This window comes from Arthrobacter sp. 18067, from assembly GCF_902706295.1.
Lineage (GTDB): Bacteria > Actinomycetota > Actinomycetes > Actinomycetales > Micrococcaceae > Arthrobacter.
This window is the reverse complement of the sequence record NZ_CACSJJ010000024.1, coordinates 1-55,961: the sequence shown is the minus strand read 5'-3', so window position 1 is coordinate 55,961 and position 55,961 is coordinate 1. Positions and strand designations below refer to the sequence as shown.

General features: G+C 64.0%; 52 protein-coding genes (1 of these 52 running past the window's edge). 17 read left to right on the top strand and 35 right to left on the bottom strand.

Annotation, left to right across the window (positions count from 1 at the left end; all coding sequences use genetic code 11):
• The 5 genes in view from GVL04_RS20665 to GVL04_RS20645 are tightly spaced (at most 59 nt apart) and all read right to left on the bottom strand, a layout consistent with a single transcriptional unit that may run on beyond the window.
• Positions 1-579, bottom strand: partial view of a bifunctional salicylyl-CoA 5-hydroxylase/oxidoreductase gene (locus GVL04_RS20665; protein WP_159708021.1) — the start only. Its footprint begins 1,812 nt before the window's first position; the window shows 579 of its 2,391 coding nt (coding positions 1-579); it begins with the start codon at positions 577-579; the stop codon falls past the left edge of the window.
• Between the two features lie 14 nt (positions 580-593).
• Positions 594-2,288 carry an AMP-binding protein gene (locus GVL04_RS20660; protein WP_159708020.1) on the bottom strand — a complete coding sequence of 565 codons (1,695 nt, stop codon included), beginning with the start codon at positions 2,286-2,288 and terminating at the stop codon, positions 594-596.
• Positions 2,289-2,347: 59 nt separating this feature from the next.
• Positions 2,348-3,220, bottom strand: coding sequence for an acyl-CoA thioesterase II (locus GVL04_RS20655; RefSeq protein ID WP_159708019.1), 873 nt, complete (start codon positions 3,218-3,220; stop codon positions 2,348-2,350).
• Positions 3,221-3,222: 2 nt separating this feature from the next.
• On the bottom strand, positions 3,223-3,705 hold the full coding sequence (locus GVL04_RS20650; RefSeq protein WP_159708018.1) for a cupin domain-containing protein: 483 nt from the start codon (positions 3,703-3,705) through the stop codon (positions 3,223-3,225).
• Positions 3,706-3,735: 30 nt separating this feature from the next.
• Complete coding sequence (locus GVL04_RS20645) at positions 3,736-4,596, bottom strand: fumarylacetoacetate hydrolase family protein (protein WP_159708017.1); 861 nt, start codon at positions 4,594-4,596, stop codon at positions 3,736-3,738.
• A 136-nt stretch (positions 4,597-4,732) separates the two neighbouring features.
• Between GVL04_RS20645 and GVL04_RS20640 the strand changes: the two genes are divergently transcribed.
• The gene (locus tag GVL04_RS20640; protein ID WP_159708016.1) at positions 4,733-5,131 is read left to right on the top strand and encodes a RidA family protein; all 399 of its coding nucleotides are present in this window, start codon (positions 4,733-4,735) and stop codon (positions 5,129-5,131) included.
• Positions 5,132-5,154: 23 nt separating this feature from the next.
• On the opposite strand, the gene GVL04_RS20635 is transcribed toward GVL04_RS20640, so the two are convergent.
• Positions 5,155-6,546 carry a DUF2252 domain-containing protein gene (locus GVL04_RS20635; RefSeq protein ID WP_159708015.1) on the bottom strand — a complete coding sequence of 464 codons (1,392 nt, stop codon included), beginning with the start codon at positions 6,544-6,546 and terminating at the stop codon, positions 5,155-5,157.
• Between the two features lie 45 nt (positions 6,547-6,591).
• Here GVL04_RS20635 and GVL04_RS20630 point away from each other — a divergent pair, with 45 nt between their 5' ends.
• Entirely contained in the window at positions 6,592-6,936 is a 345-nt protein-coding gene (locus GVL04_RS20630) for an iron chaperone (RefSeq protein ID WP_159708014.1), read from the top strand.
• Here the strand turns inward: GVL04_RS20630 and GVL04_RS20625 are convergent, their stop codons facing one another.
• The 12 genes from GVL04_RS20625 to GVL04_RS20570 form a co-directional block, all read right to left on the bottom strand.
• A complete protein-coding gene (locus GVL04_RS20625; protein WP_159708013.1) occupies positions 6,937-7,740 on the bottom strand; it encodes an IclR family transcriptional regulator C-terminal domain-containing protein in 804 nt (267 codons plus the stop codon).
• Positions 7,741-7,766: 26 nt separating this feature from the next.
• Entirely contained in the window at positions 7,767-8,435 is a 669-nt protein-coding gene (locus GVL04_RS20620; RefSeq protein ID WP_159708012.1) for a 3-oxoacid CoA-transferase subunit B, read from the bottom strand.
• 2 nt (positions 8,436-8,437) lie between these two features.
• The gene (locus GVL04_RS20615) at positions 8,438-9,124 is read right to left on the bottom strand and encodes a 3-oxoacid CoA-transferase subunit A (RefSeq protein ID WP_159708011.1); all 687 of its coding nucleotides are present in this window, start codon (positions 9,122-9,124) and stop codon (positions 8,438-8,440) included.
• A gap of 5 nt (positions 9,125-9,129) precedes the next feature.
• Positions 9,130-10,359 (bottom strand): thiolase family protein, encoded by a 1,230-nt coding sequence (locus tag GVL04_RS20610; protein WP_159708010.1) that lies wholly within the window; start codon positions 10,357-10,359, stop codon positions 9,130-9,132.
• Between the two features lie 100 nt (positions 10,360-10,459).
• A complete protein-coding gene (gene pcaC / locus GVL04_RS20605) occupies positions 10,460-10,921 on the bottom strand; it encodes a 4-carboxymuconolactone decarboxylase (protein WP_159708009.1) in 462 nt (153 codons plus the stop codon).
• Positions 10,918-11,721, bottom strand: coding sequence for an alpha/beta fold hydrolase (locus GVL04_RS20600; protein WP_159708008.1), 804 nt, complete (start codon positions 11,719-11,721; stop codon positions 10,918-10,920). The genes pcaC and GVL04_RS20600 overlap by 4 nt, the downstream gene beginning before the upstream one ends.
• Positions 11,714-13,132: a lyase family protein gene (locus tag GVL04_RS20595; RefSeq protein ID WP_159708007.1), complete on the bottom strand. Its 1,419-nt coding sequence runs from the start codon at positions 13,130-13,132 to the stop codon at positions 11,714-11,716. Before GVL04_RS20595 ends, GVL04_RS20600 begins: the two co-directional genes overlap by 8 nt.
• Positions 13,129-13,749: a protocatechuate 3,4-dioxygenase subunit alpha gene (gene pcaG / locus GVL04_RS20590; protein WP_159708006.1), complete on the bottom strand. Its 621-nt coding sequence runs from the start codon at positions 13,747-13,749 to the stop codon at positions 13,129-13,131. The genes GVL04_RS20595 and pcaG overlap by 4 nt, the downstream gene beginning before the upstream one ends.
• Before the next feature lie 4 nt (positions 13,750-13,753).
• Positions 13,754-14,623: a protocatechuate 3,4-dioxygenase subunit beta gene (gene pcaH, locus GVL04_RS20585; RefSeq protein WP_159708004.1), complete on the bottom strand. Its 870-nt coding sequence runs from the start codon at positions 14,621-14,623 to the stop codon at positions 13,754-13,756.
• 55 nt (positions 14,624-14,678) lie between these two features.
• The gene (locus GVL04_RS20580; RefSeq protein WP_159708002.1) at positions 14,679-16,565 is read right to left on the bottom strand and encodes a bifunctional sugar phosphate isomerase/epimerase/4-hydroxyphenylpyruvate dioxygenase family protein; all 1,887 of its coding nucleotides are present in this window, start codon (positions 16,563-16,565) and stop codon (positions 14,679-14,681) included.
• The gene (locus GVL04_RS20575; RefSeq protein ID WP_159708000.1) at positions 16,565-17,479 is read right to left on the bottom strand and encodes a shikimate dehydrogenase; all 915 of its coding nucleotides are present in this window, start codon (positions 17,477-17,479) and stop codon (positions 16,565-16,567) included. Before GVL04_RS20575 ends, GVL04_RS20580 begins: the two co-directional genes overlap by 1 nt.
• A 204-nt stretch (positions 17,480-17,683) precedes the next feature.
• Positions 17,684-18,454 carry an IclR family transcriptional regulator gene (locus GVL04_RS20570; RefSeq protein ID WP_159707998.1) on the bottom strand — a complete coding sequence of 257 codons (771 nt, stop codon included), beginning with the start codon at positions 18,452-18,454 and terminating at the stop codon, positions 17,684-17,686.
• Between the two features lie 203 nt (positions 18,455-18,657).
• Between GVL04_RS20570 and GVL04_RS20565 the strand changes: the two genes are divergently transcribed.
• Positions 18,658-19,995, top strand: a complete 1,338-nt coding sequence (locus tag GVL04_RS20565) for an MFS transporter (protein ID WP_159707996.1) — start codon at positions 18,658-18,660, stop codon at positions 19,993-19,995.
• A gap of 142 nt (positions 19,996-20,137) precedes the next feature.
• Here the strand turns inward: GVL04_RS20565 and GVL04_RS20560 are convergent, their stop codons facing one another.
• Positions 20,138-22,861 (bottom strand): FG-GAP-like repeat-containing protein, encoded by a 2,724-nt coding sequence (locus tag GVL04_RS20560; RefSeq protein WP_159707994.1) that lies wholly within the window; start codon positions 22,859-22,861, stop codon positions 20,138-20,140.
• A 228-nt stretch (positions 22,862-23,089) separates the two neighbouring features.
• On the opposite strand from GVL04_RS20560, the gene GVL04_RS20555 reads away from it, so the two are divergent.
• On the top strand, positions 23,090-23,326 hold the full coding sequence (locus GVL04_RS20555; RefSeq protein WP_159707992.1) for a hypothetical protein: 237 nt from the start codon (positions 23,090-23,092) through the stop codon (positions 23,324-23,326).
• A 23-nt stretch (positions 23,327-23,349) separates the two neighbouring features.
• Here GVL04_RS20555 and GVL04_RS20550 read toward each other — a convergent pair whose 3' ends face one another.
• Together GVL04_RS20550 and GVL04_RS20545 are read right to left on the bottom strand one after the other, a co-directional pair.
• Positions 23,350-23,637: a MoaD/ThiS family protein gene (locus GVL04_RS20550; RefSeq protein ID WP_159707990.1), complete on the bottom strand. Its 288-nt coding sequence runs from the start codon at positions 23,635-23,637 to the stop codon at positions 23,350-23,352.
• A 7-nt stretch (positions 23,638-23,644) separates the two neighbouring features.
• Entirely contained in the window at positions 23,645-24,892 is a 1,248-nt protein-coding gene (locus GVL04_RS20545) for an exo-alpha-sialidase (protein ID WP_159707988.1), read from the bottom strand.
• Between the two features lie 375 nt (positions 24,893-25,267).
• Between GVL04_RS20545 and GVL04_RS20540 the strand changes: the two genes are divergently transcribed.
• Both GVL04_RS20540 and GVL04_RS20535 read left to right on the top strand, forming a co-directional pair.
• A complete protein-coding gene (locus tag GVL04_RS20540; RefSeq protein WP_159707986.1) occupies positions 25,268-26,479 on the top strand; it encodes a GGDEF domain-containing protein in 1,212 nt (403 codons plus the stop codon).
• Positions 26,480-26,635: 156 nt separating this feature from the next.
• Entirely contained in the window at positions 26,636-27,415 is a 780-nt protein-coding gene (locus GVL04_RS20535) for an isocitrate lyase/phosphoenolpyruvate mutase family protein (protein ID WP_159707984.1), read from the top strand.
• Between the two features lie 53 nt (positions 27,416-27,468).
• Here GVL04_RS20535 and GVL04_RS20530 read toward each other — a convergent pair whose 3' ends face one another.
• Positions 27,469-28,392 carry a LysR family transcriptional regulator gene (locus GVL04_RS20530; protein ID WP_159707982.1) on the bottom strand — a complete coding sequence of 308 codons (924 nt, stop codon included), beginning with the start codon at positions 28,390-28,392 and terminating at the stop codon, positions 27,469-27,471.
• 182 nt (positions 28,393-28,574) lie between these two features.
• Here GVL04_RS20530 and GVL04_RS20525 point away from each other — a divergent pair, with 182 nt between their 5' ends.
• Positions 28,575-28,919 carry a YgjV family protein gene (locus GVL04_RS20525; RefSeq protein WP_200846914.1) on the top strand — a complete coding sequence of 115 codons (345 nt, stop codon included), beginning with the start codon at positions 28,575-28,577 and terminating at the stop codon, positions 28,917-28,919.
• Positions 28,920-29,029: 110 nt separating this feature from the next.
• Positions 29,030-30,061, top strand: a complete 1,032-nt coding sequence (locus GVL04_RS20520; RefSeq protein WP_159707978.1) for an LLM class flavin-dependent oxidoreductase — start codon at positions 29,030-29,032, stop codon at positions 30,059-30,061.
• Between the two features lie 8 nt (positions 30,062-30,069).
• On the opposite strand, the gene GVL04_RS20515 is transcribed toward GVL04_RS20520, so the two are convergent.
• Positions 30,070-30,270, bottom strand: a complete 201-nt coding sequence (locus tag GVL04_RS20515) for a hypothetical protein (RefSeq protein WP_159707976.1) — start codon at positions 30,268-30,270, stop codon at positions 30,070-30,072.
• Between the two features lie 168 nt (positions 30,271-30,438).
• On the opposite strand from GVL04_RS20515, the gene GVL04_RS20510 reads away from it, so the two are divergent.
• The 3 genes from GVL04_RS20510 (at position 30,439) to GVL04_RS20500 (ending at position 34,048) form a co-directional block, all read left to right on the top strand.
• Positions 30,439-33,108: a CHAT domain-containing protein gene (locus tag GVL04_RS20510; protein ID WP_159707974.1), complete on the top strand. Its 2,670-nt coding sequence runs from the start codon at positions 30,439-30,441 to the stop codon at positions 33,106-33,108.
• Positions 33,092-33,436: a CU044_2847 family protein gene (locus GVL04_RS20505; RefSeq protein ID WP_159707972.1), complete on the top strand. Its 345-nt coding sequence runs from the start codon at positions 33,092-33,094 to the stop codon at positions 33,434-33,436. Before GVL04_RS20510 ends, GVL04_RS20505 begins: the two co-directional genes overlap by 17 nt.
• A 105-nt stretch (positions 33,437-33,541) precedes the next feature.
• A complete protein-coding gene (locus GVL04_RS20500; RefSeq protein WP_159707970.1) occupies positions 33,542-34,048 on the top strand; it encodes a universal stress protein in 507 nt (168 codons plus the stop codon).
• 306 nt (positions 34,049-34,354) lie between these two features.
• Here GVL04_RS20500 and GVL04_RS20495 read toward each other — a convergent pair whose 3' ends face one another.
• Genes GVL04_RS20495 through GVL04_RS20480 form a run of 4 tightly spaced genes read right to left on the bottom strand, consistent with a single transcriptional unit; the run spans position 34,355 to position 39,390 of the window.
• Complete coding sequence (locus GVL04_RS20495; RefSeq protein ID WP_159707968.1) at positions 34,355-35,746, bottom strand: GntP family permease; 1,392 nt, start codon at positions 35,744-35,746, stop codon at positions 34,355-34,357.
• A 23-nt stretch (positions 35,747-35,769) separates the two neighbouring features.
• A complete protein-coding gene (locus GVL04_RS20490; RefSeq protein ID WP_159707966.1) occupies positions 35,770-36,405 on the bottom strand; it encodes a bifunctional 4-hydroxy-2-oxoglutarate aldolase/2-dehydro-3-deoxy-phosphogluconate aldolase in 636 nt (211 codons plus the stop codon).
• A complete protein-coding gene (locus GVL04_RS20485) occupies positions 36,402-38,045 on the bottom strand; it encodes an amidohydrolase family protein (protein ID WP_159707964.1) in 1,644 nt (547 codons plus the stop codon). Before GVL04_RS20485 ends, GVL04_RS20490 begins: the two co-directional genes overlap by 4 nt.
• Positions 38,046-38,055: 10 nt before the next feature.
• Positions 38,056-39,390 carry an alanine racemase gene (locus GVL04_RS20480; protein WP_159707962.1) on the bottom strand — a complete coding sequence of 445 codons (1,335 nt, stop codon included), beginning with the start codon at positions 39,388-39,390 and terminating at the stop codon, positions 38,056-38,058.
• Positions 39,391-39,637: 247 nt separating this feature from the next.
• On the opposite strand from GVL04_RS20480, the gene GVL04_RS20475 reads away from it, so the two are divergent.
• The 3 genes from GVL04_RS20475 to GVL04_RS20465 are packed head-to-tail and all read left to right on the top strand — an operon-like array spanning position 39,638 to position 41,827.
• A complete protein-coding gene (locus GVL04_RS20475; protein ID WP_159707960.1) occupies positions 39,638-40,660 on the top strand; it encodes a sugar kinase in 1,023 nt (340 codons plus the stop codon).
• The gene (locus GVL04_RS20470; RefSeq protein ID WP_159707958.1) at positions 40,620-41,426 is read left to right on the top strand and encodes an IclR family transcriptional regulator; all 807 of its coding nucleotides are present in this window, start codon (positions 40,620-40,622) and stop codon (positions 41,424-41,426) included. The genes GVL04_RS20475 and GVL04_RS20470 overlap by 41 nt, the downstream gene beginning before the upstream one ends.
• Entirely contained in the window at positions 41,423-41,827 is a 405-nt protein-coding gene (locus tag GVL04_RS20465; RefSeq protein WP_159707956.1) for a RidA family protein, read from the top strand. Before GVL04_RS20470 ends, GVL04_RS20465 begins: the two co-directional genes overlap by 4 nt.
• A 307-nt stretch (positions 41,828-42,134) precedes the next feature.
• On the opposite strand, the gene GVL04_RS20460 is transcribed toward GVL04_RS20465, so the two are convergent.
• The 4 genes from GVL04_RS20460 to GVL04_RS20445 all read right to left on the bottom strand — a co-directional run bounded on the left by GVL04_RS20460 (position 42,135) and on the right by GVL04_RS20445 (position 46,645).
• Positions 42,135-43,058: an AEC family transporter gene (locus GVL04_RS20460; protein WP_159707954.1), complete on the bottom strand. Its 924-nt coding sequence runs from the start codon at positions 43,056-43,058 to the stop codon at positions 42,135-42,137.
• Between the two features lie 104 nt (positions 43,059-43,162).
• Complete coding sequence (locus tag GVL04_RS20455) at positions 43,163-44,533, bottom strand: L-serine ammonia-lyase (RefSeq protein WP_159707952.1); 1,371 nt, start codon at positions 44,531-44,533, stop codon at positions 43,163-43,165.
• A gap of 131 nt (positions 44,534-44,664) precedes the next feature.
• The gene (locus GVL04_RS20450) at positions 44,665-45,558 is read right to left on the bottom strand and encodes a LysR family transcriptional regulator (RefSeq protein ID WP_159707950.1); all 894 of its coding nucleotides are present in this window, start codon (positions 45,556-45,558) and stop codon (positions 44,665-44,667) included.
• Positions 45,559-45,580: 22 nt separating this feature from the next.
• The gene (locus tag GVL04_RS20445) at positions 45,581-46,645 is read right to left on the bottom strand and encodes an Lrp/AsnC family transcriptional regulator (protein ID WP_235036378.1); all 1,065 of its coding nucleotides are present in this window, start codon (positions 46,643-46,645) and stop codon (positions 45,581-45,583) included.
• A gap of 81 nt (positions 46,646-46,726) precedes the next feature.
• Here GVL04_RS20445 and GVL04_RS20440 point away from each other — a divergent pair, with 81 nt between their 5' ends.
• Positions 46,727-48,202 carry an MFS transporter gene (locus GVL04_RS20440; RefSeq protein WP_235036377.1) on the top strand — a complete coding sequence of 492 codons (1,476 nt, stop codon included), beginning with the start codon at positions 46,727-46,729 and terminating at the stop codon, positions 48,200-48,202.
• A 26-nt stretch (positions 48,203-48,228) separates the two neighbouring features.
• A complete protein-coding gene (locus tag GVL04_RS20435; RefSeq protein ID WP_159707946.1) occupies positions 48,229-49,458 on the top strand; it encodes an amidohydrolase in 1,230 nt (409 codons plus the stop codon).
• Between the two features lie 99 nt (positions 49,459-49,557).
• Here GVL04_RS20435 and GVL04_RS20430 read toward each other — a convergent pair whose 3' ends face one another.
• Both GVL04_RS20430 and GVL04_RS20425 read right to left on the bottom strand, forming a co-directional pair.
• Positions 49,558-50,871, bottom strand: coding sequence for an LssY C-terminal domain-containing protein (locus tag GVL04_RS20430; protein ID WP_159707944.1), 1,314 nt, complete (start codon positions 50,869-50,871; stop codon positions 49,558-49,560).
• Between the two features lie 66 nt (positions 50,872-50,937).
• Entirely contained in the window at positions 50,938-51,912 is a 975-nt protein-coding gene (locus GVL04_RS20425) for an NAD(P)-dependent oxidoreductase (RefSeq protein ID WP_159707942.1), read from the bottom strand.
• A gap of 258 nt (positions 51,913-52,170) precedes the next feature.
• On the opposite strand from GVL04_RS20425, the gene treS reads away from it, so the two are divergent.
• Complete coding sequence (gene treS / locus GVL04_RS20420) at positions 52,171-54,456, top strand: maltose alpha-D-glucosyltransferase (RefSeq protein WP_159707940.1); 2,286 nt, start codon at positions 52,171-52,173, stop codon at positions 54,454-54,456.
• A 68-nt stretch (positions 54,457-54,524) separates the two neighbouring features.
• On the opposite strand, the gene GVL04_RS20415 is transcribed toward treS, so the two are convergent.
• Positions 54,525-55,235, bottom strand: coding sequence for a hypothetical protein (locus GVL04_RS20415; protein ID WP_159707938.1), 711 nt, complete (start codon positions 55,233-55,235; stop codon positions 54,525-54,527).
• Positions 55,232-55,729 carry an RNA polymerase sigma factor gene (locus GVL04_RS20410; RefSeq protein ID WP_159707936.1) on the bottom strand — a complete coding sequence of 166 codons (498 nt, stop codon included), beginning with the start codon at positions 55,727-55,729 and terminating at the stop codon, positions 55,232-55,234. The genes GVL04_RS20415 and GVL04_RS20410 overlap by 4 nt, the downstream gene beginning before the upstream one ends.
• Positions 55,730-55,961 lie beyond the last annotated feature (232 nt).

Below are 55,961 nucleotides of genomic sequence, written 5' to 3'. Positions count from 1 at the left end.
GTAGGGGTAGCCGTGGATCTGCATGACGCCCCACTCGGTCTCCTTCACGAAGAATTTGAAGGCCTCAAATACCTGGTCCGTGCCGAGCCACATGAACTTATTGGTCCGCGGGTCCAGGTTCGGCCTGAAGGAGTCGGCGTACTTGGCACGGATCTGCGAGTTGATGCCATCGGCAGCGAGCACAAGATCGTAGTTGGCTTCCAGCTCTTCGATGGCCGGTGCCAGGGTGCTGAACCGCACGTCCACGTTCAGTTCGATGCAGCGGCGCTGGAGCAGTTCCAGGAGTTCCTTGCGGCTCATGGCAGCGAAGCCCTGGCCGCCCACCGTGATCATCTGGTCGCGGAAGTGGATGTCGATATCGGACCAGCGGGCAAAGCGGCGGCTCATGTATTCGGCCACCACGGGATCGGCGTTTCCGATGCCGCCCAGCGTCTCATCGGAGAAGACGACGCCGAAGCCAAAGGTGTCGCTGGCAGCGTTGCGTTCCCAGAGCGTGATGTCGTGCGACGGGTCCAGCTGCTTCATGAGTGCTGCGAAGTACAGGCCGCCGGGGCCGCCTCCAACGATTGCGATTTTCATGGTGTTGCTCCTTCTCAGGCCTGGCTCTGGCCGGCGGGGGTAAGTTGTTCGTTCTTGGCCGCGTTTTGGGGGGCGTCCTCTGCGAGGATGCCGTCGCGGAGCTTGAAGTGCTGGAGTTTGCCGCTGGGATTGCGCGGCAGTTCGGTGACGAAGCGGACGTCCCGGGGGTACTTGTACGGGGCGATGGTCTGCTTCACGAAGTCCTGGATTTCCTTGCGCTTGCCGGCATCGCCAGTGACGCCCTCACGCAGGACGACGAACGCACAGACGATGCTGCCGCGCTCCTCATCCGGGATTCCGATGACCGCGTTCTCCACCACGTCAGGGTGCTGGTCGATGGCCGTCTCAACCTCGGGCGCACCGATGTTGTAGCCGGAGGAGACGATCATGTTGTCCGAGCGGGCCTGGTACGTGAAGTACCCGTCCGCGTCCATGGAGAACGTGTCTCCCGTGACGTTCCAGCCACGGACCACGTAGTTCGCCTGCCGGGGATCGTCCAGGTAGCGGCACCCTGTTGGGCCAATGACGGCCAAACGGCCAATGTTGTCAGGGCCGAGTTCGTTGCCGTCGTCGTCCAGAATCGTGGCCCGGAATCCCGGCACAGCACGACCCGTGGTTCCGGGGCGGATGTCATCCCCAGCCGCGGAAATGAAGACATGCAGCATCTCCGTGGCGCCGATTCCGTTGACCAGCCGCAGCCCTGTGGCCTCGTGGACGGCTTCCCAGGTTTCCTTGGAGAGGTGCTCTCCTGCGGAAACTGCGATGCGCAGGCCGCGGAGGAGGTCGCCGCGCTTCTCCTTGAGGATGGCCCGGTAGGCCGTGGGTGCGGTGAAGAGGATGGTGGCTCCGGCCTTTGAGGCGTGCTCGGCCAATTCCACTGGGCCCGCCTTTTCGGTCAGCAGCGAGGACGCGCCAAAGCGGAGCGGGAAGACCACCAGTCCCCCCAGCCCAAACGTGAAGGCAAGCGGTGGCGATCCTGCGAAGACGTCATCCGCGGTGGGCTGCAGGATGTACCGGGCGAAGGTATCGGCGTTGGCCAGGATGTCGCGGTGGAAATGCATGGTCACCTTGGGCACACCGGTGGTGCCCGACGTCGGACCCAACAAGGCAACGTCGTCCGCGGCCGTGTCCACAGCCGTGAACTTCCCGCTCTTGTGCCCGCAGCGTGAGGCGAGGTCGCCGTCGTCGTCGAATCCGTTGCCGGCTCCGTACGTCAGGACGGTGACGTCATCACCGGCGGCCACCGCGAGTTCGTCCACGAAACGATGGTCCGAGATCGCCACGACGGGCTTGGTCAGCCCGATCAGCGTTGAGACCTCACTGGAGCGCAGCATGGGCATGGTGGTGACCACTACGGCGCCGGCTTTCAGGACTCCCAGCCAGGCGGCCACGATCCAGGGGTTGTTGGGGCCACGCAGCAGCACCCGGTTGCCCGGCAGGACACCGAGGTCTTCGGTGAGGACCTGGGCCACCTGGTTGGAGCGCGTCTGGAGCTGACCATAGGTCCAGACCGTGCCATCCGGGGTCCACAGGGCCGGGCGGTCCGCACCGTACTGTTCGACAGCGTCGTCGATCAGCACCGCGGCGGCGTTGAGCCGTTCCGGGTAATGGAGTTCGGGAAGGGTGAATTCAAGCGCAGGCCAGGTATCGGCGGGCGGCAGGTGGTCGCGGGTGAACGTGTCCACGTGGGCCGATGGCATCATGCTCATGGCCGTTCCTTTCAGTGGTGCGTCGTTGAAGCTGATGGTTGGTGGGGGTCTAAAGCTGTTTAGGCGCCGGCCCGGATCATGCCCTCTTGGGCCACCGTTGCGAGGAGCCTTCCTTGCTGGTCGAAGAAGCGGCCCATGGCCAAGCCCCTGTTGCTCTGCCCGGAGATGGCTTCCTGGGCATAGAGGATCCATTCGTCCGCTCGGCCGTCGCGGTGGAACCACATGGAATGGTCCAGGCTGGCGGTAGCGAGTCCCGGACTGGACCAGTTAAGTCCATTGACCCTGAGCAGGGGCTCCAGAATCGTGTAATCGCAGACGTAGGCCAGGGCTGTGCGGTGGAGGTCGGCGTCGTCAGGCAGGGCGTCAAAGGCTTTCACCCAAATCGCTTGCTGCGGTACCGAACCGCCTTCGAGTTCGATATATACCGGCCCAGGAATATGCCGCATGTCGAAGCTGCGACCCGTGGACCAGTACTCTGCGGCCGCTCCGTCAGTCCCGTCCAGCACTTCGGCTGCCGTCCGCAGCGATTCAGGCTCGACGGCGGCGGGGACTTTGGATTGGAAGTCCGGTCCGTCTTCGGGAACCTGGAAGGAACCCATCGCGGCATAGACGGGCTTGCCATTCTGGAAGCCGCGGACGGTACGGGTGGAGTACCCGCGACCGTCCCGCAGTCGCTCCACTTCATACCGGACACTGGAACCGATATCCACCGGACGCATGAAGTAGCTATGCATCGAGTGCAGAGTCCTGTCAGCATCAACGGACCGCATCATTGCGGCCGCAGCTTGTGCCACCATGTCTCCACCATAGGCTTTTGGCCACGGCACGTACTGGGTGGTTGCTTCGTAGGCTTCGTCGAAAACTTCGGCCGTTGCCGGCGTGAGCTCAACGGCCTTGAGGAAGGTCTCAGACGTCAGGGTTCCAGTGATCATGGCTAGGCCCGGCGGTAGTCGGCGAGGGTTTCGTCGGCGACGTCTTCGAGGTTGACCACCAGGTTTTCCGGCGTACGGGCAGTCAGCCAGACCAGTTCATCAGTGATGGACATGTTGGCTTCAACGTGGGGCATGAACGGCGGGACGAAAACCCAGTCGCCGGCCTTCATGTCGATGAACTCCGAGTAGTTCTCGCCGAAGTAGATGCGGCCGTGGCCCCGGAGCACGTAGCCGCCGGTTTCAGCCTCGCCGTGGTGGTGCGGGAGTGAGCGGTAGCCGGGGGTGTTGGAGACCTGGCCGAACCAGATCTTGGTTGCCGGGGTGTGCTGGATGCTCACGCCGGAGACGCGGATGCAGTCACCGGACTGGGCGGTGTTGGTGTCCTCCGCGCCGGCGCGGGTGACGACCGGAACAACCTTGCCATCTGCTTGGGCATAGATGGAGTTGTCGCCTTCGAGGCGGTATTCGGTGGTGGTCTGGCTCATGGGTCTCTCCTTTGATGTGGTGTGAGGATTTCAGACGTTTGCCGGGACTGGTACGTGGATCCGAAACTGGTTTTCCAGCCGGCCGATCCCGTCGATTTCGGTGGCGAGGACATCGCCGTCGTTGAGGTAGCGGGGCGGGGTCATCCCCATGCCCACGCCCCCGGGCGTTCCCGTCAGGACGAGGTCGCCCGGGCGCAGGACGGTGAACTGCGAGATATAGGACAGGAGCTGCGCGGGGCCGAACACCAAGGTGCTGGTGTTCCCCTGCTGCACCAGCTCGCCGTTGACGTAGCCGCGGACCTCGAAGCTTTGGCCTGCCTCGTCGGCCGTCAGCATGACCGGCCCCACGGGAGTGGTGCCATCCCAGGCCTTCCCCTGGAACCACTGAAGGGTCCGGCTCTGCCAGTCGCGCATGGAGACGTCATTGGCCACGGTATACCCGGCAATTGCCTCGCTCGCTTGGTCTTCGTCCGCACGGAACAGTTCAGAACCCACGACGACGGCGAGCTCGGCTTCCCAGTCGACGCGGGCGCTGCCGTGGACTTCTACAGCGTCGGCGGCTCCTACCAAGGTGTCCGCGTACTTGGCGAAGAGCGTGGGGTACTCGGGAAGTTCGCGGCCCATTTCCTGGATGTGGTCACCGTAGTTCAGGCCGCAGCAGATGACCTTGCCGGCGCGGGGCAACAGCGGTGCGAGGTCCGCGTCCGCTGCTGCAATGACCTGCTGGTCGCCTGCCGGGGCCACTGCGGCCTCTGCCACGACATTCCGCCACTCCGGCTGGGCCAGGAGCGCCCCGACGTCGGTGGCGGGCAGCGCGAGGTAGGAGTCGGCGCCTGTGGCGAGTGCCGCCGTCGTACCTCCGTTGGCCGTGCGCAAGGTGGCGAGTTTCATTGCGGGTTCCCTTCGAGTTTTTGTGATGTGTCGACTTTTTTACGATCGTCACATATGCTCAACGTAGCACGGCAGAAATGATCTGCACAGAGGCTTTCCAAAAGTTTTTGCAGTTGCCACAACGAGGAGGAACAGCATGAGCCACCAGACGATCAACCCGGAATCGCTGCCCAAGCCATCGGGTTTCGCGCACGGCATTCTTGCCGGAAACACTGTTTTCCTGGGCGGGCAGACGGCCTTGGACAAGAACATGAACATCGTTCCCGGCGGCATCGTGGAGCAGTTCACGCAGGCGTTTTCCAACGTCATCACCACCCTCCGCGAAGCCGGCGGACAGCCCGAAGACCTGGTGAACGTGACCATCTACCTCACGGACGTGGACGACTACATGGCCAATGGCCGCGAAATCGGACGCATCTGGCGTGACATGGCCGGCTCGCAGTATCCCGCGATGGCCGGCATCGGCGTCACACGGCTGTGGCAGAAGGAAGCCCTGATCGAAATCCAGGGCATCGCTGTGATCCCGGAGCGCTAAGCCTCCCGGAACGCGCAGTCGGGTCAGATGCCGCTCTCAGCGTCGAGGCGGCCTGTCCGGACTGCGCGTTCCAACTCCGCATGATCCTTCTCGGACTGGTCGGCGTAGTGCTTCGCCCACCCCGCCATGGCCTTGTCGAATACGTCCGAACGGCCCAGGTAGCCTGCGATAAACGCGCTGCCGGGGGTTTGGGAATGGGCGCGGGCGAGCACTCCCCCGCACAGGCGGGCGTAGTCGGCCAGTGGCCCGGGGCCGAGTTGATCCACGGCGAAGGAACCCTTCATGTCACGGAATTGGCGGACGAAGTAGTCACGCAGCTGGCCATCGGATTCCACCGTGTTGCCCACCCATCCCAGGAACGGATCGGACTGCGCCTGCATGATCCGTTGGCCGGCCACGGCACGGTATCCCTGGCCGAACTTGGTCAGCAATCGAATCACGTCGGAGGACGGCCGGGATCCGCCATGGCTCTCCAGTACTGAACGTTGGACTTCCTTGGCCTGCAGGAACAAAGGTTCCCCTGAGGGGCCCAGCATCAGCACCACCCAACACCGGGTGCCCACGCTTCCCACGCCGACCACCCGGATCGCTACGTCCACCAGGCGGTACTGGCTCACCAGCACGGCAGTGTCGGCCCGCAAGGAGCTTCGATACAGGTCAAAGAGTGCGCTCACGCGATCCAATGTCGCTGTTTCCGGGTGGTAGACCAGCGGCCACTGGTCCACGATCCTCGGCTCTCCGTGGACAGTTTCAGCCGTCATTTTCGCCAGGACCTGCTCCGAGGTGCGTCGCTTGGCTTTCTTCATGTCCTCGTCCAGGATGCCTGCCGACGCCATCGTCGCCGACAGGATGTCTGTATCGACTTGGAAGTAGTACCTTTCCGCGGCCGTTCCCTCGAACAACCTCCGCATGGCCAGCCGGTATGACCGGGCCGCAGCTTCTGCGGCGGTGCGGCACTGCTCCTCGGAGTGCCCGCTGTTGCGCCCGCTTAGCCAAATACTGGCCGTGAGCCTCTTGACGTCCCATTCCCACGGCGCCGGGAAGACCTCGTCAAAGTCGTTGAGGTCGAAGACCAAGCGCCGCTCCGGGGACGCATACAAGCCGAAGTTGGCCAGATGGGCATCGCCGCAAGCGACCACCTGATGCCCGGAGGTCTGCTCCCCGGACAGATCGCCGGCCATGACGGCCGCGGCTCCCCGGTAGAACGCGAAAGGTGTCTGCAGCATTCTCCCCACGCGTACGGGAACCAGATGAGCCAGCCGGGAAGCGTGTTGTTCCGCAAGAATGCCCACTACGTTCCGCGCCGGTGCCGCGAACCTCCCTTGGGCGCTCCGAGGCAGCGTTTCCCGCGCAGCTTTCCCTTTGGCGCGGTCTTGGTCCGCCGGGCTCCAGCGAGCACTGACGAGTGGGCTCATGCCCCAAGTGTGGCATTCGGCCCGTCTTGGGTGAACCATGTCCCTATGGGAACCGTCACCGAATATTTGGAGAACGTCAGCGAGGGCAACCGCGTCATTCTGGAACGGATTATTGGGATTGCACGCGAGTTGGCCCCCAATGCCGAAGAAGGCGTCAGCTACGGCATGCCCGCTCTGCTGGTGGATGGCAAGGGATTCCTGAGTGTGCTCGAAACCAAGAAACACCTGGCGCTGTATCCGTTCAGCGGGCAGATCCTGCCGGAAATGTCGGAGGAGCTGGGCGGCTATTCATGGTCACCGGGGACGTTGCGGTTTAGTGCGGACAATCCCGTGCCGGACTCCCTGGTGCGCCGGATCCTGGAGACGCGGTTAGCAGCGATCCGGAAGTAATTAGTGCTTCGCCGACACGTCCTGCGAGATCGCGTTGGCGGTGGCCACCACTTCCTGGCGCACGGACTCGAGGTACTTCTCCGCGTCCGGTTGCGCTGCGACGGCCTGGGCCTGCAAGGACACGTTGATGGCAGCGACGTTGTCGCCATTGTTCTGGTTCCACACCGGCGCCGCGATGGACATCAGCCCGATTTCGAGCTCCTGGTCCAGCAGGCACCAGCCCTGCTGACGGACACGTTCGACGGCGGCCCTCAAGTCGGGCACGCTGGCCACGGTTCGCGGCGTGAGCGTGGCGAGTTCCGCCGTCGTGAGGTAAGCCTCCAGCTTGGCCTGCGGCAATCCGGCCAGCAGCACTCGGCCCATGGAGGTGGCATACGCCGGGAAGCGGGTGCCGACCGTGATGCCCACGTTCATGATCCGGCGCGTGGCGACGCGGGCCACGTAGAAGATGTCCGGGCCGTCGAGGACCGCGGCCGACGTCGACTCCCCCAACTTCAAGCTGAGCTGCTCGAGATGCGGCTGGGCCAGCTGCGGCAACGACAACGCCGACAAGTACGAGTAGCCGAGCTGCAACACCTTGGCCGTGAGCGCGAAGGTCTTGCCGTCGGTACGGACATAGCCCAGCTCAACCAGGGTGTGCAGGAACCGACGGGCCGTGGCGCGCGTCAGGTCTGTGCGGGCAGCGACTTCGCTAAGTGTCATCACGGGGTTGTTCGCGTCGAACGCCCGGATGACGGCAAGCCCGCGGGCAAGCGACTGGACGTACTGGTCGCTGGCCTGCGGGGTAACTGCGGAGTCGGTCATGGTTACCAATCCTAGGGGTCGGTAACCTAGGCTCCGGCCTTGAGGGGCAGGGGCACGAGTTCCTGGATCTCGTCGAAGGTGCAGCCGAAGGTCTCGCGGACTGTGACGCCGTCGGGGCCGGTGAGGAACACGGCTTTATCCGTGTACACGCGGGTCACGCAGCCGACGCCGGTCAGCGGGTAGGTGCACTGCTCCACGAGCTTGGACACACCCTCGCGGGTCAGGAGCGTCATCATCACGAACACGTCCTTGGCGCCCGTTGCGAGGTCCATTGCACCGCCGACGGCCGGGATCGCGTCCGGGGCGCCGGTGTGCCAGTTGGCGAGATCGCCGGTGGCGGATACCTGGAACGCACCCAGCACGCAGATATCCAGGTGCCCGCCGCGCATGATCGCGAACGAGTCAGCGTGGTGGAAGTACGAGGCCCCGGGCAGCTCGGTGACGGGGATCTTGCCGGCGTTTATAAGGTCGCCGTCGATCTCGTCGCCCTCAGCGGCCGGGCCCATGCCGAGCATCCCGTTCTCCGTGTGGAGCGTGATGTTCTGTTCCTCGGTGAGATAGTTGGACACGAGCGTCGGCTGGCCGATGCCCAGGTTCACGAAGGAGCCGGGGACGATGTCGCGGGCCACCAATTGGGCGAGTTCGTCGCGGCCCAGCGGCTTTTCGGAGGTCTTGAGGCTGGTTTGGGTGCTCATGATCAGGCCACCTTCTCTTTTGTTCCGGCAGAATCGACGCGGACCACGCTGTTGACGTAAATTCCGGGGGTCACCACGTTCTCCGGATCCAAGGAACCGGTGGGCACGATCTCCGAGACCTGCACGATGGTGTGCTTGGCTGCGGCGGCCATGATGGGGCCGAAGTTCCGGGCGGTCTTGCGGTAGACAAGGTTGCCGTTGCCGTCAGCCTTGAGTGCCTTGATCAGGGCGACATCGGCGTGGATCGGGGTCTCGAACACCTGGCCCCGTCCATCGATAATGCGGGTTTCCTTGCCCTCGGCCAGGGTGGTGCCGTAGCCGGTCGGGGTGAAGAACCCACCAATACCCGCGCCCGCGGCCCTGATGCGTTCGGCAAGGTTGCCCTGCGGGACCAGTTCCAGCTCGATCTCGCCGGCGTGGAACTTGGCGTCAAAGTGCCAGGAATCGGACTGCCGCGGGAAGGAGCAGATCATCTTGCGGACGCGGCCTTCCTTGATCAGCAGCGCGAGGCCTTGGTCGCCCTGGCCGGCGTTGTTGTTGACCACGGTCAGGTCCTTCGCGCCGCAGTCCATGAGGGCGTCGATCAGTTCGAACGGCTGCCCGGCGTTGCCGAACCCGCCGATCATCACCGTGGAACCGTCCTTGATGCCGGCGACAGCCTCACCGACAGTGTCAATGAAATTCAACATGACCTTTAGCCCTTCACTGGTTGTGCCGACGGGGCGGCAGTAACGTTTTCGAGCACCACGGCCAGGCCTTGGCCCACGCCGATGCAGATCGCTGCTACGCCCCAGCGCTGGCCGGAGGCCTGCAGGGACCGGGCGAGCGTACCGAGGATGCGGGTACCGGAAGCGCCGAGCGGGTGGCCCATCGCGATCGCACCGCCGTGCTGGTTCACGATTCCGGGGTCAATCCCCCAGGCGTCAACGCACGCCAGCGATTGCGCGGCGAACGCTTCATTAAGTTCGACGGCGCCTACCTGGTCCCAGCCGATGCCCGCCTTCGCGAGGGCCTTGTTCGCGGCCTCCACCGGGGCGAACCCGAAGAACTGGGGATCGTTGCCGTGCGCGCCACGGCCGGCGATGCGGGCCAACGGCTCCAGGCCCAGCATCCCGGCAGCAGCCTCCGAACCGATCCACGCCGCTGAAGCACCATCAGACAATGGTGAGGCGTTCCCGGCGGTGACCGTACCGCCGTCGGGCCCGTCAGCCTCGGCCCGGAAAACGGTCTTGAGTCCGCCCAGCTTCTCCGCCGTAGAACCCGCCCGGATGCCCTCATCACGGACCAGGTCAGTACCCGGAACCGCCGTCACCAAAGAATCGTAGAAGCCTTCGTTCCACGCGGCATCGGCCAGGTTGTGCGAGTCCGCAGCGAACTGGTCCTGCCGTTCACGGGTGATCCCGTACTTTTCGCGCAGCCGTTCGGTGGCCTCGCCCAAGGAGATGGTCCAGTCCTTGTTCATGGCCGGGTTCACCAAACGCCAACCGAGCGTGGTGGACGCCAAGGTCATGTCACCGGCCGGGTATGGCTTGGACGTCTTCGGCAGCACCCACGGCGCACGGGACATGGACTCGGCGCCACCAACGAGCATGAGGTCGGCGTCGCCGGCGTTGATCTGGCGGGAGGCAATGATGGCAGCGTCCAGGGAGGAGCCGCACAGGCGGTTAACCGTCGTGCCCGGAAGGGACACGGGCAGGCCAGCCAGGAGGGTGGCCATGCGGGCCACGTTGCGGTTTTCCTCGCCGGCACCGTTGGCGTTGCCGAAGACCACCTCGTCGATCCGCTCAACATCCAAGCCCGGAGCGCGCTTGACGGACTCGCGGACCACGTGGGCGGCAAGGTCATCGGGACGGACGGCGGCAAGGCCGGAGCCGAATTTACCAAAGGGAGTGCGCACGGCGTCGTACACAAAAGCCTGGTTCATGGGTTTTCCTTCGTTCTCTTTACCCAACTGAGTAACAGCAAACGTCGCTATGGGCCCTCAGTGGGACGTTTGCTGTTACTCAGTTGGGTGGCGGTGGGGGCTAGTTGGGTTCGTTGGAGGGGGAAGCCGCGTCGATGTCGGCGAATACTTTTTGTGCCGTCTTGAAGGCCGAGTTGGCCGACGGAACACTGCAATAGATAGCGGTCTGCAGCAGGATTTCCTTGATTTCGTCCCTGCTCAAGCCGTTGTTGAGGGCGGCCCGGACGTGCATGGCGAGCTCCTCCCAGTGACCGTGCGCCACCAGTGCCGTGAGGGTGACGGCGGAGCGCATCTGCCGGCTCAGGCCGGGCCGCGTCCAGATGCCACCCCAGGCGATCCTGGTGATCATGTCCTGGTAGTCCTCGGTAAAGGAATCCTTGGCGGCGTTGGCCCGATCCACGTGCGCGTCGCCGAGCACTTCGCGGCGGACCACCATGCCGGCGTCGTAAATGTCCTGGGCGGTGGCACTCGCCTGCACGGCACCATTCCGTCCTGCGCCGTTGTCTTCGGAAGCAGTGCTCATCGTCCGTTCTCCTTCATGAAAGTGCGCATCAGCCCTGCCACAGCGGCCGGTGCCTCTGCGGGGGCGAGGTGACCTACGCCGTCGAGCGTTTCCACCGCGGCGAATCCACCGCCCGCCCGAATGCCTGCGGCCGTCTCTTCAGCGACCGACGGCGGCGCGACGGAATCCTCGACGCCGGCGATCACCTGCGTGGGGACGGTGATGCTGCCGAGCTGCTCGCGGACGTCGAAGGCGGCAAGGGCTTCGCAGCAGAATGAGTAACCAAAGCGGTCGGCATCGCGGAGGGCATGCAGGAGGCGGCTGCTGCTCTCAGGCTGGCGGTCCATGAACCCCGGGCCGAACCAACGCTCCGCGGAACCTTGAATCATCACGGGAGTTCCCAGTTTGCGGACGGTTTCCGCACGCTCCAACCAGCCTTCGGGGGTGCCGAGCTTGGCGCCGCTGCACTGGACGGACAAGCTGCGGAGGCGGTCGCCGTGCTTGATACCGAGCTGCAGGCCGGTGGCCCCGCCCAGCGAGACGCCCGCGTAGTGGAAGTTCGCGCCCGGGCTAACGGAGTCAACGAGGTCTACGACGGCGTCCGCCAGTTCCGCGACATCGAAGCCTTCGGTGGTGGTCGGCGAGATGCCGTGGCCGGGGAGGTCCCAGCCGATGACGTCGTAATCGTCACCCAGGAGGGCAGCGGTTTCGGTCCAGAGAATGGTGGAAGTGCCCAGGGACGGACCCACCACCAGAAGCGGTTTGGCTCCCAGTTCGCACTGCGGGGAGAGAAGCACGGCCTTGACAGTTGGCTTAGCCACGAGTGGCTCCCTTCGTTGAGGTTCCGGTGAATTGCGGGTACGCGACGAGGATGCGTCGGCTGATCTCCCGGGCTTCGCCAAGGTAGCTTGCCGGGTCCAGGAGTGCTTCGAGTTCGGCGTCCGGGAGCTTGTCCGCAGGGACGGTTTCGCGCAGCAGCTTGGTGTAGATGCGGGACTGTTCCGCAGCGGGCGCCTTCAGGGTTTCGTCGACGACGGCCTGCAACTTCTGCTTTCCGTCCTCGCCCAGGAGTGGAGCGACGGCGGCCGCCACACCTTCGCTGAGCAGCAGCGGTCCCGAAATCTCCAGGTTCCGTCGCATCGCATCGGGGAAGACACGGAGGCCCTCTGCGAGTTCGCGGAGGTGCCCGGCCGCGCCCAGGGCCAACGCGAGCAACTGCCGCAGGGCCGGCCATTCGCTGTGCCAGGCACCGTCGGGTCGCTCGTCGTTGAAGGTTGCCGCCGCGAGGTGCAGTTGCGATGCGAGTCCGGGCGCCTGCAATGCTGCGCTGCGGACCAGAACTGACAGCACGGGGTTCTGCTTCTGCGGCATGGCCGAGGAAACTCCGCGTCCGGCGGCCAGCGGTTCGCCGAGCTCGGCAACTTCCGGGCGGCTCAAGAACAGGAGGTCGGCGGCGATCTTGCCAAAGGAATCGATCAGGGCAGCGAGCCCATCGCCGAGGGCCGTGACCGCCAGGCGGTTGGTGTGCCAGGGAGCGGCAGCTGGGGCAAGGCCCAGTTGTGCAGCCAATGCATCAGCCAAGTCGAAGGGTGTGGAGGCAGAACCAGCGGTCAGCTTCGTTGCCGAAGCCAGCGTTCCGCCCGCTCCGCCAAACTGCACCGGCAACTCCAGGGACTCCAACCGGGCTGCCGCAGCGGCCACACCATGGAACCACTGCGCAGCCTTGAGTCCGAAGGTGTACGGAAGCGCATGCTGCGTCAGGCTCCTGCCCACGCACAGCGTGTCCGCTTGCTGTTCCGCCAAGGTAGCGAGCGCCGTCGTCGTGCCCTTAACGTCAACCAGCAGCGCAGCAATGGTGCGGCTGGCGAGCAGCATGAGGGCGGAGTCCAGGACGTCCTGGCTGGTCAGCGAGGTGTGGACTGCCTTGCCGGCGATTCCTGCAGAATCCAAGGACTGCACCCGGGCCCGGAGATCCCCGAGAAGGGGAATCACCGGGTTGGCGCCACCTTGGGCGCGTTCAGCAATGGCGGCTGCGTCATATGAGCCGGCATCTGCGGCTTCGGCCACCACGGCGGCGGATCCGGCGGGAACGAGCCCCACCTCCTCGAGGACGGCAGCCCAGGAGGCTTCGACGTCGAGAATTGCCGCGATCACGGCACGGTCGCCCGTCAGCGCCGCCACAGCGGGCGACGCCGAGACGGGGCTAAGGAGGCCGAAGTCGCCGTCGGTCATGCCTGGTTTTCCCTTACGGGGTTGCCTGCGTTGTTGCCGACGCTGTTGTCGAGCGAACCGTCTTGCTGGAAATCCAGGAACACAGTTTCGTCGCCGCCCTGCAAGCGGATGTCCCAGGTGAGGCCGCCATCGGCGTCGCGGCGTGCGATCAGCGTCTTGCGCCGCTCGGGATCCAAGGAGCTCAGCAGGGGATCGTTCGCCAGTGCTTCCTCATTTTCCGGCAGGTACACGCGGGTGAAGAGGCGGTTCATGAGGCCGCGGGCGAACACAGCCACGGAGATGAACGCCGCAGCTCCCGGCGCCGTGGGGCCCGGGTTGACCGTGGTGAAGGTGTACACGCCGGAGTTGCCAACGGAGCCGCGGCCCCAACCGGTGAACGTATAGCCGTCGCGGACCAGGGAGCCGGTGCGCTGGACGATGTTGCCCTCGGAGTCCGGCTGCCAGATCTCGAGGATGGCGTCCGGAATGGTGTTTCCGGCGCCGTCGTACACGGTGCCCTGGAGGCGGATGCTTCCGGGGCTGCCCGGTGCCAGGAGTTCGTTGTCCTTGTTAAAGGGAAGGGCGTAGCCGTAGAAGGGGCCTACGGTCTGGCCCGGTGTGGGTGCCAGCTTGCTCATGCGCTTACTCCTCGTCCCCGGCGTCGCCGTATGCTTCGTTTTCGGTCCAGGTCCGCTTGGAACCTGTCAGGATGATGTCCCACTTGTAGCCGAGGGCCCATTCGGGGCTGGTGAGCTCGTGGTCGTACTGCGCCACCAGGCGGTCACGGGCGTCCTGGTCCACGATGGACTGGTAGATGGGGTCCAGGGGGAAGAGCTGGTCGCCCGGGAAGTACATCTGGGTGACGATGCGCTGCGTGAACTCCGAACCGAACATGGAGAAGTGGATGTGCGCCGGGCGCCAGGCGTTCAGGTGGTTCTTCCACGGGTACGCGCCCGGTTTGATGGTGGTGAAGCTGTACGAGCCGTCATCGCCGGTGATGCAACGGCCGACGCCGGTGAAGTTCGGGTCCAGCGGCGCGGGGTGCTGGTCGCGTTTGTGGATGTAGCGGCCCGATGCGTTGGCCTGCCAGATCTCCACGAGCTGACCGGCCACCGGGCGGCCGTCGCCATCGAGGACACGGCCGGCGACGATGATGCGCTCACCCTGAGGTTCCCCGTTGTGCTGGATGGTCAGGTCGGATTCCAGCGCGTGCACGTCCTGGTGTCCGAATGCCGGCGAGTAGAGCTCGATGGTCTCCGGGTCCGCGTGGTGCAGGCTCTTGGTGGGGTGGCGCAGGATGCTGCTGCGGTACGGCGAGTAGTCCAGGCGCGGCATGGTCTCCGGACCCTTGCCGTTCTTCAGGGCCTCGGCGTAGCGGTCCCCGATGCCCTTGATCTCAGCGCTGAGATCCGCCTGGGTTTCCACTTTCTTGGAATCATGCGCGGCGTGAGGCTCAGCGGCTGGCACGAGTTCCTCGGATTCGAGCGCCTGTGCTGTCTGTTCTTGCGGCACGGCCGGCTCCTTTCGGTTGATGGATTCTCTGGTTCTGTTGCACGGGGCGGTGGATTTACACCCGATGGAGCGAGTCGTATTGGACGGCGTGGCGCACCGGGGCGTTGGGCGCCCCATAGCCGTCATAGCTGCCCCGACGTTCCACCATTTCGAAGAACACACTGCCCACGGTGGCGGTGTAGAAGTGGAGGAATTCGCCGTTGGCGTCCCGGTCATACAGGAGGTTGAGCTCCTTGAGGGTGCCCAGGAAGCCGGGTTCAAGATCGAACCGGGCGTCCAGGTCCTCGTAATAGTTGGCCGGAATCTGCAGGAACTCAAGGCCACGGTCGCGCGCGGCCCGGGCCGTAGCCACGAGGTCGTCCACGGCGAAGGCGATGTGTTCCTGGTACGTTTTGCGGGCTGTTTCCTGGGCTTGCTGGGCGGGCGCCAGGTTCAGGACCAGCCTGACCGCACCGTTGCTGGTCTCCATGACCTGCGAGCGGACCAGTCCGCTGGGGCTTGGAACCTCGGCGAACGGCTGCGGTTCCAAGGCCAAGGCGCTGGTGTAGAAGAGGACAGCTTCGTCGAAGTGCTGCCACGGCTGGGCAAGGTTGACGTGGTCGATGACGGCGTTCCGTTGTGCTGCGGAGTGTTCCAGGCCCTCGCCGAACTCATGCGTCCACGCGGCGGTGCCGTCCGGGCTGCCCTGGCAGAGGAAGATCTCGGTGGAGTCCGGGGCTGAGATGCCTTGGAAGACTTCCTCGTCGGCCTGGACTTTGCGGGCCACCACGGGCGCCTTGAGTTGCTGGGCGCGAGCGGAGGCAATTACGGGGGAATCGACGTCGAACCCCAAGGCGGCGATAGCCGGTTCCGCGTGCGATGCCGCTTGTTCGTTGATGATCACGCGGGCCTGGCCCATGGTCCACAGCTGGACGTCCTTGGTGCGGTGGCGGCCCTCGAACCCGAACCCGAGCTGGCCGAGCAATTTCTCAAGCTGCACGGTGTCGTCAGCCTTGACCTCGGCGAAGTTGAAGCCGGCGGGTTCGTTCACCTTGGGCAGCGTGGCCAGTTCCATGGGATAACGACGGCGGGACGCGCTTCCGTTGCCGGCTGCGGTTTCTGTTCCGGCTTCCACAGAGGTGCTGGCGAGCCATTTGGCGCTCTGCTCTTCAAGCCAGATCAGGGAACGCATGGCGTCGACGGCCGTGCGCTCGGTGTCCGACTGACGGAAGACATCGTTGAAAACTTCCAAGGAGACCGGGCCTGTGTAGCCCGCGCGGACCACGTGGCCCATGAACTTGGCGAGCTCGAACTGGCCTTCGCCCGGGAACACCCGGTAGTGGCGGCTCCAGGACAGCACGTCCATGGAGAGCTTGGGGGCGTCGGCGACCTGGACGAAGAAGATCTTCTCCGCGTTGATCTGCTCGATCGGCGCCGTGTCCCAGTCGCGGGAAAGGATGTGGAAGGAGTCCAGGCACGTGCCGAGGTTGGGGTGGTCCACCATCTCCACCAGGCGGTAGGCGTGCTCGTAGTCGTTGACGTACTTGCCCCAGGCCAAGGCTTCGTAGGCAACCTTGACGCCGTGGTCCCCCGCCAGTTCGGCGAGTTCAGCAAGCTGCGAGGCTCTGAGGTCATCGTCGTCGATCGTTGCCGTGGCAACGTTGGAACAGACCAGGATGGTGTCCATGCCCAGGCGTTCCATCAGGTTGAACTTGGCCTCGGCGCGCTTGAGGTTGGCCTTAAGCAGGTCCGGAGTGACGCCATCGAAATCGCGGAACGGCTGGTAAAGATCCAGGCCCAAGCCCAAATCCGCGGCCATTTTCCGGACTTCCTCCGGGCTGTGCGGCGACGTGACGAGGTCTTGCTCGAAGATCTCGATGCCGTCGAAACCCGCAATCGCGCAGGCCTGCATCTTCTCCTTCAGCGTGCCGGACAGGCAGACCGTGGCGATTCCGGTGCGCATCAGTGGGCCGCCTTCGTCAGCTCGGGGACCAATCCGGCAGCCGCATCTTCCACTGCGATCAACTCCAGGAAGTGTGCCCGCATCCGTTCGCGGTTGGCTTCGCGTCCGGTGATGAGCTGGAACGCGTCGGCCGCCTGGCCGACTGCCATGCGACCACCGTCGAGGACGTCGCAACCCTTGGCGCGTGCTTCGCGGACCAGCTGCGTTTCGATGGGGCGGTAGACGATGTCGGCCACCCAGTGGCGCGGTTCCAGCAGTTCGATGTCCAAGGGAAGGCCCGGGTGGGCCGCCATGCCTATGGGAGTGCAGTGCACCAGACCGTCGGCGAGGGGCATGATCTGGCTCAGCTCGTTGGTGCTCCGGGGCGTGACGGTGGCTTCCGGGAAGAGCTCAGCGAGTTCGGACGCACGTTCGGCGGCGCGGGCCGGGTCCATGTCCACGAGGTCCAGCGCGCTGACGCCGGCCTTGAGCAGCGCGTACGCAACGGCGGAGCCGGCACCGCCTGCACCGAGCTGGACCACGCGGTCCAGCTTCGCGTCCGGCAGTCCGGTGGCGAGCGCAGCGCCGAAGCCGGAGAAGTCTGTGTTGTGGCCGATGAACCGACCGTCCTGGATGAGGACTGTATTGACGGCACCCAGGCGACGGGCGTCGTCGGAAATTTCATCAAGGTGCTCAAGCACCAACTGCTTGCACGGGTGGGTGATGTTCAGTCCGTTGAATCCCATGCGCTGCGCTGCGGTCAGGAGATCCCCGACGGCGGTGGCCGGCAACGCGAGTTCCAGCAGGTCGATGGGGCGGTACAGCAAGCGAAGGCCCTGCACATCGGCTTCGCGTTCGTGCATGGGCGGCGTGAGCGAGGGCATGACGCCTTCGCCTATGAGGCCCACCAGAACGGACTCGGCTCGGTTGCTCATCCTAAAGCTCCTTTGACTTCAGCACCGCGGGCTTCTTGGCGCTTTCTGGGGCGCCGCCTGACCGGGTGTTATTTAGATTACTACAAGTGTTCATATTCCGCACGCATGTTCTTATCACGAACATTTGCTGAGAGCGCACCCAACTAAGTAGCAGTTAAAGCCGTTTAGAGGCCCCAAAACGGCTTTAACTGCGACTCAGTTGGGTCAACGCTGGGGCAGACGGGCCGCGAGTTCAGCCGCGGCCTCCTGCAGAGTGGGAACGTGGGCGATGAGCTCCTCCAGGGTCAGGCGGAAGACCGGCACCGCGACGGCCACGGAGGCGAAGGCATGACCCTGGGAGTTCAGAACCGGCACAGCAACAGCGCGCATGCCGATCTCGTTTTCCTCATCCATCACCGCGTAGCCTTGCCGGCGCACCTGCTCGATTTCCGCCCGGAACTTGTCGCGGTCAGTGATGGAATGCTCCGTGAGTGGATCCAGCGGCAGTTCCTCCAGGAGGCGCTTGCGCTCGATCTCTTCTTCGAAAGCCACAATGGCTTTGCCAACCGACGTCGTATGCAGTGCGCCCAGATGGCCGGGATCGCTCGTGACGCGGAAGGTCTTGGGGCCATCCACTTTGTTGACCGTCAGATGGTGGTTGCCGTCGCGGACGGACAGGATGGTGGCCTCATGTGTGCGCTCGGTAACGCGCTGCAAGACCGGCAATGCAGTGGCTGCGAAGCCGTGGTGATTGGATACGCGCTGGCCGAGTTGGAAGACCCGCAACCCCAGGTGGTATCGGCGCCCGTCGGGCTCGTAATCCACAAAGCCGTCGCGCGTCAGCGAGCCCAGCAGGCGGTACGTGGTGCTGAACGGCAGGCTGGCACTCCTCGCCAGATCGGCCGCGCTGGCGCCACGCGGTTCATTGCCCAGCAATACCAACAGGCTCAAGGCCTTGCCGACCATGTCGGTCTTTGTGTCCTCTTTCACACTCATAGCTCGATGCTCTCATATGGTGAGAGCTATTTCTAGATGGTGGCGACATCTCTTGACAAGTGACCCCACTCACAGCCAGTATTGCTGTATTGCACAAGTAGCTCTCACCATGTGGTTACTTTCGGGATGATCCGGCCGCACCTCGCTCTGGTCTTCCCTTAGAAGCTAGATCCGCGACATCGTCGTCACAGAAGGAACCCCCCATGAGCCAAACAATGCCGTCAGCGACGCCAGGCACTGAAACCACCACCGGAACACCCAAGAAGGCAGCACTTGCGAGCTTCCTGGGCAGCGCCGTCGAGTACTACGACTTCTTCATCTTCGGCTCGGCCGCAGCGCTGATCTTCCCGCACGTGTTCTTCCCGTCCGCAGATGCCAACGCAGCCATCATGTCCTTCGCGACGTTCGGCTTCGCCTACATCGCACGCCCCGTGGGCGCCGTGATCCTGGGCCACTTCGGCGACAGGATCGGCCGTCAAAAAGTCCTTATGTTCACCCTGGTCCTGATGGGCGCGGCCACCTTCGTCATCGGCTGTCTTCCCGACTTCAAGACCATCGGCTGGTGGGCTCCCGTACTGCTGGTTCTCGCCCGCCTTTGCCAGGGCCTCTCGGCCGCCGGCGAACAGGCAGGTGCCTCCTCCATGACGCTGGAGCACGCTCCGGACAACCGCCGCGCATTCTTCACTTCGTGGACCCTTACAGGTACCCAGGGTGGCCAAATCCTGGCAGCCCTCGTCTTCATTCCCGTGGTGGCCCTGCCGGACGAGATCAAGTACGGCATCGGCTGGCGCATCCCGTTCTGGCTCAGCGCCGTTGTAGTCATGGTGGCCTACTTCATCCGCCGTACCCTGCACGAGCCGCCGGCATTCGCCGAGGCCAAGAAGAACAACCAGATCTCCAAGCTGCCCGTTGCCGATCTCCTCAAGCTCCACTGGCGCGATGTTCTCCGCGTGGTCTGCTGCGCCTTCATTGCCGCGGTGAGCACAGTCTTTGGAACCTTGGCCATCAAGTACGCCCAGGATGTTGCCGGCGTCAACAGCACCATCACACTCTGGCTGGTGGTCGTGGCCAACGTGGTGGCTCTTGGAACCCAGCCTCTGTTCGGCATGCTCGCGGACAAGATCGGCCGGAAGCCCGTCTTCATCTACGGTGCTTTCGCCAGCGCCATCATGACTCCGGTCTTCCTGCTGACCCTCGAATCGGGCATGGTGCCGCTGATGTTCCTGGTCTCCGTGGTGTTCTTCTCCTTCGGATACGCCGCAGCAAACGCTGTATGGCCGTCGTTCTACGGTGAAATGTTCAGCACCAAGGTCCGCTTCTCCGGCCTGGCCATCGGCACGCAACTCGGCTTCCTCATGGCAGGGTTTGCCCCGGCCATCGTCACCGCACTGGGCGGAACCAAGCCCGGCGGATGGGTTCAGATCTCCATCTTCACCGCAGTCATCTGTGTGATCGCAGCCGTCTCAGCGATGACGGCCCGCGAGTCTGCCAAGACGCCCACTGCGGAGCTCGGCCAGCACAAGCAAGCCCAGCACGCCTAAGCCTGACGCTCCTGCCCAGTTACTTGGGCCCGGAGCACGGAAAGCCCGGAACGTCACCTGACATTCCGGGCTTTTCGCTGTGCCTGACACGCCGCGGGCCGAGGCAACCGGGAAGGAACGCGCGGCGAACCGCCTCCCAGCGCTACCGCGGGTTCAGCGCCACCGGTTTGAACGCGCCCCGGCCCGTCCCGGAGTACATCAACAACGTCCCGTCCCCTGCGACGCCCACAAGGGACGGATCGCCTGTACCAGTAAACGCATTGCCGATGGCCGCGAAGGTGGTGAACATGTTCCATCCCGAACCCAGATACTGCCGGGCGAGGAACCCGCCGCTGCCGTTGCCCGGGTAGAGCCAGAGTGCGCCGTCAGTCCCGCGGGCAAGAACGTCTTCCCTGCCGTCGCCGTTGAAGTCACTGCCCTGCATCACCGCGTTGAAGATGTTCCAGCCGGTGCCGATTTGCCGCCACGACTGGAACCCGCCCGCACCATTCCCCAGGTACAACCACAAGCTCCCGTCACCGGCCCTCGCCAAAATATCGGCGCGGCCGTCACCCGAAAAGTCACCCGGCGCCAGCAGCTCCGTGAACCCTTGCCAGCCCGTGCCGATCTGCTTGCGGGCCAGGAATTGCCCCTTGCCGTCGGTTGGATAAAGCCACAGCGTCCCATCGGAGGCCCTCGCCACGAGATCCGCGTGCTTATCGCCGTCGAAATCCCCGGCACTCAGCACGGCCGTGAAGACATTCCAGCCCGTCCCCACCTGGACACGCGGCAGGAAGCCACCCGAACCGTTGCCTGGGTAGAGCCACAGGACGCCGTTGGTGCCACGCGCCAGGACGTCAGCGACAGCATCGCCGTCGAAATCCCCCGCCTCCCACACTTGGCTGAATTGGTTCCAGCCGGTTCCAATTGCCAGGCGGTCCGCGAAGCCGGTGCCGTCACCCGGGTACAGGATCATGGGCCCTCCCGCGAGGACGTCAGCACGCTGATCGCCTGTCAGGTCCTGCCCGCCGACAATGTCGCCGGCGCCGTTCCAACCACTTCCGACGGCGGCACGCGGCAGGAAGCCGCCCTCACCATCGCCGGGGTAGACATAGAGCGTGCCGTCAGCAGCGCGGGCAAGGAGTCCGCCGGACCCGCCGCCGAAGGAACCCGCGGGGGCGAGGCTGTTGAACGAATCCCAGCCTTGGCCGGCCAACACCCTGGCAAGGAAACCACCCGAGCCGTTGCCTGGGTAGAGCCACAGGCGACCGTCCGTATCGGCGGCGATCACGTCCGCGCGACCATCGCCGTTGAAATCACCTGGAGCTACCAACTGGGTGAAGCCCTGCCAACCGATGCCAACCTGGCTTCTGGGCAGGAATCCGCCCTTCCCGTTGCCCGGGTAGAGCCACAGGGCACCGTCGCTGCTGCGTGCCAGAATGTCCGCGAAGCCATCGCCAGTGAAGTCGGAAGTGCCCAACACAGCGTTGAAAATGTCCCAGCCGGAACCGATCCGCACAGAATCCTCAAGACGGTTCCCGGGAAGGCCCGCGAATAGGAGCAAGGAGCCGTCCGCTTCGCGGGAAATGACATCGGCGAGTTTGTCGCCGTCGAAATCGCCTGCTGAGAACCGCATTTGGGTCTTGAGCTTGGGATCGGCGTTGATGGTGACCGTTGCCGAGGTCGCCGAGACGGAATTGATGGTCACCTTGGTACCCGTGTAGGTGGTGAAGGTGCTGCCTGCCTGCCATGCATGGTTCTTTGCGTAGTAGGGCTCAGGGAATGGAACGGTCGACGGCATGAGGATCAGTGACGAGGCAATAGTGGCCCCGCCGCGCTGGACGATTTTGACACCCTTGTTGCCGCTCTGCGTCGATGCCGAGAGGTAGCTGTCGTAGCCCACCGGTTGCCGAAGTTCGAGGTAATAGACCTCGCGGCTGATGGGATCGGTGAACTTGATGGCCCGCTGCGCCTCTGTGCCGCCCCAAGGTTTGAGGGTGTAGCTCTTGATACCGGTAGCAACGCCGACGTCACGGATTTCGTCACCGCGGCCCAGTCCTGCGTAGTCCCACAGCGTGGAACTCACTACGGGCGAGGCGTACTGCGCTGCACCCATGATGTCCGTGGTGTCGCCGTACTCGCGAATGTAGCAGGAAGAGTCGGTGAAACGCCCGTTGCTGTCCACCCCAACGTCGGAAGCACCGCTGCGGCATTGCAGCGCATCGGCGTGCATCAAGCCGATCACGTGCCCGAATTCGTGGCTCATCACGTTGTTGGAGAAGTTGCTGATCTGCGGCATAAGGACGCGACCACTGTAGCTGCCGCTGCTGTAGCCGGCGCCGAGCGCATTCCCGGACAGCGTGGCCGTGGGAATGAAGATCACCAACGCCGTGAAAGGGCTCGCGGCCCACTTCAGCTCACTGGTGATGGTGGACATGATGGTGCTGTAGCTGTCCGTGGACTTCGCTTTGGACTGGTGTCCGGCCACCTTGCTGTTCACAGTCATGGACAGCTTGTTGGCCGTCATCGCTTTCCAGTAGTTGCTGGTCGCAGCCACAGCCTGCTCGGCACCCGCCATCGAAACCGGGTTGGTGTTGTCCGCCAGCTTCGCCGTCACCAGGCGGACGCGGATATCTCCGCCCGGACCGGCGGCCAGCGCGCCGTCGCGGAGGAGGGAGTCGACGTCGGCCTGTCCCTTTGGTGCGTTGTCAACGGGCGGCGTCTCGAACGTATGCTCCGAGTGCGGCGTGCCTTCCACGAACTGGACGTTCGGATTGTCCGGCCCCGGCAAGGGAACGGCCGTAGCCGGCGCCTGCACGAAAAACAGGCCCGCAGCAAACACAGTCAGGCCTGTAGACAACGCGATCGATCGCCGCAAAACACCCATTGAATCTCCCCGGGGATGGAGCCTGTGGTTCCTGTGAGTCTCAGGAACCGAGATCAGGCTACAGCCGCGGCCGCAGTGCACCCGGAAGGCGGGGCGGGGTCGCTGGAAATGCAAGCAACCCGGAATGCTAACCGGACCCTAACCGCCCCGAAATACCGTGGCAACATTGGCCCGCCACACTGGAATAGCCGGCAAGTGCAGGCACAAGCTCCAGCCCAGGAGGCCACAATGTTGAAGGAAGTCACAACACACACAACACGTATACGCGCGATCAGCCAGCTCCACCGTGGAGACGAGATCGAAGCCCGCCTGTCCGTGGGACCCGCCTACGATGACGTGGTCATCCGCCGCGGACAGGTCCAGGAAACCGCGCCGGGAATCGGCGTCGTCTGGATCATGGATCACGTCTCAGGTATGAGGAAAGCCATCAATACCGACGAATGCAGTGTTTGGCGCGTCGCCTGAACCGGCTTGACCCCAAACCCCACTCAGCCACCGGCCACGGACTGGACAATCAGGACCTCCTGGCCGGCCGCGACCTCCGTATCAAGACCCTTCAGACGCCGGACTTCATCACCGTTCACGTAAATATTCACGAAACGGCGGAGCGCCCCGGTTTCATCACGCAAACGCCTGGCCAGCACCGGATAATCTCCGGTCACAGAATCCAGCAACTGTCCCACGGTCACAGCCCCGTCGGCGGACGCAGTCAGATAGGACTGTCCGCCGACGAGCGGCTGCAGGACACCAGGCAACAAAACCGTAAAGTCAGCCACAACGGACCTAACCAGGTACCGGGGCGCTGGATTGATCGTCCGGAGTGGGGTCAATCGACTGGGCCGCTTCCTCCACTATCACTGCGGCTTCGGCAATCACAGTGGCTTCCGCCGCAGCCAGCGGGGCTTCCACGCCTGCGGCGTTGCCAACCACGACGGCGGCCCGCACGCACAGTACGTCCGGTAGGTGCGAGGCCACTTCAGTAAAGGTCCCGCCCTCGTCGGCGCTGGCGTACACGGCACCGCCGCGCGTTCCGAAATACACCCCAACGGGTTCGGCTGTGTCCACGGACGCGGCGTCGCGCAGGACGGCGTTGTATTCGCGGTCCGGGAGTCCCGTGTGCAGTTCAGTCCACGAGTTTCCTGCGTCGTTTGTTCGGTGCACGCTGAGCTTGCTGTCAGGTGGGATGCGTTCGCCATCGGCCTTCAACGGGATGACCCAAGCCGTTCCCTCGCGGCGGGGATGCGTCAGCATGACAAAGCCAAAGTCTGCCGGCAGCCCCTCGGCGATGGAGTCCCAGTTCTCGCCGTTATCGTCCGTGCGGTACACGCCGTGATGGTTCTGCGCATACAAACGGCCCTCGACGGCGGCGTCCGCTGCGATCTTGTGAACGCACTGGCCGAACTCGGGATTGGGATCGGGCATGAAGTAGGCCGAGATTCCCTTGTTACGGGGCTCCCAGGACGTCCCGCCGTCGAGCGATCTGTAAACTCCGCCAGTGCTCATGGCGATGTGGACCTTTTCGCCGGACGGATCAATCACGATCGAGTGCGCAGCCGCCCCACCATAGCCGGCGCCCCATTCGCTGCGATGCGGGTGGTCCCACAGTCCGCGGTTGAGCTCAAAGTGCTCGCCGCCGTCGGTCGATTTCCACACGGAAATCGGTTCGCAACCAGCCCAGACGACGCCGGGGCGGGAGTCGGCGTCGGGGTAGATCTGCCAGATGCGTTCCAAAGCGGCGTCGGTGCCGTCCGGGAATTTGATGGCGCCTTGCTCGGGTTCGGTCCAGGTGGCGCCAAGGTCGTCGGAGTGGGCCACGGTTGGTCCCCAGTGCTCTGATCGCACGCCCACCATGATCCGGGTTTTGCCGTCCCGCGTGTCTATCCCGATGCTGGGTATCTCGCTCATCAGGAAGTGCGGGCCGGAGAGGGACCATTCCTTGCGGTCCGGGCTGGTAGCCAGCCACAGGCCTTTCTTGGTCCCGATCGCTAAGACATAACTCTCTGCGGTATCTGCGGTTGCCATGAACCCCATCGAACCATCAGGGCGGGTAGGTGGCAAGGGTGGGATACTGGCCCCGTTTGTGGATGTGGCCGGCATTTTCCATCGCCGATAAATCAGTACCGATCCCTTTATTGGCGTGTGGCAGCATCCTCGGAGAAAATTTCAATTAGCGCTTGGTCAGACATGAATTTTCACGAGATGCCCCTAATTTCACGTTAGGCTGGTTTGATGCTTCTCGCACCGATCCCTATTCACTAAAGGGAGAAAACGTGCTTGACTGTTGGCTTTGTGGCAAAAGCCGGTGCAGCAACAAATGCGGGGGATTAAGTGAAGCACGGAGATAGAAATCATTTGAGGGTAACGAATGAGGGATATTTGGTGCTCGGAAGATAGCGGCGCCGCGGCATGATTGCAGTTTCGTTGCAAGAGGGCGCAATAGTCCTGGACCCCTTCTCCGTCCGGGTCGTCCTCGGCTTGGTCACCCTGACCCTGATCGTCATTTCCTGTGTCTCGTCCCAACGGAGACGCTCGCCCTACGCTGAGTGGTGGCGGGTAGCCCTGTGCCTCTTTTTCGTTGGCAATGCCGCCTTCCTGATGAACGGTACGGCCGCCCAACTGTGGGCCAATCCCACCGGGAAGGCCCTTGTTGTCGCGGGGACATTCTGTGTCTGGGCGGGAGCACGTACCCTCCGCGACCGCCGGGCAAGCGCTTGGCTGCTGTTGCCGGCTCCCCTTCTCAGCGGCTTTGCATCCGCCCTGGACGATCCGGGAAACAGCGTGTGGTCCGGCGGTTTGGTCTACCTGTGCCTGACGACGCTGGGAATCACGTTGGCTGCGTTGGAACTGTGGTTCGCGAAACCTGCCCGGTCCAGGATCACCAAATTCCTGTCCATCATCGCCGGGCTGACGGCCTTGTACTACCTGTTCCGGGCGGTGACCTTCGTGCTGGCCGGGCCGAACAACGAGGTCTTCCGTACGTTCTTTGGCTATGCGCCGGCCGCCCTGATGCATTTGATGCTGCTGGTGGCCGTGTCCTCCACCATGAATACGCTCAGCAACAAGCAGTTGATCAAACGCCTCCGGGAACGCGCGGATCGTGATCACCTGACAGGGCTGCTCAACAGGGGTGCTTTCCTGGAGCTGGCCTCCCGGCAACTGGCGGGCCCTATGTCCCATCACGGTGCCGCCCTGGTCCTGGCCGACTTGGACCATTTCAAGGCAGTCAATGATGAACACGGACATTCGGCCGGTGACGCGGCCCTCCGCGCCTTCGCCACAGCCTGCACTGCCTCGGTCAGGTCAACAGATCTCGTGGCGCGATACGGAGGGGAGGAGTTCATCCTGTTCCTGCCCGGAGCCACCCAGCAACGGGCAGAGATCATCGCTTCAGAAATCAGTAGCCGCCTGTCGGCGATGCAAGGCCCGGATGGCCTGCCGTTCCCAACAGTGAGCTACGGCGTTACCTCGACAGGTGCCGACGCTCCGGACTTGGCCTTCATGATCAACGTGGCAGATGCCGCCCTTTACAGCGCGAAAGCCCAGGGGCGGAACAGGGTTGTAGGAGCCGAGCCGATGGAAGCGGAACCAGCGGCCGAAGCCGGCCACCCGACGTCGTAGTTTCCACCGATGCGTAGTACATGGGCACACGATGCATGGTGTCGCGCCTCACCCCCAGGCTGTTTCAATGCCCGACGTTATGCCTAGGCTGTGGGTGGCAAGTGAGACTGGTTCCCACCCGTGGATCACGGAGAACAACGATGACGGAGAACGACGATGACTGACGCAAACACCAACGCACGTGCACAGCAGCTGAAAGCCCTGCACGAGGCACCGGAAATCCTGAGTGTGGTCAATGTGTGGGACGCCATCAGCGCCCGGACAATTGCAGCACTTCCTGAGACGAAGGCCATTGCCACGGCAGGGCATTCGATTGCTGCAGCCTTTGGCTATGCCGACGGAACCATGCCCTTGGACGTCGCACTGGACGGCGTGAAACGCATCGTCGACGCGGTGGATCACCCGGTCACTGCCGACCTGGACGATGGCTACGACAACCCGGCCGAGACCATCCGCCGGGCGATTGGGATCGGCGTGGTTGGTGCCAACGTCGAAGACCGGCTTCGGCCCTTCGACGAGGCCGTGGCCCGCGTACAGTCGATCATTTCGGCGGCCGCCGACGAAGGCATCCAGTTCCAGCTGAACGCACGCACCGACGCCATTGCCCGGGGCGGGGACCGGCCGATCCAGGACAGTATTGAGGACGCCATCGCCAGGGGACGCGCCTTCCTGGACGCCGGCGCTTCGCTGGTTTTCGTGCCTGGCGCCATGACCCGTGAGGTCATCGAACCGCTGGTTGAAGGCCTCGGTCACGGGAAGCTCTCCGTGATCGGTGCACCCGGAGCCCTCCCTGCCGCCGAGCTCCAGGAACTTGGTGTGGCACGGGTGTCCTACGGTCCGTTTACCCAACGCGTGGCCCTGCGTGCACTTCAGGACCTCGCCACCGACCTGTACAGCTCGGGAGTGATCCCTACGGACACCCCGGCCCTGAACTAGCAGGACCAGTCGCCGGCTGCCTGAGCTGTCACGCCTGCGAAAGGCGGGACAGGTCAGGAGCCCGAGCGGGTGTCGAACGCCGCCGCAGACTCCCGGAGCAGCCGGGCCACCGTGTCCACGGGCAGGCTTGCCGCCCTTCGTCGATCGAACCGTCGCAAGGCGATGTGCCGGGTTCCCAACCCCGGAACGTCCAGGATGTCCACTTGGTCGTGGACCACGCCGGTGAGCGCCAGGGTGGGCACGATGGCAACCCCCTCGCCAGCAGCGACGAGTGCCAGCGCGGTGAGTGTGTCGTGGTACTGATGAACAGTCTCAATCCGGGCCCCCGTCGAGTGGCGGAGGCGCCCGAGCACTGCAGTGTTGGCTGCTGACGGCTCCACTCCCAGCCACGGCAGGGGCAAGCGGCTCAGGTCGATGTTGTCCGTGCCCAGGAGGGTTCCTGTGGGCACCACGAGCTTCCATGGTTCATCCAGCAGGGGTTCCTGCACCATTCCGGCCGCCATCGGATGCTGCTCGGCCGCCGTCGAGTCCTGTTCAATCACCACGGCGTCGAGCTGGCGTTGGCGGAGCAGCCGCATCAGCGCGGGATAGGAATCCTCCACGATCTGAATCTGCAACTGGGGGTATTGGCTGCGCCAGTCCGGAAGGCGCGGGATCACCACTGTTCGCATGAAACTGGTGAATCCGCCCACGCGAACGACCCCCGCAATGTTGACCTCGCTTTGCATCCGCGCGCGGGCCACGTTGAGGGCCCGTTCTATCTCTTCGCCTGCCTCGGCCATGGCCAGGCCTGCGGGTGTGAGCACTGAACCTTTGGGGGTTCGCAGGAGCAGCGCCTGCCCTGCCTCGTTCTCGAGTTTACTGAGCTGCTGCGACACCGCGGAGGGCGTGATCCGCAGTTCATCAGCTGCCGCGAGAACGCCTCCGGTACGGGCAACCGCGAGAAGAACCAGCAGTCGGCGCGGGTCCATATCCATGTTAAGCGCTCCTAAACACGGGCTTCAGAATATTGCAATTGAACTAAATGGCTTACTCACTCAATATTGACTCAAAAGCACGATTCAGTCGCCCACCACCGACTACCGAATCAAGCCTCCACTCTGGACTACACGCCGCCCGCCGGCTTCATCCGAGTGCCCAAAATCATGAAAGGACTCCCATGGAAATGCTGTTCGAAATCACCGGCTGGGCTGGCGCAGTGGCAATGCTCGGCGGCTACATGGCAGTGTCCATGGGCTGGCTGCAGGCGGGCAGCACCTTCCAGACCGTCAATCTTTTTGGTTCATGTGCCTTCATCGTCAACGGCACGCTCCATGGAGCCTGGCCCTCCGTCGTCACGAATGTTGCGTGGTTCCTGATCTCAGCCGTGGCGCTGCTCCGGATGCGGGCCAAGCAGCGGCCTGCGCGCGTCGCGGCCCAGGCTCCGGAGAGCCCGTCACTTGGCCCGGACACTGCCGCCCAGGTCATCGTCGCGGCAGCACGCCCGGCCGCCAGCTGCGCGTAGTCCTGGCGCAACCAGCAGTCCTCCCATCACAAAAGGTAACGTCCCGCCGTCGTCCCCGGGACCGGAGCCTATTCTGGGCAGTAGCCGCCGCCCGACCGTGAAGGAAGCCCATGCCCACCCCCGAACACCCCCTCCGCAAGCTTGGTTTCCTCACTATTGGCCTGTTCGATCCGGCGGATCCCGCGGCGGGGCACCGATCGACGTTGGAGATCATCGAACTCGGCGAGCGGCTCGGGTTCGACAGCGCTTGGCTGCGGCACCGCCACCTGCAGTTCGGGATCTCCTCACCTGTTGCGGTGATGGCCGCAGCAAGCCAGCGCACCTCCAGGATCGAGCTCGGCACCGCGGTAACGCCGCTGGGTTGGGAAAACCCCTTGCGACTGGCCGAAGATCTGGCCACCGTGGACCTGCTCTCCGGTGGGCGGATCAATCCGGGGCTGAGCGTGGGCGAACCCATGAACTTCGACACCCTGAAACATGAGCTCTACCCGGACACCGCTGACGTGGAGGACTTCAGCTACGCACGCGTGGACCGGCTTGCCCGTCTGATCGCCGGCGAAAAAGTGCGGGACTTCTCCGGGAAGCAAGGCGTAGTGGAGGAATTCTCCAACCGCGTGGAACCGCACTCCGCCGGGCTTCGTTCGCGGCTTTGGTATGGGGCGGCAAGCATGAAATCGGCCGTGTGGGCCGGAGAAAACGGCTTCAATCTGCTCTCCAGCAGCGTGATCTTCCCCGACAAGGACCAGGAACCGGATTTCGCCGGGGTCCAACAGTCACAGATCCGCGCTTACCGCGAGGCGGCGGCTGCGTCAGGAAACGCTGCCCGCATATCGCAGGGCCTGGTAGTAATCCCCACTGATTCGGCGTCACCGGCCCAGCGGCAGAAGTACCAGCGGTACGTCGACGAGCGCACACCACGCACACGCACACCCCAAGGATCGAAGGGCGTGATGTTCGCCAAGGACATCATCGGCACCAGCGATGACATCGCCGAGCAGCTCTATGCCCACAAGGGATTCCAGGAAGTCGACGAGGTTGCCTTCGCGCTGCCCTTCAGCTTTGACCATGAGGACTATGTACAGATCCTCACCGACATCGCGGAAAAACTGGGACCGGCCCTGGGATGGAAACCGGCCAGCTAGGGAGCCCTTCAGTCCACGAACTCCGACTGCGTCTCGATGAAGTCCCAATCGGCAATGGTCAGCACACCGCTGACCTTGTCCCGGTGGGGTCCGCCGGCTTCGGCAATATGCTGCAGTACCTGCAGCGGAAGTTCGTCGGCACGCAGGTTTTCGCGCAGCCATTCCTTGCTGTCCAAGTGCAGATCGAGCCACCACATGTAAATTTCCATCGCAGACCGCCTTCCCTCGAATTAACCGTAGGCCCGGGCTGTGGCGTCTACAAGGGTCCCGGCCCACGGGCTCTTGTGGCGGGCCGGGCTTAGGGCCAATCTATTTCTAAGGGGCACTCCCGGCTCACTGGATGTGCGACGGATCGCCCTCTGCAAAAGGGATCCGCGATGGACTGTGACATCGAGCTGGAAATTGATACCGGCTCCGCACGCGGCGAATATACGGTGCACGTGGTCCGTGCCCCGGCGGGAGGCCATGCTTCAGGCATGTTCACCCTGGATGTGGACGGCATCCTTGAGCGCCTCCCCCAGCTGGAAGCCACCGTGCTTGCTTCAGCTGTCGCCGCCCGCCGGACCATGCCCGTGGCCGAGATGGCCGTGCGCGAAGTTGGCCAGGAGCTGTTCCAGGCGCTGTTCACGCGCGAGGTCTACGGCACGTACCGGGCCAGCCTGGGTGCGGCGCAACATGCCGGCCAACAACTGAGGGTTGTCCTGAGACTGGCGGCTCCGGAACTGGCCACCATGCCCTGGGAGACACTGTTTGATCCGGAAACCGAAACGTACCTCTGCCAGACAGAACCCCTGCTCCGGCACGTTCCCGCACCTGATTACAACCTGAATCCCTTGGATGTTGCGCCACCGTTGCGCATCCTCGGGATCGTGGCCTCACCCCGGGACCTGCCCACCTTGGACGTCGAGGCTGAGAAGGACCACCTGGGCCGGGCCCTTGCCGGTCCAGTGGCCGAAGGCCGGGTGGAGCTGGTCTGGGCAAAGAGCGGCACTTGGGATGACGTCCAGTCCATGCTGCTCGCCGGCCCTTGGCATGTGGTCCATTTCGTGGGACACGGCGATTACGATTCGCGCACCGACGAAGGCCGGATAGCGCTGGTGGGACCCGACGGCAGGGCCGCGATGGTCCGCGCCGTCCGGCTCATGGCCCTGCTCAGCGTCGCGGCGCCCCGTCCCCGGTTGGTGGTGCTGAACTCGTGTTCCTCCGGGGAGATGGGTCAGTCGGACCTCTTCTCAGGCACCGCGTCCGCGTTGGTGCGGAGCGGAATCGGAGCGGTGGCCGCCATGCAGTTCGCCATCAGCGACTCCGCCGCAATCGCCTTCGCCCACGGTTTCTACGCCGCCATCGCGAACGGCCGCACAGTGGACGAGGCAGCACGGGTTGGCCGGATCTCGGTCATGGCCAGCCCGGACGGCACGCTGGAGTGGGTCACCCCGGCCCTCTACGTCCGCGGCGGCTCCACGCAACTGTTCACCTTGAAAGGAACGCCCCGTGCTCCCGGTTCTGTTGACGGGACAGGTTCGGTTGCAAGCACTGCTTTTACTACAGGCACGACGGCGGCGGCATCAGCGGGTGGCCAGGCTGCGGGTTCGACGGCGGTCACCTCGGACGGCGGTCAGGCGACAGCCCCACCGGGAGTTGGCGGTGGTTCCGGAAGCGGTGCTGCGCAGGCCATGAAGCGGGCCCAACTGCGTGCACTGTACGTTCAGGCATCCGCGGAACTGCGGGCACGGCGCTTCGAGCAGGCCGTAGAGCTGTTCGAAGACCTCCTGACACTGGAACCTGGATATCGCGACGCCACGGCCTTGAAAGACAACGCCCGGCACCGGCTGGAGCTGGCCCGGACGTACCGGGAAGCGCTCGAAGCTGAAGAAACAGGCGATTGGTTGGCCGCAGCAGATGGCTTCGCCGCGGTCCAGGACGACCCCGAGTACCCGGGAGCCGCAGCCCGGAGGCAGGGCTCCGAACGCCGGCAACGGGTCTCGGACCTCCAAGGCGAGCTCAGGTATCACTCCTCCCTCGGCTCGTGGGAAGCAGTGCTGGACGTGTCGGAAGAGTTGGCGGCCGTGGATGCCGGGGCAGCGGATCCCGATGGCCTCGCCACAGCCGCGCGGACAGAAATCGAGAAGGCCAAGCCCAAGGAGCCACCCGCGGCTGAGGTGCCTGTGGTTGCCGAGGCCACTGAAGATGGGACGCCACATGGCTCCTACACAGCGGCCGATCCACCGTTGCGGCCATTTCGGAAACCGACGCCTGCACACACCGAGGCGGCGGAGCAAAGTCCCGGCCCTGGGGCTGGCGCGAGTGAACACTCCAGCACGAGCCCCACCCCAACTACCGGCCCCGAGGCACGTCCGGTACCTGGCCCAACCCCGGACGAAACCACAGCTGAGGCACCCGCTGGCGTCCCGGCGTCGGGCGCTGGCGTTTCAGCACCCGTCCCCGGAGGCGGGCCGGAGCCGCCACTGTGGACGCCGCTGGCGTGGGGCGGCGCCGCACTGATCGTGGCCGGCGGGCTGGGAGCATGCTTCGCGGTCTACTTCCTGTGGCTGGATGAGAACTACTGGTACGAGAGCGGCGGCGACGGCTCCCTCCGCATCGTCTATGGCCTGGTGGCACCGCTTGGATACCTTTTGCTGGCGGTCGCGGGCCTTCCTGATCGCAGCGTCATGGGCCGTGTGGTCATGGCGGGCGTGGTTTTTTCCGGGGCCGTTTTTGGGCTCTCGGGCCTCAACTACACCGTGGAGTTGACCGCGGTGGTGGCCAGTTTCGTGCATGCAGGCTTCGGTTTGTGGGCCGGGATCCTGGCTCTGCGCTCCCGGCAATCCCAGCCGTTCGGGTGGCTTCTGCTGTGGCCCACGGTGACTGTCCCGTTGGTCTGGGTTCAGGACAAGGGAGTGTTCCTTGAGTCCTGGTACCGGACGCACGCCTACTTCGCTTTGATTCAACTCTTGGTTTTGTGCGCTGCCGGGATCGGTCTCGTGGCCGCAGCCCGCCGCATGCGTGCGCCGTCGGAGAAGGGACAGGAACATGAGCAGGCTGGTTGAGTTCACTACCAACGACGGCGGCACGGTTGTTGTGGAGGTCGCGAGCGCTGCGGGAAGCCTGGTGACCAGGGGTGGCGATCACGCGGGGGATCATTCCGGCGTTTTCGCGCGTGCCCAGCAGACCTTCGAGCGGGCGTTGGCGCATGTGCGCCCGGCGGTTCAGGGGGTAATCGATGAGCTCCTGAGCCTGGAAAACCGTCCGGATGAGGTGAGCGTGGAATTCGGCATCGACCTTCATGCGGAGGCGGGCGCGTTCATTGCGTCGGCGAGCACGGGCTCCAATTTCACAGTGCGGCTCACGTGGAACAAGCCGTCTCCACCCAAGTAGGTCGCAGTTAAGCGCGTTGTGAGCCGTCATAACGCGCTTAAGTGCGACCCAGTTGGGTGAGGGTACAGCCTGTTCATTGGATCGCCCCGGCGCAACAATAAGGGTATGGCTGCGGAAAATTTCAGCGGACCGATTCCCTTGGTTGTGGGGGTACTGCCGGACCAGCATGTGGAGGTCCTCCAAACCGCCCGGACCTTGGCCGAGCGGCTCGGCGTGCCGTTGGTGTGCGCCTACGTTGACGAGGCCAGCTACCTCGTGGAGTGGGACCCGGCCCGGGAGACACACCGTATGTCGCTCCATCCCGAGAAGGACGATGCCGACGTCGAGGCCGTGCGCGGCGATCTTGGCAGGGTCATCGCGGAGGCGATGGATGGCGGTACGGCTGATTGGACCTTGCGTCTGCTGGCAGGCGATCCGGCACGGGCCTTGGGCAGGCTCGCAGCGGATATCAACGCCTCAATGATCATCGTGGGGACGCCGGAGCCGGGATTGGGGCATCGGATTTCGGAGGCCCTGAATGGCTCGGTGGCGGCCTGGCTTAGCCATCACCAGCGCCGCCCGGTGTTGATTGTGCCTCAGAAAAAGCGGCCTGACGGTGCCCATAAAAACTAAAGCGAAAGTACTTATTCGAGGTGGTAGCAAAGGGGTTCCTCGCAACGTAGAGTAATTACTGCAGGTCGGCGAAAGCCCCTGCTCAAAGGCTGCTCCGGAGTGCGTATCCCCCAATAACGCACTCCGGAGCTTTTTGTTTAAGCGCCGCCTTGGATCAGGTGCCGACCACCTTCTTTGACGCGAAGAACGGCCCCGACACACCTTTCCCAAGGCGTGTCGGGGCCGTTCTGAAGTCAAAATTGGTCGTGGCGCTACAGGCTCAAACGGACAGGCACGACGCCGGCACCAGGGTTGGGTGCCGCTACGTCACCTCACGAACGTGTACAGCAGGGCCGCCATTCCGAATCCCACAATGGAGAGCACTGTTTCCAGCACGGTCCAGGTCTTCAGGGTGTCCTTGACGGACATGTTGAAGTACTTGGAGATGATCCAGAAACCGCCGTCATTCACGTGGCTGGCGATGATGGAGCCGGAGGAAATTGCCACCACGATCAAGGCGAGCTGCGGCTGGGTGTAGCCGGTTGCCAGGCTGGGAGCCAGGATGCCGCCGGTGGTCACGATTGCCACGGTGGCCGAGCCCTGGGCGATGCGCATGCCCGCGCTGATCACGAAGGCGGAGAGGATGATCGGCAGGCCGGCCTGGGACAGCGAGTCCGCTACGGCCTTGCCAACGCCCGTAGCGGAAAGGACCGCACCGAAGAACGCGCCTGCACCAACAACCAGCAGGATCATGCCTACAGGACGCAGCGAAGAGCCCGTGATTTCGCTGAGTTCGGCGGACGTCATGCCGCGGCGGATGCCCAGCAGCCACATGGCCAGGAGTACCGCCACGGTCAATGCAATGGCAGGGTTGCCGAAGAACTGCAGCACGTCCCGGAAGGGTCCGGCAGGAGCGAAGATGTTGCCGAAGGTGCCGCCGAGAATGAGGATCATGGGCAGGCCGATGGCCAGCAGTACCAGTCCGATGGACGGCTCGTTGCCCTTTGCAGAGTCCGACTCGGCGACGATCCGGTCCTCCGGTACGGAAACCATCACACGCTTGCCGATCCACGTGCCCCACAAAATACCGGAAGCGAACCACGCCGGGATACCGCAGATGAGGCCCATGAGGATGATCCAGCCAAGGTCCACGTGGAACAGCCCGGCAGCAGCAACGGGGCCGGGGTGCGGAGGGAGGAAGGCGTGCGTCACGGAGAGGCCGGCGAGGAGTGGCAGCGCGTACAGGGCAAGGGACTTGCCGCCACGGATTGCGGCAACGTAGACCAGCGGCGCCAGAACGAAAATGCCGATGTCGAAGAACACGGGGATACCCAGCACGAAACCGGTGATACCCATGGCGAGCGGCGTTCCCTTTTCGCCAAAGATCTTCACCAGCTTCCCCAGTAGCACTTCAGCGCCGCCGGACCGCTCAAGGATGGCGCCAAGAACGGTGCCGAGGCCGATGATCACAGTGATGTGGCCCAGGATGCCGGCGAAACCCTTCTCAATCAGGGCGTCGCTGCTCTTGGTGGCTGAGCCCACCAGGGCCTCCACGGAGATCCCACCCACCAGGGCCACGATCACACCGGTTCCCACCAGGGCGATGAACGGCTCAAGTTTGACCTTGATGATCAGGAAGAGCAGAAGGGCAATGCCTGCACCTGCCAGGAGGAGCAGCCCGGCGGTGTCGTGCCGGAGCCATTCAAGGAATTCATTCATGGGCGTTTCTTTCTGGGTGAGTCCTACTTGAGGGTGCCGGTGAAGGCGGCGGCACGTGCCGCGATGTCTGCCCAGTCGCCCGCAGCAACTGCTGCCGGCGGGACCACGCTGGTGCCGCAGCAGACTGCGGCAGCACCGGCGTCGAGGTAGCTCTTGGCGTTGGAGGCGTCGATGCCTCCCGAAGGCAGCAAGCGGATGCCCGGGTACGGGCCCTGCAGGTCCTTCAGGTACGCCGGACCGAGCTGCCGGGCGGGGAAGATCTTGACCGCGGCGGAGCCCAGGTCCAGGGCCTGCGCCACCTCGGTGGGGGTCATGGCGCCGAGGCTGAACGGGATCCCCGCAGCCACGGCGACCGCGGCAACCTCCGGTCGGAGGCCCGGGGTCACCAGGAACTGTGCGCCGGCGTCGATCGCAGCGCGGGCTTGGTCGGCGGTCATCACCGTGCCGATTCCGACGGCGGCACCATGCTCCGCTGCCGTCTCCGCCGCGCGCTGGACGTGCTTGAGCACATCCGGGGTGGTGAACGTCAGCTCGACGCTGCGGATGCCGCCGTCGGCCAGTGCCCTGCAGAGATCCGCGGCGTCCGTGATGGACGGGGCCCGGACCACGGCCAGGGTGCGGTCGGCTTCGAGCTGCTGGAGGAATTGTTCGGGGGTCATTGTTGTCCTTCTCTGGTGAGGCCATCGCTGCTGCGGCGCAGGGCGCGGCCGGCGCGTGCCCCGGTGGCTTGGCCGGCGTCGATCGCTGCCGCGCCGTTGACGAAGACGTACTGGATGCCGCTGGCGGCTTGGCGGGGGTTCTCAAAAGTGGCTTCGTCGCGGATGGTTTCGGGATCGAAGAGCACGACGTCGGCCGCGTAGCCTTCGCGGACCAGTCCCCTGTTGTGGAGCTTGAGTCGCGCGGCAGGACGGCCACTGAGATGGTGGACCGTTTCCTCGAGGCTGAGCAGTCCGAGGTCGCGGGAGTAGTGGCCGAGGTAGCGCGGGAACGTGCCCCAGGCCCGGGGATGTGGCTTGGCGCCGACCAGGAGCCCGTCGCTGCCGCCCGTGTGCGTGCGGTGCTTCATGATGGCCTGCACGTTTTCTTCATGGCCCACGTGCTGCAGGATTCCGGTGCCGAGGCGGTCTTCCGTGAGGATGCGCACGAAGACGTCGAAGGGTTCCTGGTTGGTGTCTCCAGCGATGTCCCTGATGGTCTTTCCCACGTACCCAGCGAGCGCCGCGTTCTGCACTCCGCTGATTTCCAGGGTGTCCCACTCGGCCACGACGCCGTGGCAGCCATCAGAGCCGTAGATCTCCACGGCTTCCCGGATCTTCGCGCGGGTTTCAGGATCTGCCAGGCGCGCGAGGGTCGCTTCCGTGCCACCGGAGGATGCCCAGCTCGGCAGGATCGCCGAGAGCGTGGTGGCTCCCGGGAGGTACGGGTAGGTGTCCAAGGTAATGTCCACGCCCTGGTCCAAGGCTTGGTCGATCAGCTCCAGGAGTTCCCCTGCGCGGCCCTTGTTCTCCGCGAAGTTCATGGTGGCGTGGGACAGGTGCAGTGCGCAGGCGGTGTCGCGGCTCAGGCCGATCATCTCGGCGTAGGCACCAAGCGCTCCCTTGCCGTAAGAGCGGTGATGCGGCGCGTAGAAGCCACCCAACTCACCCACCGCCCGGCAAAGCCCGGCAAGTTCCTCGGTTTGCGCGTACATGCCCGGCGTGTAAGTCAGGCCCGAGGACATACCCACGGCACCCTCCTCCATCGCCGCGCGGACGACGTCCTGCATCTGCTGCTGTTGTTCCGGCGTGGGGTTGCCCTCGGCGAAACCCATCACCATGGCCCGAACGGTTCCCTGCGGGACGAGGTACGCGGCGTTGGTGGCGATGCGCCCGCCGTCGTGTATTGCGTCCAGGCGGTCCAGGTACTCGCCCACGGTCCGCCAGTTCCAGTCGAAATCGGCCGGGTTGTCGTTCCAGCCGGCGATCTTCTCCCGGACACCGGCCAACGTCGCATCATCCACCGGCGCGTAGGACAATCCGTCCTGGCCGAGCAATTCCGTGGTGACGCCTTGGCTGAGCTTGGCGTAGTGGTCCCTGTTGACCAGCAGTTGCAGGTCAGAGTGCGCGTGCATGTCGATGAACCCGGGGCTCAGGACAAGTCCCGTGGCGTCGATGACGCGGTCGGCTACGGTTTCCGCTGCCGTGAGGGTCCCGGCGTCGACGACGGCGGCAATCACCGCACCGTCCAGCAGGATGTCCGCGGGGCGGCGGTCCGATCCGGTTCCGTCCACAAGGGTGGCGTTGCTGATGAGTGTCTTCATGGCATGGGTCCTAGAAGAAGGTATGGATGAGGTCGACGACGGTCTGGTCGGCTGACTTGCCGGCTTCGCCGGTGTTGGCGAGGACCGGAATGACGGTCCATTTGTCGAACGCGGTGCACGGGTGGGACAGGCCCAGCCGGACGACGTCGCCGGGGTTCACCGTGGTGGTGTTCGCGTCGTAGGTCATGAAGCTGTGCTGGTCGTTGACCGACGTGATTTCGGCGCCGAGCAAGGGGTCCATGGCTCCGCCCAGTGTTGGGCCGATGAGCTGCGGTTCGGGCAGACCTTCGTCGAACGGGAGGTCACGCTTGCCGGCGTCGAGGATGGCCAGGCCGGGTTCGGTCTGCGAAACGACGCGTGCCCAGCCGTACATTCCGGCTGTGAACGGCTGATCGCCTTCGCGGGAAAACGGCGAGATTCCGCGGTAGAAGCCGTCGTCGTGGATGATGTAGGCGCCGCTGCGGATCATGAGATCCACAGATACGGAATCAGACCCAGTCTCACCGGCCGCTCCTGTTTTTCCGATGTATGGCGACAGAACTGAGACGACGTCGTCAAAGTAGGCGCTCCCCCCAGCCGTGAGGATCACGTCGCTTGAGCCGTACAACCCTTCGGTGACCAGCTGCTCGTGAAGCAGGCCCATCTGGGCGAGATAGCCACGAACGGCGGCCAGGCCGGCGTCGTCCGCTGTGTGCGCGAGCGAGCCTTCATAGCCGCTCACGCCCACCAAGCGCAGGTTCGGGGCGGATGAAATCGCGCGGGCCACGTCCATGGCGGCGTCGATGCCGCGGGCGCCGGTCCGGCCGCCATGGGCGCCGAGCTCCACCAGGACGTCCAGCACGGCGTCGCTGCCGGCAAGGGTCCGGTCGATGACCTCCACAGTTCCCAGGGAGTCGATCCAGGACAGGATGGTAGTTTCCGCGGGCTGGCGGGCTACCCACTGGATCGCGTGCGGATCCGTGAGGCTGTTGGCCAGCTGCAGGTTCCGGATCCCGAACTCCCGGGCAACCCGAAGCTGTGCGAAATTGGCCAGCGTAATGCCCCAGGCGCCCCGGTTGAGCTGCTCGGTCCAGAGCTGCGGCGACATGGTGGTCTTACCGTGCGGCGCCAGCAGGACTCCGCGTTCTGCACACCACCCGGCGAGGCGATCGGCGTTGGCTGCGAGCGCGGCGGCGTCGAGGGTGAGCAGCGGCGTCTGAAGGTCGCTCAGAGTGTGTTTGGCAGCGAGGAAGTCCGCGTGGGTGGTCCCGTTGTCGGTTGCCGGAATAGCCTTGTGCCGCCAGTCGAGCCGGCGTTCGGCCAGGTCCGCCACGGCGGATGCCGAGATGGCTTCGGAAGTATTCACGCGTTGGTTCCCTTCGCGGTGCTGCGTTTTTGGAGCTGCGTTGTGGGGTTGTTTGGGGACGTTCTTCATTTGCGTTGCGTATTTTGCAACGCTGGTTGCAAACCCGCTGGTGATATGTCTAACATGGTGGCGGATTGAGAGTCAAGGCCGCGGCATACCCGCAGAGCCTCCCAATCTGCCGCGAATTGCCCAGAATTCGTGGCCCACCAAAGTCGCTGAGAAGCGCAACGATGAGTGCGGGAGAACGATGCTTTCAGCTGTATGCGTTGGCGAAACCATGGCCATGCTTACCCCTGTCCACGCCGTTCCCCTGCACCTTGCCACCGAGCTCCACTTCGGAATCGGCGGCGCAGAATCGAACGTCGCCATGGGCTTGGCCGCCATGGGCCTGGACACGCATTGGGTCAGCCGCGTGGGTCGCGACGGCTTCGGCACCCGCATCCTCCACGACCTCCGGGACCACGGCGTGGGCGTGTCCGGCGTCGAGGTTGACGACTCCCTGCCCACCGGCCTTTACGTGAAGGTCCCCGCCCAGGAATCGGACCCCGACGGCGGCAGCTCCGTGTTGTACTACCGGCAAGGCTCAGCGGCGTCGGCCATGGGACGTGCCACGCTCTCCAATCCGGACGTTTCCTCCCTGCTGGAAAACGCTGCGCTGATTCATCTGAGCGGGATCACCGCAGCCCTCTCCCCCGAATGCCTGTCATTGCTGGAAGCCATCCTGACCGAACCCCGGAACGGCCGGACCATCAGCTTTGACGTTAACTGGCGCGAAGCCCTCTGGGCAGGCCAGGACCGTTCCGTCCTGCAGCGCCTGGCGAACCTGGCCGACGTCGTACTTGTTGGCAAAGACGAAGCCGAACACGCCTTCGGCACCACCGACGAAGCCGAACTCCGCCGGATGATGCCGGATCCCGAGGTCCTGGTCATCAAGAACGAGGCCATCAGCGCCATTGCGCTGACGCGCGGCACGGCTGACTCAAGCGGCACCCGGGAAGAGGTGTCCGCACTGTCCGTCGCCGTCGTCGAGCCTGTTGGCGCAGGAGACTCGTTCGCCGCCGGCTACCTCAGCGGCATGCTGTTCGGGTTGGGTCAAAAGGAAAGCCTCCGCCGCGGACATGTGGCAGCAGCGTGCACCCTGACCGTTCACGGCGACCGCGGCCCGCTGCCCGATGCCGCCGAGCTCGCAGCCATCCTGGATTCCTCGGATGACGCCTGGGCTGCTATCCATGTTGAAGACGGACAATTCAACACCAGAACCGGAGCGTGACACTGTGAGCCAGAGCCTCATGCGGGCCATCGACCTGCTCGGCGAACTCGCCGCCAAACCCGCAACACTGGACGAGCTCGCGTCCAAGGCCGCCGTGCACAAGACCACCGTGATGCGCCTGCTCCACGCCATGGAGGAGAAGCGCTTTGTGGTGCGCGACGAGGACCAGCGGTTCATGCTCGGCTCAAAGTTGTTCGAGCTGTCCTCGCTGGCACTGGAACAACGCGACATCCGCAAGGTGGCCCACCCGCACTTGGCCGACTTGAACGGCCGCACCGGGCACACTGTGCACCTCGCCGCCTTCGAAGGAAGCGAAGTGGTGTACATCGACAAGTTCGAGTCGCACCACCCCGTCCGCATGTACTCGCGCATCGGCCTGACTGCATCGCTGCACTCGGCCGCCGTGTCCAAAGTCCTCCTCGCCGACATGCCGCGCAGCCGGCAGGAAAAGATCGCCGCGGGGTTGGACTACATCAAAGTTACCGAGAACACCCTGACCTCGCCGGAGGCCCTCCTGGCCGAACTGGAGCAGGTCAGGATCCAGGGCTGGGCCCACGACAACGCCGAGCACGAAGCATTCGTGCACTGCATCGCGGCCCCCATCCGCGACGCCAGCGGCGCCGTTGTAGCCGCAGCCTCTTGTTCGGTACCGGTAGTGATGCTCAGCTATGAAGGCTTGCTTGAGCTGCTGCCCGACCTCAAAGCCAGCACCGAGTCCATCTCCAACGACCTCGGCTGGATCAGCCACGAAAGGAACTCAGCATGAGTGAAAAGACCGTAGTACTGACCGAAAACGCCCCCGCCCCGGCGCACGTATTCTCCCAGGGCATCAAGAAGGGCGGCATGTTCCAGGTTTCCGGCCAGGGACCCATGGACCCCGCCACCAACCAGTACATCGGCGACGGCGACGTCCGTGTCCAGACCCGTCGCACGCTGGAGAACGTGAAGGCCATCCTCGAGGCCGGCGGATCCTCCGTTGAAGACGTCCTCATGTTCCGCGTCTACCTCACCACCCGCGACGACTTCGCGGCCATGAACGAGGTCTACGGCGAGTTCATCCGCGAGAACGTACCCAGCGGTCTGCTGCCGAGCCGCACCACCGTTTTTGTTGATCTCCCCCACGAGGTCATGCTGGTGGAGATCGACGCCCTGGCGGTTACCGCGTAACCCTCTCTCACCTAACGACAGCTTCCACCGGACGCTCTCTCACCTAACGACAGCTTCCACCGGACGCTCTCTCACCTCACGCACGGTTTCGGGGAACGCTCTCTCACATCCGCGCTTAAGGCTCGACGGCGGCACTCACCCGAGTGCCGCCGTCGAGCCTTAAGCGGTGGCCGGCTTCCCACCGTGTGCCGCCACCACCCACTTTGGGTCTGAAACCACCCCGAAACGCCGCGACAGACGGTATCTCGGGCTCCGTCGGGTTTCAAAGTTGGTGGTGGAGGCCCAGCCAGATGGACAGCCGTTGGCCTTAGCCGAACAGCCAGGCCGCCCCCAGCAGCAGTGGGACAGCCAAGATACTGGTGAACACCGCCGTTGACTGGGCAATCCCTTGGCCCACGCCGTAGCGGACGGCATAGAGGACCACGTTCTGGCCGGTTGGAAGGATGGCACACGCCGTGACCACGAATGTGCTGAAGGGGTCCAGGTGGAAGACGAAGGCGGCCAGGATCCATGCGAGCACGGGCTGGACTGCCGACTTAAGAATGACGGCAATGGTGGTGGGGACGCGGTCTTCGATGCCGGGGCGCACTGACAATCCGTGAAGGGACATGCCGAAGATGATCAGCATCAGGGGGACAGCCAACTGGGCAACCAGCGCCAAGGGATCCAGAACCAGGCGGGGCAGTTCAATCCCCAAGGCACTCACCACGATCCCAAGAATGGCCGCAACGGTGACCGGGTTGCGGAAGGGGATGGACAGCACCCGCCAGATGGAGACCTGCTTGCCCGCCGGGTCCGTGAGGTCCAGGATGGTCAGGGCAATGGGCGTGACGATTGCCAATTGGAACAGCATGATGGGCGTGACGTAGGTGGCGCTGCCGAGGATGTAAAGGGACAGAGGAACGCCCAGATTGGTGGAGTTCACGATTCCCACGGACAGCGCGCCAATGGTGGTCCGCCGGACACCCCAGCGGCCGATCAACCCGGCCACCGTAAAGACGACCATGACCGCCACCGCCGTGACTACGGAAATCAGGCCGGTGGCGCTGAGGACATCCGAAATGTGGCGCGAGGCAATCGCCGAAAACATCAGGCAGGGCAGCCCCACCATGAAAGTCAGCGTGGAGAGAACTTTGCTGCCCTCGGGACCCAACGTCTTGGTTCTGCCAAGGATGTAGCCAATGAGCAGCACAACACCGACCACAAAGAAACCCTGAAGGACTCCGTCCACACCGTTTCCTCAATCCGTAACTCTGGAATGCCGGCTGGTGACGCAGGCTGACTGGGATCGGATTAACCCTATCTGGCAGGCACCGACCGCCCGGCCAGGTTACGTCAGCACTCTATGACGTTGACGGCCAGGCCTCCCCGCGAGGTCTCCTTGTACTTGCTCTTCATGTCCGCGCCGGTCTCGCGCATGGTTTTGATGGCGGCATCCAGCGAGACGTGATGGATACCGTCGCCACGAAGGCTGATCCGGGCCGCGTTGATGGCTTTGTTGCTGGCCATGGCGTTGCGCTCTATGCACGGGATCTGAACCAGGCCGCCCACGGGGTCGCACGTCAGCCCGAGGTTGTGTTCGATGCCGATTTCCGCAGCATTCTCTACCTGCTGGGGCGTGCCGCCAAGGATCTCGCACAACGCGCCAGCTGCCATGGAGCACGCCGATCCCACCTCTCCCTGGCAGCCCACTTCCGCACCCGAAATTGACGCATTCGTTTTGAACAGCACTCCGATGGCGGCCGCCGTCAAAAGGAAGCGCACCACCGAATCCTCCGTCGCCCCGGGAGTGAACATCATGTAGTAGTGCAGGACGGCTGGGATGATGCCCGCGGCTCCGTTGGTGGGCGCCGTGACCACTCTTCCGCCCGTTGCGTTTTCTTCATTGACCGCCAACGCGAACAGGTTGACCCAGTCCACAGCGCGTAGGGGATCGCTGGTGTCGTCTTTCGCCTGCAGGTCCGCTAACAAGCGGGGCGCACGACGGCGGACCTTGAGGCTGCCGGGCAGGTGCTCTTCCGTGCGGCGACAGCCGCGTTCCACGCATTCCTTCATGGTCTCCCAGATGTGGAGCAACTCCGCGCGGGTTTCCTCATCGCTGCGCCAGGCACGCTCGTTGGCCAGCATAATGTCACTGATGGACAGTCCCTCGCGGTCGCAATGGGACAACAACTCCTCGGCGCTGGTGAACGGGAACCGGAGCTGGACATCGTCCTGCAGTTTGGCACCAACCGAGCCCGCATCCACCACGAAACCGCCGCCCACCGAATAGCAGACCTGCTCGGCGAGCACGTTTCCGTCCTGGTCGTAGGCTTGGAACCTCATGCCGTTGGGATGCGCCGGCAGGGATTGGCGCAGGTGGAGCGTGACGTCCTGACCCCGGTTGAAGGAGATCATCCGGCGGCGTCCAACGAGGAGTTTCCTGGCTTCGGTAGCCTCCTCGACCCTCTGGTCCGCTGTCAACGTTTCCACCGTTTCAGGCGACTCTCCCATGAACCCCAGGATGACCGCTTTGCCCGAGCCATGGCCTCTTCCAGTAGCCCCCAGCGAACCGAAAAGTCCGGCGTGAAGGCGATCAACGGCGTCGAGCTTGCCTTCACCGGCAAGGGTTTCAACGAAGGTGCGGGCCGCCCGCATCGGACCGACCGTGTGGGACGACGACGGGCCGATTCCAATCGAAAACAGATCAAGGGCGCTCAAGGCCATGGCGTTCCTCCGCGGGGTAAGGGGTTGGGGGTCTCTTCCCAGCCTGAGGGCGGAACGGGTCAGCGTCTATCGGGAACTTTTGAACTCGATGTGAAGCAGGGCTTAACAATCCTGAACCACAAAGCGCTGAATCAGGCAGTGGGGCGTGCTTCCACGGCGATCCTGAGTTCTTCAAGAGCGGCAGCAACGGCTGGTGATTCCTTGCTGGCGGTCCGGTTCAGGACGATGATGTTGCGGCCACAACTGGGCTCCACCCGGCGGACCACCAAATCCTCTGTTTCCCGCCCGAGGTTCAACTCACTCATCAGAGCGACACCGAGACCGCCACGGACCAACCCCAGTGTGGCCATGAGGTTCCGGCAGTTCGCAACAACCTTCGGCTCGAACCCCGACTCGCGGCACGTTTGGCGCACGAACTGCTCGAAGACGCTGCCCTCCTGGTCAAGGATCCAGCGATCAGCCGCGAAGTCGGACAGGGTCACCGCCTCGGCCGCCAGCCGGCCCCCGGGAAGACAGAGGATGATTTCGTCACGTGCCAGAACGGTCTTCACGAGCCCTTCGTCCTGTATTTCGTGCAGGTCGTCCACTACTGCGACATCAATATGCCCGGCGCGCAATTGGGCCACACTTTCGAACGGCTCAAGGTCGGAGACGGTCAGTTCCAGCCGCGGATAGTTCGCCTGCAAGGACATCACGGCAGCGGGCAGCACCGTGCTGCAGAAGCTGGGGAAGGCGCTGATGGCCAGCCGGCCGCGGACATCAGTGTGGAACTTCTTCAGGTTGGCTTCGGCGGATTCCACCTCGGACGCGATGCGGCCGTAGTGTCCAACCAGCATGATGCCGGCTTCGGTGAGCCGGACCTTCCGCCCGGCGCGGACAAGGAGCGGCAGCCCGGCTTCCCGTTCAAGCACCGCCAGCTGCTGGCTCACGGCCGAGGTAGTCATGTGCAGCTTGGCAGCGGCCGCTGTCATGGTGCCTTCAAGCTCAAGGGTCTTGAGGATGTGCAGCCGACGGATATCAAGCACAGGAACCTCCTACGGTTTAGCTCTACTTAACCCCAGAAGCAGGCCGCGAGCCACGTTCGGGTGACCCATCCGGCGTCGTCCAGGGGTGAATGAAACCGAGAGTCGCCGCTCCGTCGTCATCAATCAAACGTCCCAGGTGCTTGCTCATCCTGAACACCACGCTGCGATCCACAATCCTCGCGCTGGGAACGGCCGCTTCCAGAGCTGCCTCGAAGCGCATCACATCGGTCAGCTCCCTCAGCCATACGGCGACCACCAGGTTGTACTGGCTGGCCACTGCGAGCGCAGTGCGGGCTTCCGGGATCTGGGCCATCAGCCCGCGTATCTGCTGGATGTGCTTGGCGGCTGTGCGCATGAAGTACCAGGCATAGACGGGCCAGCCTGTGACGCTCCGGGCAACATCGGTACGAATGCGGAGCAGCCCGTCGGCCCGCAAGCGGGCCAGCCCATCTGCGACCCGCTGCTCGCTGAGGCCGTGTTCTGCGGCGATGTGGCTGACGGGCCGCCTTCCGTCCTCGGTGAGGCAGTGCCGTAGGGCCGCTTCGACGTCGGGGTGCACCGTCCGCGGGGCCCTTGTCCGGGGCGGGCGCGGTTTGGGTACTTTGGCCACTTCGGGTGGAGTCAGCGCGCGCAATCGCCAGTCGGACGCCTCCATCACCATTTCCGTGACCAGATGCGTCTGGGTGTTCCGGACGCCCTCGAGCGCACCGATCTGATGTGTGACCGCATCCCAGATGGCCAAAGGGTTGTCCGCGAGCATGGTCGCCAGAAGGTCCCGCCCGCCGGAGGTGTGGTCGAGGGTCAGCACGGAGGGAATCTGCGTAATTTGCCTGGCTACGTCACCGATTTGTTGCGGGACGCAGGTGATGTCGATGAGCGCCGAGGCCCCACTGGGGAAGATGCCGGTGACCCAGGCGAGTCCACGTTCCCGCAGCGAGTCCCATCGCCTTGCCAGCGTTACTGGGTCCACGCCGATCACCGGGGCCAGCTCGCTCCACGGGGCGCGGCCTTCAATCTGAAGAGCATGGATGATGCGTTCCTCAAGGGGATCGAGCATGTATTCCTGCATAGGGATAAGGATATTCATGAATAGCTGCGATTTCATCCAACGGAAACACGGCACTTTCATGATGTTGTGATCCCGTTCACTTCACACATCGGAGCGCACATGCGTACAACTGCGCAGACTTCCACCAAGGCCGCAGGAGCCGTCGGCTTCCTGGTGGTCATGGAGCTCGGCAGCGGCATTCTTCAGGGCTGGCTGAATCCTTTGTTCTCGTCCATCGGTGAACACCATGGAGTTTCGGCTGCCTCGCTGAACTGGATCAGCGCCGCGTACTTGCTGGCTACCGTCTTGGTAGTCCCGCTGCTGTCCAAGCTCGGCGACATCCACGGCCACAAGCGAATCCTCATGATCTCCACGGCAATTGTCGCCGCGGCCTCAGTGCTTGTGGCGTTTGCCCCCAACTACGAATTGTTCCTGCTGGGCCGGGCCATCCAGGCACCACTGGCAGTGTTCCTCCCCCTGGAATTCGCCATCGTCCACCAGCGCGATTCAGAACGCTCGGGTCGGAGCATCGGCCGGCTGGTCGCCGCGCTGACCCTCGGCGCCACGATCGGCGGATTCCTCGGAGGCCTCGTCCTCGACGCCACGGGCAGCCTGTCCATCACCTTGCTCATGCCCGCAATCTTCATGGCCCTGTGCATCCCGGGCATCGCCATGTTCGTCAAGGAGACCCCGCTGCGGAGCAAAGGGCGGGTGGACTACCTGGGGGCAGCACTTCTTGGTGCCGGGTTGGTTGCCCTGCTTGGAGGTGCCTCGAACCTGGCGACCTGGCCGCCAACGACGACTGCCTTTGCGATGGTGGCCGGTGTTGCGCTCCTGGCTGCCTGGGTGGTGTCCGCCCGCCGGATCGAGCACCCGCTGGTGGACCTCACCATGCTCTTGCGCGGCGGAATTGGGCTGCCGATCGTGGTCGCGTTCCTGTTTGGTGCCCAGCTGTTCGGAGCACAGGCACCCATCTCCGTGTATCTGCGCTCTGATCCCGCCACGTTGGGCTTTGGCTTCGGTGCCGCAGCTTCTGCTGCCGGAACCATGCTCAGCATTATGGCCTTGGCCGCCTTCCTCGGGGCTTCGCTCGGCGACCGGGTCTCCCGCGCCCTTGGCGGCACCCGCACCGTTGCCCTCGGTGGAGCACTCGGCGCCGTGGCCTACGCCCTCATGATCCTGGCGCCGGGCACGCTGGTGACCTTCTCCACGTGGCTGGTGATTGCCGGCTTCGGTACGGGACTGGTCAGTGGCACCCTGCCCACCTTGGTGGTCCAGCGTGCGGCGGCGGATTCCGTGGGCATCGCGTCCGGCCTGTATAACACCGCCCGTACCGCTGCCGGCGGCGTTGCCGGAGCGCTGTTCGCGCTGCTGATGTCCGCCCTCACGACCCCCACGGCCACGGGAGCACGCGCCGCAACCGAGGTGTCCTTCCACGCCGTGTGGTGGATTTGCGCAGGCCTTTGCGTGCTCTTCGCCATCGCCGTCCTGTTCATCCGCCAGGCTGCACCGCCAAAGGAAATGGCCGCACCGGCCGCAGCCGCACCACCCGCAGCCGCACCCCGGGCAGGCGACGCCCTCGAACCCGTCAACTGACTCATCTACTACCAGCGAGGAAAGCAATGACAATTTCAATCGATACCACCTCACAGCAGACACTGCGCGACGCCGTACGGGAGTCCGTGGCCGCCGTCGGGCCTTCCATCCTTGACCTCAGCCACAAGGTCCACGCGCTGGCCGAGGTCTCCTGGGAAGAACACAAATCGGCGGCGGCTGCGGCCGAAGTCCTGCGCGACGGCGGCTTCGACGTCATCGAAGGCGCCTATGGCGTGCCGACGGCGCTTGAGGCCGTCTACGGGAGCGGCGAACTGACCGTCGTGATCTGCGCAGAGTACGACGCCCTCCCGGAAGTGGGCCACGCGTGTGGGCACAACATCATCGCAGCAGCCGGCGTCGGCGCAGCGCTGGCCCTCAAGCCCGTAGCGGACGCCGCCGGGCTGCGCATCAAATTGCTCGGCACGCCGGCTGAAGAGCATGGCGGCGGCAAAGTGTCCCTGCTGCAGGCAGGCGCCTGGGAGGACGCCGCGTTCTCGCTCATGGTTCACGGGATGACCGGGACGGAACGGAGCGCATCATCGTTCAGCATGGCGGCCGTGGAACGCTTCGAGGTCCAGTTCAAGGGCAGCGAAGCCCACGCCGCAGGAGCGCCGGACAAGGCCATCAACGCGGGAGCAGCAGCGAGCCTGGCGCTGATGAACATGGCCGTCCTGCGGCAGCACCTGCCGGAAAACTCCAACACCAACGCCTTCATCTCGCATGGCGGCGGCGCCACCAACGTCATCGCTGGTGACGCCACGGTGCAGGTGGAGGTCCGGGCCGGAGACCTCGACGATTGGCGCGGGCTCAAGCGGCGCGTGCTCGCCTGCTTCGAGGGCGCGGCCATCGCTACCGGCTGCACGTGGACGCACCGCCAGACCGAGCATCCCTACGCCCCCTTGGACACTCATGCCGGACTGGGTAAGGCCTGGGACGCCAACATGGAAGCAGTCGGCCGGCCCGTGGATCACACCCCCGTCTTCGGTGGCGGCTCCTCGGACATGGGCAACGTCTCCCAAGTGATCCCGTCAGTTCACGGCATGGTGGTTGTCCGCAACAGCAGCGCGGTGCCCCACCACCCGGACTTCACGGCAGCCGCCATCACGCCCGAAGCCGACGACGCAGTCATCGACGGCGCTACAGTCCTGGCGCTCACCATCCTGGACGCCGCCTTGGATCCGCAGTTGCGGTCAGGGCTGATGAAGCTTCAGGCCTCGCGACAGCCCGGTGCCACCACGGTGACGCTGGAGGCATAGGTTACGGCCCGCACGGTCGACGGCGGCACTCGAGTGAGTGTCGTCGTCGATCCTTTACTGGGGGACGGCGTGTCCCGGTCACGCTAAGTTCAAAGAAGGTCAGGACGGCACACGCCGGTTGACCAGCTCCGGGGGAAGAGCGGGGACACGCTGCCGTTTGGCGTAGACCCTGGCCCGTTGGCTGGAGAGCGCCAATAACACGAGGATGTCCGAGGCCAGACCGGAGAGTCCCGCCTCAAGGGTGAGGTTCGCAGTCCCCGTGGAGTAGTCGATTGCCTGGACCAGGATCGAGATGGAGCTTAGGGCCATGGCGATCACCCGGGCGCCGTTGCTGCCCAGGAAGATCCGCCATGCCAGGAAGACTTCGCCGAGACCGAAGAGAAGCACGACGACCGCTACGGTGACCAGGGCCGCCGTCGTGGTTTGCGGGTCCGAGGAACCGTCATCGAAGGTGACGCCATCTATCTCACCGCCGGACGTCAGGAGCGTGATCGATAGGACCAACGCCGCAACCGCTCTGGCCACCACCAGTGCCGCGCCCATCATGGTGGGGGCCGGCCGCCTGTCGCGGCTGTCAGTCCTGTTGGCCGGTTGCCCGGCGGGGACCGACACACGGCGTGCGTCGACAATGGGCAGGTCGCCGTCGGTGGAAATCGAATCACCGCCGCCGTTGCGTGTGTGATAGCCGGTGGAGAAGTCCTCGATGACCTGCACGGCGATAGCGGGCTCTGCGGCAGAAACCGTGGAAACGATGTGGTCGCGTTCCACATCGGTGTTCTGCTCGATCTTGTGCGTGATCTGGAGGGTGAACAGCGAGAAACCGACGCTGCGGTCATAGGTTCCGGCGGCCAGCCAATCCACTTTGTGGCCACCGGGCAGGAGCCACCCCTCCGGGCAACGCCAGAAGCGCACGTGGTGGCGTTTGCCGGGGGTGTTGTCCACTTCCTGTTGGTAGGCGAAGTCCTGTTGCCGGTCAAAGAGGTACAGGGGGCTGACCGGTGCTTCGGTGTAGCTCCGGCGGAAAATGGTGGAACTGACAATGCGGCGGCTGCTGGCGAACGTCACGTCGTCGGCCGTGGTCCACCCGGCGGACTGCATGATCGCGTGGATCTGGGGCTCAGCGCCGAGAAGGGCAACATTCACTGGATCTCCGAGGAGGCCATCGCTGGTCCGTGCGCGGCCAATGAAATAGCCGGGAACGTAAATGGTGGTCAGAATCCGGTGCAGCCGCGGTAGCAGGAGATAGGCCAGGAATGCCCAGAACACCACGGAGAACCAGATCTGTCCCCATCCAAGATGGAAGCTCTCCCCAACCAACAGGAACGCCAACCACACGGCAGCCGCTCCGCCCAGGATGAAGAATCCATGGTCCAATCGGCTGTCTGTGACTTCTTTCTTCGGCACCTTGTACATATAGCTCCCCCTTGTGGCACCTTAAGCTTCGGACTTCGGGTGGCTGTTGTACATGGGTTTGTCGGCTTAAGTCAGCCGGGTCTGAACCTGGAGTTGCCCGTTGTCCAGGAGCCACTGCACGGATTCACGCACCGCCTGCTCGGGCTCATATGCGGGCGCGTAGCCGATAAGGGACTCGGCCTTATGGATGGACATGCAGTGGTTACGGGAGAGATGGGCCCAGCTGGTGTCGGCGGATTCCCGGGTATTGGTCCGACGGAACTCTTCCCAGCTCACAGTTTCGACGTGGGGCTCCTGGCCAAACCAAGAAGCAGCGATGCGCACGTAGCCCCGAACCGTCAGTGCTGTGGGAGCAACGATGTTGAAATCCTCGCCAGCTGCCGCGTCCCGATTCAGGATGGCTCTCTCGAACGCCTGCGCGACGTCGTCGGCATGCACATGGTGCATCAGCTCGGTTCCACTTCCGGGTACCTGCAGTGGCTGCCCGGCCGCGATCTTTTGCCACACAGAGGGATCGAAATTTCCGAGCGGACCCACGGGATGCCATCCGGGACCAACAATGTGGCCGGGGTGCAGGGACGTAGTGATGAGCCCTCCGGAGGCCGTCTCGTCCTTCAGCATCCGGGCAATATCGCGCTTCTGGATACCGTATTCATCCAGCGGCTCCGCGGTGGAGTCCGCCCCCTCTGAGATGGGCAACTTCCGACTGGCACCGTAACGCCAGATCGACCCGCAATGCAGCAGATGCCCCACCTCGCCGCGCAGCCGGTTCACCAGCGCAGTGGCGGAGTCGAGTGTGAAGCACACCAGGTCAACTACGACGTCGGCCTGCAGTGCCGCAACCCGGTCACCAAAGCTGCCCTCACGGTCTTCCTGCTGCCGGTCCGCCACGACCTGCCGGACCTGCTGCCACTCGGACGCATCAACGTATGGCGAGCTGGTCCCGCGGCTGATATTGATGACCTCGTGGCCGCCGCGTATGAGCCTGGGAATGAGGAAGGAGCCTATATGCCCGCTGCCCCCGATAACAACAATTCTCACGGTTCTCCGTTCTCCATGAGTCACGGTACTGAATGTTCACAGTCGACCGGTAGGGGTAACAGCCCGGTAGGAGTAAGAGGATGTACTGGGAGGCCCCACGCCGGTCCACGCAACATCGAGACTTGGTTCGTCCGGTTTAGACAAACGGTCAGGTACCCCGACTAGCATGAATACTCCCGGGAAGCCGGGGTACGTGACCTCTTGAACACCACCTCATAAGGTCGGCGCCAAGTGCGGCGGCCACCGAAGGAGAAGCCTGTGCGGGAGCCGATTGTGAACGACACTGTGTCCGACGCCAACCAGAACGCTGAAGATCCAACGACGGAAGAGCTACCGGTGGAGGACGCAGCCAGTGAGCCGGCGGAGATCACGTTTGACGAGCAGTTCTATCCGGCACGGCCGAAGGCCCTGAGGCCGATCGCCCGGCGACGGCAGTTCTTCGCAGCGCGCCCCTCACTGGAGTTCGACGGCCTGAATAAGACGTATGTCGACTGGTTGCGGAATCAGTCGATGCTGGGCGACGCCAACACCATGGCCCGGCAACTGTCCGGCCAGGCAAGCATGTGGCAGAACTCCTATGCCAGGCCCAACCCACGGGCGGCCGTGGAGCGGGCACCCGTCTGGTTCACCGCCTACCCCCTCTCCTTCATCACGAAGGATGGCCAGTCGTTCCTGTCCGCCCTGGGTGATCCTGAACTCTGGGATGCGTTCAGCAAGATTGGTATCCGTGGGCTGCACACCGGGCCGGTAAAGCTGGCTGGCGGCATCCGCGGCTGGTCGCAGACACCCAGCGTGGACGGTCACTTTGACCGCATCTCCATGGCGATCGACCCGGCCTTCGGAACCGAGGAAGAGTTCCGCCAGATGTGCGAGGTTGCCAACGATCACGGCGGCACCGTCATTGACGACATCGTTCCCGGGCATACCGGCAAGGGCGCGGACTTCCGGCTGGCTGAGATGAACTTCCGCGACTACCCCGGCATCTATCACATGGTGGACATCCCGGAGGAGGACTGGCACCTGTTGCCCGACGTCCCCGAGGGCGAGGACTCCGTCAACATCAGCCCCGACGCGGAGCAGGCCCTGCAAAAGGCGGGCTACATCATCGGACGGCTGCAGCGGGTCATTTTCTACGAGCCCGGCGTCAAGGAAACCAACTGGAGCGCCACCAAGCCGATCGTCGATACCACCGGCAAGACCCGACGTTGGGTCTACCTCCACTACTTCAAGTCCGGCCAACCCTCCATCAACTGGCTGGACCCAACGTTCGCCGGGATGCGCCTGGTAGTTGGCGACGCCCTGCACTCCCTGCTGGACCTTGGCACGGGCGCGCTGAGGCTGGATGCCAACGGCTTCCTCGGCGTCGAAAAGAGCGCGGAGGAGGAGCCCGGCTGGTCCGAGGGACACCCGCTGTCCGAGGCAGCCAACCAGCTGATCGGTTCCATGATCCGCAAGGTGGGCGGGTTCTCCTTCCAGGAACTCAACCTCACCATCGATGACATCAAGATCCAGTCCGAGTCCGGCCCGGACCTCTCCTACGACTTCATCACCAGGCCCGCTTATCACTACGCCCTCGTCATCGGGGATACCGAGTTCCTGCGCCTGACCCTTCGCCTCTCCATGGACATCGGCGTGGACCAGGCTTCATTGGTCCACGCACTCCAGAACCACGATGAACTGACCTATGAACTGCTCCACTTTGCTGCAGGGCACCGGGACGACGTTTTCGAGCTTGGCGGTGAGGAACTGACCGGCGCTGAGGTTGCCGAGAAGGTCCAGAACACCATGCGGGAACGGCTCACCGGTGAGAACGGACCGTACAACGCGGTCTTCACCACCAACGGCATCGCCTGCACCACGGTCAGCTTCATCATGGCCGCCCTGGGCATCAAGGATCCGGACGCCATCACCAAGGAGCAGGAGGCCCAGGTCCTGGATGCCCACGTCCTGCTCTCCATGTACAACGCACTGCAGCCTGGCGTCTTCGCGCTCTCCGGCTGGGACCTCACGGGCATCACAGCCATTGACCGCGAGACGGTCCGCGAGCTCACCTCGCAGGGCGACACCCGTTGGATCAACCGCGGAGCCCACGACCTGATGGGCACCAGCCCGGATGCGAAGACCTCCTTGGCCGGCATGCCCCGCGCCCGGAGTCTCTATGGTCCGTTGCCCGAACAGCTCAACGATTCAAACTCCTACGCGCGGCGCCTCCAGCAGATACTCACAGTGCGGGAGGAGTCGGGGATCGCAACCAGCACCCTCCTGGACGTGCCGGACGTGTCCAACCGTGGGCTGCTGGTCATGGTCAACCAGCTCGCCGACGGGGCCCTCCAGGTGACCGTCCTGAACTTCTCAGATCAGGACATCGCCGGCAGCATCCAGTCACCGCACCTGGTGCCGGGCGCCACAGTCCATGATCTGTTCAGCGGTGAAGACGTCGGCCAGGTGGATGATCTCTGCAGCTTCTTCCTCGAACTGCCCGCCTTCCAAGGCACGGCGCTCCTCTTGAAAGACCCGGTAGTTGAGGACGAGGCCACCGAATAGGGAGCACGACGTCGGCACTTATGGTGAGTGCCGACGTCGCGGTTTGGCGTTAATCGCCGAGGGGCCGGTCAGGGGAGCGGGTCCCAGCTTTGAACCAGGAAAGCCGCACCCGTTGGGGAGCAGACCCCCAAGTCCGGCCCCGGGGAAAGTCCTCCTCCGAACGCGAATTCATCTCCAATATTCAAGGATTTTCCATCAGGGAAAACCACTCCCGTCTCGGTAACTCTTGTCCCGAAGGGGAAGATGAGTCCCTCCGACGTGCCGTCGGGGGCGATGCTGGCTAAACATCCTCCGGCGTTCAGGCCAAGCGTTCCCATGCTGCCGGCGTCCATGTGAAAGTCTGACTCTTTGCCGATGGAGACAGCGGCCTTGTGGCCGTTGCCGCCGGTGATGATATTGGCCTCGAACGTCGGCATCTGGCCCGTAATTTCGGGAAGCGGCGTAAAGCTGGAGGAATCTGTTTCCGCCGTGGTGGGCGTAGCAGCCGGTGCAGCTTGCTCCGCCAGCGGAGCCCTCATGGACGATGTCACCACCACGCCTGCAACTACTGCTGCAACGGCGGTAGCCACCAAACCGGCCCCTGCCATCAACCGCACACGGCGCTTGGCGGGCTGTTGATGGAAATCTGCAATGGACCCGCCGACGGCCACCTGATTGACGTCAGTGTCCATGACAGTCAGGCTCTTCTCACGGCTACGTGCCAGCTCTTCTTCCGTGACCGCCAAGGCGGGGTCGGCCGCATTAAGTCGTTCCACGGTCAGCGCTTCCTTCTTATTCATCGCTGCACATCCTCTGTGGCTTGATCCATCCGGAGTAGTTCGCTGAGTTGTTTGCGTGCCCTGTGCAGGCGCATCCTGACGGCCGTGGCCGTGACATTGAGCAGGGCCGAGATCTCGGCCGAGGTGAATCCGTCCCAGTACGTCAGCAGAAGCACCTCGCGCTCCTCGGGTTTGAGCCGGTCCAGCACATCGGCCACCGTACCGTCGTCGAAACCCAACTGCTGCGTTCGCTGCAGCTCCAGTTGCTGTACAAGGTTGAGGGATCGAGCCGTTGCGCGGTGATGGTTGCGGAGGACATTCCGGGCGATGCCGAACACCATCAGTACAGACAATTCCTGGCCCTGAAGGCATTTTTCCCACGCGATCCGGAACACTTCCGCGGTGAGGTCCTCAGCTGTTGACGCGCTCTCGGTTCGACGCCGGAAATACCGGTACACCTTGTCATGGGACGCCGCGTGTGCGGCCAGGAACAGCTTCTGCCTAGCCAGCTCCACGCGATCCCCCTGCTCCGTCTGCACCTTCATACCCAGTTAATGTCCGGCAGGCCGGAATATGTAACCAACTGCCCGCGATATGGCACTTAATGGCAATGTTTTCGGGGCAAAGTCATAGGGTCGTTGCAACGCTCTGATTGATGGAGCGTTTCATGGTCAAGTTGTTTCCTTCGGGTGCGCGTGCCGAGTTTGTTGATTTGGTGTGTGCGGGGGTCTCGGTTCTTGAGGCTTC

Excerpts from the sequence above, each read along its gene's own strand:
- GVL04_RS20660 (WP_159708020.1), bottom strand. The coding sequence starts at position 2,288 with ATGAGCATGATGCCATCGGCCCACGTGGACACGTTCACCCGCGACCAC.
- GVL04_RS20655 (WP_159708019.1), bottom strand. The coding sequence starts at position 3,220 with ATGATCACTGGAACCCTGACGTCTGAGACCTTCCTCAAGGCCGTTGAG.
- GVL04_RS20650 (WP_159708018.1), bottom strand. The coding sequence starts at position 3,705 with ATGAGCCAGACCACCACCGAATACCGCCTCGAAGGCGACAACTCCATC.
- GVL04_RS20645 (WP_159708017.1), bottom strand. The coding sequence starts at position 4,596 with ATGAAACTCGCCACCTTGCGCACGGCCAACGGAGGTACGACGGCGGCA.
- GVL04_RS20640 (WP_159708016.1), top strand. The coding sequence starts at position 4,733 with ATGAGCCACCAGACGATCAACCCGGAATCGCTGCCCAAGCCATCGGGT.
- GVL04_RS20635 (WP_159708015.1), bottom strand. The coding sequence starts at position 6,546 with ATGAGCCCACTCGTCAGTGCTCGCTGGAGCCCGGCGGACCAAGACCGC.
- GVL04_RS20630 (WP_159708014.1), top strand. The coding sequence starts at position 6,592 with ATGGGAACCGTCACCGAATATTTGGAGAACGTCAGCGAGGGCAACCGC.
- GVL04_RS20625 (WP_159708013.1), bottom strand. The coding sequence starts at position 7,740 with ATGACCGACTCCGCAGTTACCCCGCAGGCCAGCGACCAGTACGTCCAG.
- GVL04_RS20620 (WP_159708012.1), bottom strand. The coding sequence starts at position 8,435 with ATGAGCACCCAAACCAGCCTCAAGACCTCCGAAAAGCCGCTGGGCCGC.
- GVL04_RS20615 (WP_159708011.1), bottom strand. The coding sequence starts at position 9,124 with ATGTTGAATTTCATTGACACTGTCGGTGAGGCTGTCGCCGGCATCAAG.
- GVL04_RS20610 (WP_159708010.1), bottom strand. The coding sequence starts at position 10,359 with ATGAACCAGGCTTTTGTGTACGACGCCGTGCGCACTCCCTTTGGTAAA.
- pcaC (WP_159708009.1), bottom strand. The coding sequence starts at position 10,921 with ATGAGCACTGCTTCCGAAGACAACGGCGCAGGACGGAATGGTGCCGTG.
- GVL04_RS20595 (WP_159708007.1), bottom strand. The coding sequence starts at position 13,132 with ATGACCGACGGCGACTTCGGCCTCCTTAGCCCCGTCTCGGCGTCGCCC.
- pcaG (WP_159708006.1), bottom strand. The coding sequence starts at position 13,749 with ATGAGCAAGCTGGCACCCACACCGGGCCAGACCGTAGGCCCCTTCTAC.
- GVL04_RS20580 (WP_159708002.1), bottom strand. The coding sequence starts at position 16,565 with ATGCGCACCGGAATCGCCACGGTCTGCCTGTCCGGCACGCTGAAGGAG.
- GVL04_RS20575 (WP_159708000.1), bottom strand. The coding sequence starts at position 17,479 with ATGAGCAACCGAGCCGAGTCCGTTCTGGTGGGCCTCATAGGCGAAGGC.
- GVL04_RS20570 (WP_159707998.1), bottom strand. The coding sequence starts at position 18,454 with ATGAGTGTGAAAGAGGACACAAAGACCGACATGGTCGGCAAGGCCTTG.
- GVL04_RS20565 (WP_159707996.1), top strand. The coding sequence starts at position 18,658 with ATGAGCCAAACAATGCCGTCAGCGACGCCAGGCACTGAAACCACCACC.
- GVL04_RS20560 (WP_159707994.1), bottom strand. The coding sequence starts at position 22,861 with ATGGGTGTTTTGCGGCGATCGATCGCGTTGTCTACAGGCCTGACTGTG.
- GVL04_RS20555 (WP_159707992.1), top strand. The coding sequence starts at position 23,090 with ATGTTGAAGGAAGTCACAACACACACAACACGTATACGCGCGATCAGC.
- GVL04_RS20545 (WP_159707988.1), bottom strand. The coding sequence starts at position 24,892 with ATGGGGTTCATGGCAACCGCAGATACCGCAGAGAGTTATGTCTTAGCG.
- GVL04_RS20540 (WP_159707986.1), top strand. The coding sequence starts at position 25,268 with ATGATTGCAGTTTCGTTGCAAGAGGGCGCAATAGTCCTGGACCCCTTC.
- GVL04_RS20535 (WP_159707984.1), top strand. The coding sequence starts at position 26,636 with ATGACTGACGCAAACACCAACGCACGTGCACAGCAGCTGAAAGCCCTG.
- GVL04_RS20530 (WP_159707982.1), bottom strand. The coding sequence starts at position 28,392 with ATGGATATGGACCCGCGCCGACTGCTGGTTCTTCTCGCGGTTGCCCGT.
- GVL04_RS20525 (WP_200846914.1), top strand. The coding sequence starts at position 28,575 with ATGGAAATGCTGTTCGAAATCACCGGCTGGGCTGGCGCAGTGGCAATG.
- GVL04_RS20520 (WP_159707978.1), top strand. The coding sequence starts at position 29,030 with ATGCCCACCCCCGAACACCCCCTCCGCAAGCTTGGTTTCCTCACTATT.
- GVL04_RS20515 (WP_159707976.1), bottom strand. The coding sequence starts at position 30,270 with ATGGAAATTTACATGTGGTGGCTCGATCTGCACTTGGACAGCAAGGAA.
- GVL04_RS20510 (WP_159707974.1), top strand. The coding sequence starts at position 30,439 with ATGGACTGTGACATCGAGCTGGAAATTGATACCGGCTCCGCACGCGGC.
- GVL04_RS20505 (WP_159707972.1), top strand. The coding sequence starts at position 33,092 with ATGAGCAGGCTGGTTGAGTTCACTACCAACGACGGCGGCACGGTTGTT.
- GVL04_RS20500 (WP_159707970.1), top strand. The coding sequence starts at position 33,542 with ATGGCTGCGGAAAATTTCAGCGGACCGATTCCCTTGGTTGTGGGGGTA.
- GVL04_RS20495 (WP_159707968.1), bottom strand. The coding sequence starts at position 35,746 with ATGAATGAATTCCTTGAATGGCTCCGGCACGACACCGCCGGGCTGCTC.
- GVL04_RS20490 (WP_159707966.1), bottom strand. The coding sequence starts at position 36,405 with ATGACCCCCGAACAATTCCTCCAGCAGCTCGAAGCCGACCGCACCCTG.
- GVL04_RS20485 (WP_159707964.1), bottom strand. The coding sequence starts at position 38,045 with ATGAAGACACTCATCAGCAACGCCACCCTTGTGGACGGAACCGGATCG.
- GVL04_RS20475 (WP_159707960.1), top strand. The coding sequence starts at position 39,638 with ATGCTTTCAGCTGTATGCGTTGGCGAAACCATGGCCATGCTTACCCCT.
- GVL04_RS20470 (WP_159707958.1), top strand. The coding sequence starts at position 40,620 with ATGTTGAAGACGGACAATTCAACACCAGAACCGGAGCGTGACACTGTG.
- GVL04_RS20465 (WP_159707956.1), top strand. The coding sequence starts at position 41,423 with ATGAGTGAAAAGACCGTAGTACTGACCGAAAACGCCCCCGCCCCGGCG.
- GVL04_RS20455 (WP_159707952.1), bottom strand. The coding sequence starts at position 44,533 with ATGGCCTTGAGCGCCCTTGATCTGTTTTCGATTGGAATCGGCCCGTCG.
- GVL04_RS20445 (WP_235036378.1), bottom strand. The coding sequence starts at position 46,645 with ATGAATATCCTTATCCCTATGCAGGAATACATGCTCGATCCCCTTGAG.
- GVL04_RS20440 (WP_235036377.1), top strand. The coding sequence starts at position 46,727 with ATGCGTACAACTGCGCAGACTTCCACCAAGGCCGCAGGAGCCGTCGGC.
- GVL04_RS20435 (WP_159707946.1), top strand. The coding sequence starts at position 48,229 with ATGACAATTTCAATCGATACCACCTCACAGCAGACACTGCGCGACGCC.
- GVL04_RS20430 (WP_159707944.1), bottom strand. The coding sequence starts at position 50,871 with ATGTACAAGGTGCCGAAGAAAGAAGTCACAGACAGCCGATTGGACCAT.
- GVL04_RS20415 (WP_159707938.1), bottom strand. The coding sequence starts at position 55,235 with ATGAATAAGAAGGAAGCGCTGACCGTGGAACGACTTAATGCGGCCGAC.